Source organism: Saccharopolyspora sp. NPDC050642 (assembly GCF_040654735.1).
GTDB classification, from domain to species: Bacteria; Actinomycetota; Actinomycetes; order Mycobacteriales; family Pseudonocardiaceae; genus Saccharopolyspora; species Saccharopolyspora elongata.
The window spans coordinates 57672-113742 of sequence record NZ_JBFAIN010000025.1; the positions used below are offsets into that span (position 1 = coordinate 57672).

General features: G+C 71.1%; 51 protein-coding genes (2 of these 51 only partly in view). 25 read left to right on the forward strand and 26 right to left on the reverse strand.

The genetic code is table 11. From position 1 onward, the window contains the following. Both AB0H93_RS30050 and AB0H93_RS30055 read left to right on the forward strand, forming a co-directional pair. On the forward strand, positions 1–3630 hold the end of the coding sequence (locus tag AB0H93_RS30050) for an amino acid adenylation domain-containing protein (RefSeq protein ID WP_358576936.1). Its footprint begins 6759 nt before the window's first position; only the last 3630 of its 10389 coding nucleotides appear in the window; its start codon lies beyond the left edge, outside the window; the stop codon is at positions 3628–3630. After that, a complete protein-coding gene (locus AB0H93_RS30055; RefSeq protein WP_358576819.1) occupies positions 3623–5068 on the forward strand; it encodes a DHA2 family efflux MFS transporter permease subunit in 1446 nt (481 codons plus the stop codon). Before AB0H93_RS30050 ends, AB0H93_RS30055 begins: the two co-directional genes overlap by 8 nt. Here AB0H93_RS30055 and AB0H93_RS30060 read toward each other — a convergent pair. Next, positions 5065–5940 (reverse strand): alpha/beta hydrolase, encoded by an 876-nt coding sequence (locus tag AB0H93_RS30060; protein WP_358576821.1) that lies wholly within the window; start codon positions 5938–5940, stop codon positions 5065–5067. The two genes, AB0H93_RS30055 and AB0H93_RS30060, sit on opposite strands and share 4 nt — an antisense overlap. A 333-nt stretch (positions 5941–6273) precedes the next feature. Between AB0H93_RS30060 and AB0H93_RS30065 the strand changes: the two genes are divergently transcribed. Then, on the forward strand, positions 6274–7896 hold the full coding sequence (locus AB0H93_RS30065; protein ID WP_358576938.1) for a thiamine pyrophosphate-binding protein: 1623 nt from the start codon (positions 6274–6276) through the stop codon (positions 7894–7896). Between the two features lie 126 nt (positions 7897–8022). Here the strand turns inward: AB0H93_RS30065 and AB0H93_RS30070 are convergent, their stop codons facing one another. From AB0H93_RS30070 to argH, 7 genes are all read right to left on the reverse strand, one after another. Then, on the reverse strand, positions 8023–9363 hold the full coding sequence (locus tag AB0H93_RS30070; RefSeq protein ID WP_358576824.1) for an MmgE/PrpD family protein: 1341 nt from the start codon (positions 9361–9363) through the stop codon (positions 8023–8025). Continuing rightward, positions 9356–10237 (reverse strand): polysaccharide deacetylase, encoded by an 882-nt coding sequence (locus tag AB0H93_RS30075; RefSeq protein WP_358576826.1) that lies wholly within the window; start codon positions 10235–10237, stop codon positions 9356–9358. The genes AB0H93_RS30070 and AB0H93_RS30075 overlap by 8 nt, the downstream gene beginning before the upstream one ends. A 1-nt stretch (position 10238) precedes the next feature. After that, positions 10239–11093 carry a polysaccharide deacetylase gene (locus AB0H93_RS30080; RefSeq protein ID WP_358576828.1) on the reverse strand — a complete coding sequence of 285 codons (855 nt, stop codon included), beginning with the start codon at positions 11091–11093 and terminating at the stop codon, positions 10239–10241. Further along, the gene (locus tag AB0H93_RS30085; RefSeq protein WP_358576830.1) at positions 11090–11959 is read right to left on the reverse strand and encodes an ABC transporter substrate-binding protein; all 870 of its coding nucleotides are present in this window, start codon (positions 11957–11959) and stop codon (positions 11090–11092) included. Before AB0H93_RS30085 ends, AB0H93_RS30080 begins: the two co-directional genes overlap by 4 nt. A gap of 26 nt (positions 11960–11985) precedes the next feature. After that, complete coding sequence (locus AB0H93_RS30090; protein ID WP_358576832.1) at positions 11986–12747, reverse strand: amino acid ABC transporter ATP-binding protein; 762 nt, start codon at positions 12745–12747, stop codon at positions 11986–11988. After that, complete coding sequence (locus tag AB0H93_RS30095; protein WP_358576834.1) at positions 12747–13661, reverse strand: amino acid ABC transporter permease; 915 nt, start codon at positions 13659–13661, stop codon at positions 12747–12749. Before AB0H93_RS30095 ends, AB0H93_RS30090 begins: the two co-directional genes overlap by 1 nt. A gap of 136 nt (positions 13662–13797) precedes the next feature. Continuing rightward, positions 13798–15222: an argininosuccinate lyase gene (gene argH, locus AB0H93_RS30100; protein ID WP_358576837.1), complete on the reverse strand. Its 1425-nt coding sequence runs from the start codon at positions 15220–15222 to the stop codon at positions 13798–13800. Between the two features lie 153 nt (positions 15223–15375). Between argH and AB0H93_RS30105 the strand changes: the two genes are divergently transcribed. Beyond that, complete coding sequence (locus AB0H93_RS30105) at positions 15376–15975, forward strand: helix-turn-helix domain-containing protein (protein ID WP_358576839.1); 600 nt, start codon at positions 15376–15378, stop codon at positions 15973–15975. 45 nt (positions 15976–16020) lie between these two features. Here the strand turns inward: AB0H93_RS30105 and AB0H93_RS30110 are convergent, their stop codons facing one another. After that, positions 16021–16587 (reverse strand): cytochrome P450, encoded by a 567-nt coding sequence (locus AB0H93_RS30110; protein ID WP_358576841.1) that lies wholly within the window; start codon positions 16585–16587, stop codon positions 16021–16023. A 205-nt stretch (positions 16588–16792) separates the two neighbouring features. On the opposite strand from AB0H93_RS30110, the gene AB0H93_RS30115 reads away from it, so the two are divergent. Both AB0H93_RS30115 and AB0H93_RS30120 read left to right on the forward strand, forming a co-directional pair. Beyond that, positions 16793–17035: a hypothetical protein gene (locus AB0H93_RS30115; protein ID WP_358576843.1), complete on the forward strand. Its 243-nt coding sequence runs from the start codon at positions 16793–16795 to the stop codon at positions 17033–17035. A gap of 261 nt (positions 17036–17296) precedes the next feature. Continuing rightward, positions 17297–17773, forward strand: coding sequence for a nitroreductase family deazaflavin-dependent oxidoreductase (locus tag AB0H93_RS30120; RefSeq protein ID WP_358576846.1), 477 nt, complete (start codon positions 17297–17299; stop codon positions 17771–17773). Between the two features lie 133 nt (positions 17774–17906). Here the strand turns inward: AB0H93_RS30120 and AB0H93_RS30125 are convergent, their stop codons facing one another. Beyond that, positions 17907–18329: a hypothetical protein gene (locus AB0H93_RS30125; protein WP_358576848.1), complete on the reverse strand. Its 423-nt coding sequence runs from the start codon at positions 18327–18329 to the stop codon at positions 17907–17909. A 117-nt stretch (positions 18330–18446) separates the two neighbouring features. After that, positions 18447–19070, reverse strand: a complete 624-nt coding sequence (locus AB0H93_RS30130; protein WP_358576851.1) for an SRPBCC family protein — start codon at positions 19068–19070, stop codon at positions 18447–18449. Between the two features lie 209 nt (positions 19071–19279). Here AB0H93_RS30130 and AB0H93_RS30135 point away from each other — a divergent pair, with 209 nt between their 5' ends. Then, on the forward strand, positions 19280–19924 hold the full coding sequence (locus AB0H93_RS30135; protein WP_358576854.1) for a TetR/AcrR family transcriptional regulator: 645 nt from the start codon (positions 19280–19282) through the stop codon (positions 19922–19924). Between the two features lie 224 nt (positions 19925–20148). Here the strand turns inward: AB0H93_RS30135 and AB0H93_RS30140 are convergent, their stop codons facing one another. From AB0H93_RS30140 to AB0H93_RS30165, 6 genes are all read right to left on the reverse strand, one after another. Beyond that, entirely contained in the window at positions 20149–20301 is a 153-nt protein-coding gene (locus AB0H93_RS30140; protein WP_358576856.1) for a hypothetical protein, read from the reverse strand. A 20-nt stretch (positions 20302–20321) separates the two neighbouring features. Continuing rightward, complete coding sequence (locus AB0H93_RS30145) at positions 20322–21704, reverse strand: NAD-binding protein (protein ID WP_358576858.1); 1383 nt, start codon at positions 21702–21704, stop codon at positions 20322–20324. Positions 21705–21854: 150 nt separating this feature from the next. Then, on the reverse strand, positions 21855–23039 hold the full coding sequence (locus tag AB0H93_RS30150; protein ID WP_358576860.1) for a serine hydrolase: 1185 nt from the start codon (positions 23037–23039) through the stop codon (positions 21855–21857). Positions 23040–23065: 26 nt separating this feature from the next. Continuing rightward, positions 23066–24646, reverse strand: a complete 1581-nt coding sequence (locus tag AB0H93_RS30155; protein WP_358576862.1) for an amidohydrolase — start codon at positions 24644–24646, stop codon at positions 23066–23068. Next, positions 24633–25676 (reverse strand): APC family permease, encoded by a 1044-nt coding sequence (locus AB0H93_RS30160; RefSeq protein WP_358576941.1) that lies wholly within the window; start codon positions 25674–25676, stop codon positions 24633–24635. Before AB0H93_RS30160 ends, AB0H93_RS30155 begins: the two co-directional genes overlap by 14 nt. 9 nt (positions 25677–25685) lie before the next feature. Continuing rightward, a complete protein-coding gene (locus AB0H93_RS30165) occupies positions 25686–26111 on the reverse strand; it encodes a hypothetical protein (protein WP_358576865.1) in 426 nt (141 codons plus the stop codon). Between the two features lie 81 nt (positions 26112–26192). Between AB0H93_RS30165 and AB0H93_RS30170 the strand changes: the two genes are divergently transcribed. The 8 genes from AB0H93_RS30170 (at position 26193) to AB0H93_RS30205 (ending at position 33928) form a co-directional block, all read left to right on the forward strand. Continuing rightward, positions 26193–26840 (forward strand): TetR/AcrR family transcriptional regulator C-terminal domain-containing protein, encoded by a 648-nt coding sequence (locus AB0H93_RS30170; protein WP_358576868.1) that lies wholly within the window; start codon positions 26193–26195, stop codon positions 26838–26840. Positions 26841–27514: 674 nt separating this feature from the next. Further along, positions 27515–28861: a DUF1932 domain-containing protein gene (locus tag AB0H93_RS30175; RefSeq protein ID WP_358576870.1), complete on the forward strand. Its 1347-nt coding sequence runs from the start codon at positions 27515–27517 to the stop codon at positions 28859–28861. Then, positions 28861–30282 (forward strand): TRAP transporter large permease subunit, encoded by a 1422-nt coding sequence (locus AB0H93_RS30180; RefSeq protein ID WP_358576872.1) that lies wholly within the window; start codon positions 28861–28863, stop codon positions 30280–30282. The genes AB0H93_RS30175 and AB0H93_RS30180 overlap by 1 nt, the downstream gene beginning before the upstream one ends. A 22-nt stretch (positions 30283–30304) precedes the next feature. Next, a complete protein-coding gene (locus AB0H93_RS30185; RefSeq protein WP_358576874.1) occupies positions 30305–30604 on the forward strand; it encodes a hypothetical protein in 300 nt (99 codons plus the stop codon). Further along, the gene (locus AB0H93_RS30190; RefSeq protein ID WP_358576876.1) at positions 30597–31583 is read left to right on the forward strand and encodes a cyclase family protein; all 987 of its coding nucleotides are present in this window, start codon (positions 30597–30599) and stop codon (positions 31581–31583) included. The genes AB0H93_RS30185 and AB0H93_RS30190 overlap by 8 nt, the downstream gene beginning before the upstream one ends. Before the next feature lie 132 nt (positions 31584–31715). Then, complete coding sequence (locus AB0H93_RS30195; protein WP_358576878.1) at positions 31716–32447, forward strand: IclR family transcriptional regulator; 732 nt, start codon at positions 31716–31718, stop codon at positions 32445–32447. Between the two features lie 287 nt (positions 32448–32734). After that, entirely contained in the window at positions 32735–33298 is a 564-nt protein-coding gene (locus AB0H93_RS30200; protein ID WP_358576880.1) for a dihydrofolate reductase family protein, read from the forward strand. Positions 33299–33355: 57 nt separating this feature from the next. Beyond that, on the forward strand, positions 33356–33928 hold the full coding sequence (locus AB0H93_RS30205; RefSeq protein WP_358576882.1) for an IS5 family transposase: 573 nt from the start codon (positions 33356–33358) through the stop codon (positions 33926–33928). A gap of 127 nt (positions 33929–34055) precedes the next feature. On the opposite strand, the gene AB0H93_RS30210 is transcribed toward AB0H93_RS30205, so the two are convergent. Further along, entirely contained in the window at positions 34056–34694 is a 639-nt protein-coding gene (locus AB0H93_RS30210) for a TetR/AcrR family transcriptional regulator (protein ID WP_358576885.1), read from the reverse strand. Between the two features lie 110 nt (positions 34695–34804). On the opposite strand from AB0H93_RS30210, the gene AB0H93_RS30215 reads away from it, so the two are divergent. From AB0H93_RS30215 to AB0H93_RS30225, 3 genes are all read left to right on the forward strand, one after another. Beyond that, complete coding sequence (locus AB0H93_RS30215) at positions 34805–36013, forward strand: CoA transferase (protein ID WP_358576888.1); 1209 nt, start codon at positions 34805–34807, stop codon at positions 36011–36013. 45 nt (positions 36014–36058) lie between these two features. Then, on the forward strand, positions 36059–37387 hold the full coding sequence (locus AB0H93_RS30220) for an SLC13 family permease (protein ID WP_358576890.1): 1329 nt from the start codon (positions 36059–36061) through the stop codon (positions 37385–37387). Between the two features lie 145 nt (positions 37388–37532). Next, entirely contained in the window at positions 37533–38357 is an 825-nt protein-coding gene (locus AB0H93_RS30225) for an amidase family protein (RefSeq protein ID WP_358576944.1), read from the forward strand. Positions 38358–38411: 54 nt separating this feature from the next. Here the strand turns inward: AB0H93_RS30225 and AB0H93_RS30230 are convergent, their stop codons facing one another. Next, a complete protein-coding gene (locus tag AB0H93_RS30230; protein ID WP_358576893.1) occupies positions 38412–39035 on the reverse strand; it encodes a maleylpyruvate isomerase family mycothiol-dependent enzyme in 624 nt (207 codons plus the stop codon). A 179-nt stretch (positions 39036–39214) separates the two neighbouring features. Here AB0H93_RS30230 and uvrA point away from each other — a divergent pair, with 179 nt between their 5' ends. Next, positions 39215–41653: an excinuclease ABC subunit UvrA gene (uvrA, locus tag AB0H93_RS30235; RefSeq protein ID WP_358576896.1), complete on the forward strand. Its 2439-nt coding sequence runs from the start codon at positions 39215–39217 to the stop codon at positions 41651–41653. Between the two features lie 13 nt (positions 41654–41666). On the opposite strand, the gene AB0H93_RS30240 is transcribed toward uvrA, so the two are convergent. Continuing rightward, positions 41667–43238: an MFS transporter gene (locus AB0H93_RS30240; protein WP_358576899.1), complete on the reverse strand. Its 1572-nt coding sequence runs from the start codon at positions 43236–43238 to the stop codon at positions 41667–41669. Between the two features lie 152 nt (positions 43239–43390). Beyond that, the gene (locus tag AB0H93_RS30245) at positions 43391–44290 is read right to left on the reverse strand and encodes an alpha/beta hydrolase fold domain-containing protein (protein WP_358576901.1); all 900 of its coding nucleotides are present in this window, start codon (positions 44288–44290) and stop codon (positions 43391–43393) included. 221 nt (positions 44291–44511) lie between these two features. On the opposite strand from AB0H93_RS30245, the gene AB0H93_RS30250 reads away from it, so the two are divergent. Beyond that, the gene (locus AB0H93_RS30250) at positions 44512–45699 is read left to right on the forward strand and encodes a lactonase family protein (RefSeq protein ID WP_358576903.1); all 1188 of its coding nucleotides are present in this window, start codon (positions 44512–44514) and stop codon (positions 45697–45699) included. 272 nt (positions 45700–45971) lie between these two features. Here AB0H93_RS30250 and AB0H93_RS30255 read toward each other — a convergent pair whose 3' ends face one another. After that, positions 45972–46865: an NADP-dependent oxidoreductase gene (locus AB0H93_RS30255; protein WP_358576905.1), complete on the reverse strand. Its 894-nt coding sequence runs from the start codon at positions 46863–46865 to the stop codon at positions 45972–45974. 70 nt (positions 46866–46935) lie between these two features. Here AB0H93_RS30255 and AB0H93_RS30260 point away from each other — a divergent pair, with 70 nt between their 5' ends. From AB0H93_RS30260 to AB0H93_RS30270, 3 genes are all read left to right on the forward strand, one after another. Continuing rightward, positions 46936–47553, forward strand: coding sequence for a helix-turn-helix domain-containing protein (locus tag AB0H93_RS30260; RefSeq protein ID WP_358576907.1), 618 nt, complete (start codon positions 46936–46938; stop codon positions 47551–47553). Between the two features lie 90 nt (positions 47554–47643). After that, positions 47644–48576, forward strand: coding sequence for an STAS domain-containing protein (locus tag AB0H93_RS30265; protein ID WP_358576909.1), 933 nt, complete (start codon positions 47644–47646; stop codon positions 48574–48576). 331 nt (positions 48577–48907) lie between these two features. Continuing rightward, positions 48908–49999, forward strand: a complete 1092-nt coding sequence (locus AB0H93_RS30270) for a hypothetical protein (protein ID WP_358576911.1) — start codon at positions 48908–48910, stop codon at positions 49997–49999. Positions 50000–50200: 201 nt separating this feature from the next. Here AB0H93_RS30270 and AB0H93_RS30275 read toward each other — a convergent pair whose 3' ends face one another. Both AB0H93_RS30275 and AB0H93_RS30280 read right to left on the reverse strand, forming a co-directional pair. Then, on the reverse strand, positions 50201–51082 hold the full coding sequence (locus AB0H93_RS30275) for an alpha/beta hydrolase (protein WP_358576913.1): 882 nt from the start codon (positions 51080–51082) through the stop codon (positions 50201–50203). A 49-nt stretch (positions 51083–51131) separates the two neighbouring features. Further along, positions 51132–52073: a LysR family transcriptional regulator gene (locus tag AB0H93_RS30280; protein WP_358576915.1), complete on the reverse strand. Its 942-nt coding sequence runs from the start codon at positions 52071–52073 to the stop codon at positions 51132–51134. A gap of 120 nt (positions 52074–52193) precedes the next feature. Here AB0H93_RS30280 and AB0H93_RS30285 point away from each other — a divergent pair, with 120 nt between their 5' ends. Together AB0H93_RS30285 and AB0H93_RS30290 are read left to right on the forward strand one after the other, a co-directional pair. Further along, on the forward strand, positions 52194–53063 hold the full coding sequence (locus tag AB0H93_RS30285; protein ID WP_358576917.1) for an alpha/beta fold hydrolase: 870 nt from the start codon (positions 52194–52196) through the stop codon (positions 53061–53063). Next, positions 53060–54466: an MFS transporter gene (locus AB0H93_RS30290; RefSeq protein WP_358576919.1), complete on the forward strand. Its 1407-nt coding sequence runs from the start codon at positions 53060–53062 to the stop codon at positions 54464–54466. The genes AB0H93_RS30285 and AB0H93_RS30290 overlap by 4 nt, the downstream gene beginning before the upstream one ends. Positions 54467–54530: 64 nt before the next feature. Here the strand turns inward: AB0H93_RS30290 and AB0H93_RS30295 are convergent, their stop codons facing one another. Further along, positions 54531–55562, reverse strand: a complete 1032-nt coding sequence (locus AB0H93_RS30295) for a glycosyltransferase (RefSeq protein ID WP_358576921.1) — start codon at positions 55560–55562, stop codon at positions 54531–54533. 230 nt (positions 55563–55792) lie between these two features. Beyond that, on the reverse strand, positions 55793–56071 hold the 3' end of the coding sequence (locus AB0H93_RS30300) for an IclR family transcriptional regulator (protein ID WP_358576924.1). The gene runs 498 nt beyond the window's last position; 279 of the gene's 777 nt are visible here — the last part of the coding sequence; its start codon lies off the right edge, out of view — the gene reads right to left on this strand; it ends in the stop codon at positions 55793–55795.

Here is a 56071-nt window from a genome sequence, read left to right on the forward strand (position 1 = left end):
GCGCGGCGCTGGGGAAACCGGCGCGCGCTGTTCAACTGCTACGGACCCACCGAGGTCACGATCAACGCGGTGACCTGGAGGTACGACCCCGACGACGCGGGACCGCTGCCGATCGGCCGCCCCGATCCCAACGTGCGCGCGTACGTGCTGGACGAGGGCCTGCAGCCGGTCGGGACCGGCGTCACCGGCGAGCTGTACCTCGGCGGCCCGGGCGTGGCCCGCGGCTACGTCGGCAGGCCGGACCTCACGGCGGCGGCGTTCGTCGCCGACCCGTTCGGCCCGCCGGGCTCGCGGGCCTACCGCACCGGCGACCTGGTGCGGTGGCGGCCGGACGGGCAGCTGGTGTTCATCGGCCGCGTCGACCACCAGGTCAAGATCCGCGGGTTCCGGATCGAGCTCGGGGAGATCGAGAGCACCCTCACCCGGCACCCGGACGTGCGCGCGTGCGTGGTGATCGTCCGCGAGGACGAGCCGGGGCAGCGGCGGCTGGTCGGCTACGTGATCCCCACCGACGGCGCCGATTTCGACGCCGCGCTGCTCCGCGAGCACCTCGCCGCCCAGTTGCCCGACTACATGGTGCCGACCGCGCTGCTCCCGCTGACCGCGCTGCCGCTGAACACCAGTGGCAAGCTCGACCGTGCGGCGCTGCCCGCGCCCGGCCCGGCGGCGGCCTCGCGGGAGCCCGCAACACCCGCCGAGGCGTTGCTGCTGGACATCTTCCGCGAGGTGCTCGGCACCGACGCGATCAACCTCGACGACGGGTTCTTCGAAGTCGGCGGCGACAGCATCGTGGCGCTGCAGGTGGTCTCCCGTGCCCGGCGCCGCGGTCTGGGGGTGAGCCCGCGCGACGTGTTCGAGGGCGGCACCGTGGCGGGCATCGCGGTCCTCGCCGAAGACGACAGCGAGGCCCGCACGGCGGCTCCGGCCTCCGGGGACGTCCCGCTGACGCCGGTCATGCGCGACCTGCTGCGCCACGGCTCGGCCGCATCCGGGTTCTGCCAGTGGATGGAGGTGTGCGTTCCCGCCGGTGGCGACGAGGCGACCTGGCAGGCGGTGCTGGACGCCGTGCTCGCCCGGCACGACGCGCTGCGCGGCTACCTCGTCGACCCGGTCGACGGGGAGCCGGTGCTGCGCATCCCCGAGCCCGGCGCGGTCACCGGCGCCGACGTGCTCACCCGCATCGCCGCGTCGGTCGACGACGACCCGCGCCCGTTGCTCGACGCGCACATCCTCGAGGCGCAGGCCCGGATGGACCCGTGGACCGGGCCGCTGGTGCGCGCGTTCTGGCTGGACCGGGGGCCCGGCGAGCTGGGCAGGCTGGTGCTGCTCGCGCACCACCTCGTCGTCGACGGGGTGTCCTGGCGGATCCTGCTCGACGACCTCGCCCAGGCGCACGAGGCGGCCGCCGCGGGCACGGCGCCGGAGCTGCCCCGGTACGGGGAGTCGTTCCTGGGCTGGGCGCGGTCGCTGCGCGCGGCGGTCGAGGCGCGGCGGCCGGAGCTGCCGCATTGGCGCGATATCGCCGATGCAGCGGCGGCGCCGCTCGGCGCGAAGTCGCTGGACCCGGCGCGGGACACCGCCGCGACCCTGGTGCACCACGAGATCCGGCTCGACCCGGAATCCACCCGCGCCCTGCTCACCACGCTGCCCGTCGCGTACCGGTGCACGCCGGACCCGGTGCTGCTCGCCGCGCTGGCCCGAGCCGTGCGGGCCTGGCGCGGGGAAGCGGCGGACCTGGTGGTCTCGCTGGAGAGCCACGGCAGGCCGCCGCACACCCCGGACCGGTCCGGCCAGGTGGACCTGTCGCAGACGGTCGGCTGGTTCACCGCGATCCACCCCGCACGCGTGGCGCTGCCCGCCGGCGGCACGGCGGCGGAGCTGAAGTCGGTCAAGGAACAGCTGCACGCGAGCGGCGACGGCCTCGGGTACGGCATCCTCGCCGGCGCGGCCCCGGCGATCCGGCCGCAGGTCAGCTGGAACTACCTCGGCACCTACCCGACCGGCGGCGGCGAGGACGCGGCTTGGCGGCGCCCGGCCGACGCGGACCCGTTCGGCTCCGGCGGTGGGGAAGAACTGCCGCTGGACCACCAGCTCATGATCAACGCGCTGGCGCGCGACGACGGCGACGGCGTCGCGCTCGGCGTCCGGCTCAGCTGGCCCCGCGAGGTGTTCGCGGACGGGGAGATCGCCGGGCTCGCCGAGCACCTGCGCGCGGAACTGCTGTCCGTCGCCGCCGATCCCGGCGCGGCCGCGGGAGCCGGGCTCACGCCGTCCGACCTCCCGCTGGTCGACCTCGACCAGGCCGCGATCGAGCGGTTGGAGTCCGAGCGCCGCGTGGCGGACGTGCTCCCGCTCGGGCCGCTGCAGGAGTTGATGCTGCGGCACTCGCGGGACCGGGCCGACGGCGCCGCCGACCCCTACACGGTGCAATCGACGTTCTCCATCACGGGTGCGCTGGACGTCGACGCGCTGCACGCCGCATGCGGCGACCTGGTGCGCAGGCACCCGAACCTGGCCGCGGTGTTCCCGCCCGACCGGGCGGTGCAGGTGCTCCCCGCCGACCCGCGCCCGGACTGCAGGCTGGTCGAAGTGGATCCCGGGGCGGTGGAACGAGCGTTGGCCGCGGACCTCGCGGAACCGTTCGACCTCGCGGCCGGGCCGCCCCTGCGGCTCACCGTGCTCCGGACTTCGCCCGAGCAGGCCGAGGTGGTGCTGACCAGCCACCACGTGCTCTCCGACGGCTGGTCCGCGCCGCGCATGCTCGCGGAGCTGTTCACCCACTACGCGTCGCGGGTGCGGGGGAGCGCGCCGAGCGCTCTGGCCGCGCCGATGCCGTTCGCCTCGTACCTGAGGTGGCGTTCAGAGCGGGATCACGACGCCGACGCCCGCGCGTGGGCCGCCGAGCTCGACGGGCTGCCCGAGGGCGACCACCTGGCGGCCGCCGGCGGAGCGCTCACGGCCCGGGAGTTCCCGCAGCCGGTGCTGTTCGAGGTGCCAGCGGAACTGGTCGGGGCGTTGACCTCGGCCGGGTCGGTGCGCGGGCTCACCGCCAACACCCTGCTGCAGGGCGCTTGGGCCGCGGTGCTGGCGGCGCGTTCCGGGCGCGCGGACGTCTGCTTCGGCGCGATGGTCTCCGGCCGCTCGGCCGGGGTCGACGGCGTCGAGGAGATCGTGGGACTGCTGGCCAACGCGGTGCCGGTGCGCGCGCGCTTCGCGGGCACGCTGGGCCAGGCGTTGGCCGATCTGCAGGCGCGACAGCAGGGCATGGCCGACCATCAGCACGTCGCGCTGCCCGATCTGGAGCGGCTGCTCGGCCGTCGCAGGCTGTTCGACAGCCTCGTGGTGTTCGAGAACTACCCGGCCGACGCCGAACGCCTGCGCCACCCCGCGCCGGGGCTCACGGTCACCGGCACCCGGTTCCGCGAGGCGACGCACCACCCGGTGACGCTGACCGTCGTGCCGGACGGCGACGGCTGGGCCGGCGTCCTCGGCTACCGGCCCGAAGCCATCACCGCGGCGGACGCCTGGGCGCTGAGCCGGGAACTGCTGGGCGCGCTGGCCGGGCTCGCGGGCGGGCTGGACTCCGATGCGGCCGGGTTCGTCGGGCAGCTGCGGAGCACCGATGGCTGAGGCGGCCACTCGCGAGCGCATCGACCCGGCCCTGTGGCGCACCGCGTTCGTGCTGGTGCTCGGCACGTTCATGGCGACGCTCGACGCGACGATCGTCAGCGTCGGCATCCGGGAGCTGATCGCCGACTTCGACGCCTCGGTCACCGAGATCCAATGGGTGACCACGGCGTACCTGCTGGCGGTGGTCACGGCCGTCCCGGCGTCGGGCTGGCTGGCGGGCCGGTTCGGCGGCAGGCGCACCTGGCTCGCCGCGGTGGCGCTGTTCCTGCTGGGCTCGGCGCTGTGCGCGCTGGCCTGGTCGGCGACGAGCCTGATCGTGTTCCGGGTGTTGCAGGGCCTCGGCGGCGGGCTGCTCCCGCCGACCGGTCAGGCGCTGCTGGCCCGCGCCGCCGGTCCCGGCCGGATCGGGCGGGTGATCAGCGTGGTCGGGGTGGTGCCGCTGCTGTCCCCGGTGCTGGGGCCGCTGATCGGCGGCTCGATCCTCGGCGTCGCGGACTGGCCGTGGCTGTTCCACGTCAACCTGCCGATCGGGATCGTCGCGCTCGCGCTGGTGCCGCGCTGCGTTCCCGCGGATCCGCCGGCCACCCGGCGGGAGCCGTTCGACTTCGTCGGCGCGGCGCTGCTCTCGCCGGGAATCGCGATGCTGGTGTTCGGCCTCGGCGAGGTCGGCGCGCGCACCATGCCGATCGGGGTGGCGCTGTGCGCGGCGGTGCTGGGCGTGGGCATGCTCGCCGGATTCGTGTGGCACGGGCTGCGGACCGACCGGACTCCGCTGCTGGATCCCCGGCTGTTCGCCCGGCCGCCGCTGGGCGCGGCCGCGCTCGCGCTGGTGGTGCTCGGCGCCTCGGTCTTCGGCACGATGTTCCTCCTGCCGCTGTACCTGCAGGAAGGGCGCGGTCTGTCGGCGTGGGAGGCGGGCCTGCTGCTCGCGCCGCAGGGCGTCGGCGCCGCCGCGGGATCGCTGGTGGTCAACCGCCTCATCGACCGGCTGGCGACGCGGACGCTCGTGCTGACGGGAATCGCGCTCATCACGATCGGCACGGCCCCGCTCACCAACCTCGCGGTGCTCGGAGCGGACGCGCTGCTCGGCTCGGCGCTGCTGGTGCGCGGCGTCGGCATCGCGATGATCAGCGCCCCGGTGATGAGCGCCGTCTACCGGCGGATGCTCCCGCCGGAGCTGCCCGGCGCGTCGTGCGCGCTGAACATGCTCAACACCGTCGGCGGCTCCGTGGGCACCGCTCTGCTCGCCGTGGTGCTCCAATCCAGGCTGGCCGAGCGGGAAGCCCTCGGCGTGGCGGTGGCGTTCGCGGACACCTTCTGGTGGGTCCTCGGCTGCTGCCTCGTCGCGGTGCTCGGCGCCGCCCTGCTTCCGGGGGCCGCCAAGTCCGATCCGGCCGCGACGCCCGAGCCGGACGCCGCGGCCCCGCGCGCCCGCTAGCCGGCCTGCAGGAGCTTGGCGATCTCGGCGACGATCACGTCCGGTTCGGTGAACGGGACGTAGTGGTTGGAGCGTGCCGCGATGACGTGGCGGCCTTGCGGGGACTGCGCGGCGCGGTGGGCGTGCGAGGCGTTGGCCTCGGCGCGGATCGCGAGGCCCATGCCGTTTCCGGTGCGCCCGCCGGAGATGACGGTGACCGGGATGGATCCGAGGTCGGGTGCGGCGCCGCGCCAGGCGGCGAGTTCGTCCAGGAACGTCCGGGCCTGCAGCCGCTGGGTGCGCAGGACTTCCGCGGTGAACCCCTCGCGTTCGAAGTCGCGGCGCACGTCGTCGGGCAGTTCGGCGAGCATCCGGCGGAAGGGCAGGCCGAGCAGGCCCAGCCGGGCGAGGACCGAGCCCGCCGCCAGCGCGTAGCGCTCGCCGCGGCGGAACCTGTTGCCGAACAGCACTTCCGCGGCCTCGTCGGTGGGGTCGACGAGCACCAGCCCGGCGATCCGGTCGGGCCGGCCGGCGGCGGCGAGGCGGACGATCGGGCCGCCGGCGCTGTGCCCGACCAGGACGAACGGGCCGGGTTCGAAGTGGTCGAGCACCTCGTTGAGGTCGTCGGCCATGCGCCGGAGAGTCCGGTCGGAGCGGTCGGGCGCGCTGCGGCCCAGGCCGGAGCGGTCGTAGACGATCGCGCGGGCGTGGCGGGCGACCTCCGGCTGGACGGCGGCCCAGGAGGACCGGCTGGCGCCGGAGCCGGCCTCGAAGACGACGGTGGGCGTGGCGGCGTCGGGCGGGCCGGGTAGGACCATCGCGTGCAGCCGTCGCCCGTCCTGGGTGGGGACCCAGTCCGATTCGCCTTGGGTGTGCAAAGCGGTGTCGACCATGGTGGATTCCCCTCAGATCGCTGGTCTTCCAGGCGTTCGGCGGGCCCGCGCCGAACGCGGTTCGCAGGGGAGCGGGGCAGTCCTAACAGGACGTCGCTCACCCGGGCCCGGGAGTCCGCTGCGATTCCGCGCCGGGCCTTGCGCTTTCGCCGTCCACCCGACCCCCATCGTAATTAAGGGTAGTCTAACTTGATCTGGTGCGCGGTCGATTCGCTCGGGTTTCCGCGCGGCGGCGCGGGAAACCCTTGTTTCCCGTAGAACTCGTGATGTTTCATGGTGGGTGTCTTCGCGGTTCGGCAGGGCCGCAGCGGTGGAGGGAGAACTCGTCGCGTGATGCGCACCGGAGGATCGCTCGTCGTCGAGTCGCTGGCGGCGTTGGGCGCGGACACCGCGTTCGGCGAGCCCGGCCAGCACGCGCTCGGGATCTTCCAAGCCCTGGCCGGGTCCGGGCTGCGGTACGCGGGTTTCCGGACCGAGCTCAACGCCGGGTTCGCGGCGGCGGGTTTCGCCTGCGCCACCGGTCGTCCGGCGCCGCTGCTGGTGTCGACCGGCCCGGGCGCGCTGATCAGCCTCGCCGCGCTGCAGGAGGCGGCATCCGCCTCGATCCCGGTGGTCGTCATCGGCAGCCAGGTCCCGTCGGCCGGTTTGGGCGGCCCGCGCCGGGGTTTCCTGCACGAACTGCCCGACCAGCGCGGGTGCGTGGCGCAGGTGGTGAAATCCGCCGGAACCGCCCGGCATCCGTCGCAGATCCCGAGCGCGATCGCCCGCGCCTGGGAGGTCGCGCTCACCCCGCCGCACGGCCCGGTCTACGTCGAGATCCCCCAGGACGTCCTGCTGGCCGAGGTCGATGTCCCGCCCGTGACCGGGCTGACCGCGACGCCGCAACTACCGGCGCCCCGGCCGGAGCTGATCAGTGCCGCGGCGGCCGATCTGGATCGTGCGCAGCGCCCGGTGATCCTGGCAGGCGGCGGAGTGGTGCGCGCCGGGGCCGAGGACGCCCTGCTGGAACTCGCCGAGAAGCTGCGCGCCCCGGTCGCGACGACCTTCGGCGCCAAAGGCGCGTTCCCCTGGCTGCATCCGCTGTCGGCGCAGTCCTGGCTGGAGGATCAGCACACCACGGACTTCCTGGCCGACGCGGATGTTCTGCTCGTGGTCGGCAGCGGGCTCGGGGAATTGTCCAGCAACTACCACACATTCCGGCCGCGCGGGCGCGTCATCCAGGTCGAAGCGGACCCGGGCAAGCTGGAGGCGAACGTGCCGGCGCTGGGCGTTCACGCCGATGCGCGGCTCGCCCTGGAGGAGTTGGCTTCGGCGGTCTCCGCCCGCGAACCCGACGGCGCGGCGGAAGCGCGTGCCGGCGAGCTGCTGACGAAGATCCGGCGCCGGCTCGACGGCCAGGACCTGGGCACCGAACGCGCGCTCGTCGAGGCGATTCGCGCCGCGCTGCCCGACGACGCGCCGAGCTTCTGGGACATGACGATCCTCGCTTACTGGGCCTGGTCGGCTTTCGATGCGCGCGTCCCGGGCGCGATGCAGTCGGCGCAGGGCGCCGGCGGGCTCGGCTACGGGTTCCCCGCCGCGTTGGGCGCCGCCGTCGCGCTGGGCGATCAGCGTCCGGTGCTGGCGGTTTCCGGTGATGGCGGCGCGATGTACGGCATCAGCGAGCTGGCCACGGCGCGGCAGCTGGGGTCGAACGCGACCTGGTTGATCGTGGACGACGGCGGCTACGGAATCCTGCGCGAGTACATGACCGACGCCTTCGGGGCCACCTTCGGGACGGAGCTCGCCCGGCCCGATTTCGTCGCGCTCGCGGAGTCCTTCGGAGTCCCGGCGCGCAGGTCGACGCCGGAAGACCTGGAGCGGGACCTCGCGGCCGCGCTGGCGGAGCCGGGCCCGAACGTCGTGGTGCTGCAAGCGAATCCGCGCATGTTCGCGCCGACGCACCTGCCCGGCTGAGTCGACGGCTCGGCGGTCGTTTCAGGGTGGCTCCGCCCGGATGATCTTGAAGACACCCGGTGTCGGTTTCGCGCGAAACCGCCGTCCTGCGTCCCATGCGTCCCGCATACCGTTCTGAAACGCCTCTTAGACAAGGTGGTCCAGCAGCAGCCGGGCGTCCGGCAGCTCGTCGAGGCGCAGCACGGTGTCGACCAGGCGCTCCGCGGCCGGTTCCGGGACGAGCCGGCGGAACTTGGCGATCAGGGCGTCGTCGCCGATCGGGTTGGTGGGCGAGCCCAGCGGATCGGTGACGCGGTACTGGTAGCCGGCGCCTTCGGTGACCAGGCCGATGACCGGTTCTTCGGATGCTGGCATCGACGAATCCACCTCCAGCACGACGGAATCCATGATCGCGCGCACCCGCTCGTCGCGACGTTGCTCCGGGCCGTACGCCGCGAGGTCCGCCACGCCGAACGCGATCTGAGCGGCGACTGCGTACGGCAGGCTGAGCTGCGCCGTGCCGAGGGTTCGCGTGTCGCGGCCACCGCACATGTCGGCCAGGAACGGGCTGAGCCTGACGCGCACCTGGCGGATCTCGTCGGCGCGCAGGCTGTGGTCGCGCATGAGTTGCGCGACGGCATCGACGGCCGAGTGCGTGCCGCGGCACGACGCGTGGGGTTTGATGGCGCACCGCTGGATCCGCCACTGCACGCCGAGCCCGTCGGTGAGCGCGGCGTGCTCGGCGGTGGCCGGCGCGAAGGTGCTGAGGAATCCGCCCCAGACGTCGTCGAGGGCGTGGACCGGGCCAGGGATTCCGCTTCCGGCGAGCGCAGCAGCGGTGACACCGGCTTCCGCGGCCCGGCCCGCGTGCAGGCGCTTGCTCAAGGCGCCATTGTGGACGAACGCCCAGAGGCCACCGCTCATCGAGGCGGCGAAACCCACGGCCGCGGAGCATTCTTCCGGGGCAAGCGCAAGGATGCGGGCTGCTGCGGCGGCCGAACCGAAGGGCCCACAGGTGCCGGTGGAGTGCCAGCCCGCTTGGTTGTGCTCCTGGTAACCGCCGCAGCCCTCCAGCGCGCGTCGGGCGAGGTCGTAGCCGAGGACGATGGCGACCAGCAGCTCCGCACCGGAAACAGCTCGGTCCGTCAGCGCAAGGGAGGCCAGGGCGGCGGGCACGACGACCGCTCCGGAGTGGTCGCAGCCGCCGGTGTCGTCGAGCTCCAGCGCGTGCGCAGCCACGCCGTTGGCCAGCGCGGCGTCGCGAGCCGTCGTGAGCAGGCCGGTTCCCCAGATCGCGGCTCCTGCGGCGGTCGGAGTGGTGAGGGTTGCGGTGATCCCGGCCGTTTCCGGTGTCCTGGCACCGGCCAGGGCCGCGCCGAGGGTGTCGAGGAGGTGCCGCTTGGCCTTCTCCGCGACGCTGCCGGGGAGGTCTGCGAAGGCGGTTCCGGCGATGAACCCGCCGAGGCGGGTTGCCGTGGGCTCAGGCATCGGAACCACCTCCGGTCAGCCGGGCGAAGACGTCGGCCGGGTGCCCGGGCTCGTTGACGGGGTGGTTCTCGCGCCACCAGCCCGCGATCTCGCTGCCGGTCGCGAACCACGCCCCGCCGGTGGCGCGGATGCGCCGGAGGAGCTCGCGGACGAGCCCGATGCGCCCGGGGGTTCCGGACACCTCCGGGTGCAGGCGGAGGACGTAGCAGAGCCCGAACCGGTGGTACGCCTGGAATTCCCGCCACCAGTTGTCCAGCACGTCGGCGTAGCCGGCGATCCGGCACTGGCCGGCGGGCATCGGCGGGTCGAGGTTGAACACGAAGTACGGGGCGTCTTCGAGCTCGTGGTGCAGCGGGATCTCCACCGGCCCGGCGGGGTGGACGTACGGCAGGTCGTCGCCGCGCCACGACGAGGACCAATCGATTCCCGCCGCCGCCAGCGCCTCGGGGAGCCCGCGGGCGAAATCGCCCTGCGGCACGCGGAATCCCCGGGGCCGCGCACCGGTGATCCCGGCGAGCGCCTCCTGACCGGCTTCGATCGCGGAAAGCTGGCCGGCGAGGTCGAGCCGGTCGAAGTCCTCGTGCGCGAAGCCGTGATTGCCGATCTCGTGACCGGCGGCGTGGATCCGCTCCACCAGCTCCCGATGCTCGTGGGCGTTCGCGCCCGGGACGAACCAGGTCGCCGGCACGTCGAGATCGGCGAACATCGCGAGCAGCCGGTCGACGCCGCGCGTCGCGCCGTAGCGGAACTGCGACAGCGTCTTCTCCCGCGATTCCAGCGAGGGATCCGCGGAAAGCAGGGCGAGGTCGCCGTCGAAATCCACCGTGACCGCCACGGCGCACTGCTGCCCGCGAGGCCAGGTCCGCGTCGCCATGTCACCCCTCCTCCGGAACGTCCTGCACCTCGCGGTGCCATTCGGCGATGTCGCGGCAGGTGGCGAACCACACGTCGCCCGGGCCGCGCATGTGGGTCAGGAGCCGCTCCAGCAGCTGCAGCCGCCCGGGCTTGCCGACCACCTTGGGGTGGAACAGGGTCGTCATGCACAGCCCTTCGGCCCGGTGCCCGTCGAACTCGCGTCGCCAGTTGTCCAGGGTGGTCGCATAGCCGGCGATGCGGTCCTGCCCGGCGGGGAAGTCCGGCCTGCGGTGGTACGCGAGATACGCGTAGTCGTCGAGCTCCCAGCGCGCCGGAATCTCCACCAGCGGCGACAGCCGCCCGTCGATGCGGTGCCGGTAGGGCCGGTCGTCGCCGCGCATCGAACTGGAGTAGCGGAATCCGTGCTCGACCAGCAGCCGCGGGGTGTCGACGGCCCAGTCCCCGGACGGCGTGCGATAGCCGACCGCGGGCGCGCCCAGCACGTCCGCGAAGATCTCCTGGCTGCGCCGGAGCACCCGCCGCTGCTGGTCGGTGTCGAGATCGCGGAACGACTCGTGCCGGTAGCCGTGGTGGGCGACCTCGTGGCCGCGCGCCACGACGTCCTGGCAGCGCTCCGGCCACGTCTCCACGACCCAAGCCGGGATGAAGAACGTGGCCGGGATCCCGGCGGCGTCGAGGAGGTCGAGGACCCGCGGCAGCGCCCGCCACGGGCCGTACGAGCCGAGCGTGAAGTACTCCGGTTTCCGCCAGATGCTGCCGTCGAGCATGGCTGTCCCGGTCGGCCCGTCGAGGTCGAAGGCGAGGGCGACGGCCACCCGGGCGCCGCCCCGCCAGACCAGCCGGCCACCGCTCACGGCTTGACGCCGTTGACCACCGGCCGGGTGGCCCCGTAGCCGAGGCCCCACTTGTCCAGGATCGACTGGTAGGAGCCGTTGTCGACGACGGCGGTCAGGGCCTTCTGCACCGCGGTGGCCATCTGCTGGTCGCCCTTCTTGACCACCACGCCGAAGGGCTTGCCGGGCAGCGGTTCCAGGACGGTTTCGAACTTCGCCGGGTCCTTCTTCTCGAAGAACGCCAGGTTCTCGCCGCTCTGCACCGCGACGTCCGCGCGGCGCTGCTCCAGCTGCAGGCGGGCAGCCGATCCCGAGTCGGTCGGCAGCAGCTCGATCGGCGGGAGTCCCTTGCCGCCGCACGTTTCTGCGTCGTACTTCTGCACCATCAGGTAGTAGTCGGTCTTCTTGCTCACCGCGAGCTTCTTGCCGCACAACGATTCCGGCGAGGTGAACTCCGCGGCGCGCTCCTGCAGCGAGTAGAACTGGGCGCGGGAGAGGAAGTAGTCGACGAAGTCGACCGTCTTCTGCCGCTCGGTGGTGTCCGAGAGCCCGGACATGACGATGTCGACGCGGCCGGTGGCCACCGAGTTGAGCAGCTGGTCGAAGGGCTGCTCGACGAACTCGGCCTTGACGCCGAGCTGCTGCGCCATGGCGTTGGCGATCTCGACGTCGACGCCGACCACCTGGCCGGTCGCCTCGTCGCGGAACTCCATCGGCGGCAGGTCCGGGGACATCCCGATCCGGATCGTCCCGGACTGCGCCACGACATCGGGCAACCCGCTGCCGTTCGATGCGCCGGTGTTGGTGCTGCCGCCCGCGCAGCCTGCCGTGCCGAGCAGACCGGCGAGCAGCGCGGCAGTGAGTACCTTGGGACCTTTTCGAAGCATGACTACCTCGCTCGAAGAATCGGGGGTCAGAGAACCCGCTGCAGGAATGCTTGGGTGCGGGGGTGTTCGGGGTGGTCGAGCACGGCCCCGGGCGCGCCGATCTCGACGATCGCGCCGGCGTCCATGAACGCGACCCGGTCGGCGACCTCGCGGGCGAAGCCGATCTCGTGGGTCACCACGATCATCGTCAGGCCCGACTTCGCCAGGTCCTTCATCACTTCGAGGACCTCGCCGACCAGCTCGGGGTCCAGCGCCGAAGTGGGTTCGTCGAACAGCAGCAGCGACGGCTCCATCGCCAGCGCCCGCGCGATCGCCACCCGCTGCTGCTGGCCGCCCGAGAGCTGCCGCGGATACGCGTCGCGCTTGTCGGCCAGCCCGACCCGGGCCAGGAGTCCCTCGGCCCGGGCGACGGCCGTGGCCTTCGTTTCCCGCTTGACCTGGACCGGGCCCTCGATCACGTTCTCCAGCGCGGTCAGGTGCGGGAAGAGGTTGAAGCGCTGGAAGACCATGCCGACGGACTGCCGTTGCCGGGCGACGGACCGCTCGCCCAGCTCGTGGAGCTTCCCGCCGCGCGGCTCGTAGCCGATGACCTGGTCGCCGACCCAGATCCGGCCGCGGCTGATCTGCTCCAGGTGGTTGATGCAGCGCAGGAAGGTGCTCTTGCCCGACCCGGAGGGCCCGAGCAGGCACAGCACCTCGCCGTCGGCGACCTCCAGGTCGATGCCCTTGAGGACCTGCAGGTCGCCGAAGCTCTTGTGCACGCCCTCGGCCCGCACCAATGCGGTCATCACGCACCTGCTTTCTGCCGCAGCACGGCTGCCCGCAACCGCTGCAGCGGGGTGGGCGGCAGCGCACGGCTCGTGGCACCGCGCGCGTAGTGCCGTTCGAGGTAGAACTGCAGCGCGGACAGCACCGACACGGCGGCCAGGTACCAGATGGCGCAGACGATCAGCAGCTCCATGATCCGGTTGTTGACGAAGTAGATGTGCTGCGCCTCCAGCACGATCTCGGTGACGCCCACGGCCGACGCGAGCGACGTCGTCTTCAGCATGCTGATCGTCTCGTTGCCCACCGGCGGGATGATCACGCGCATCGCCTGCGGCAGCACGATCCGCCGCAACGCCTTCAGCCGCGTCATCCCGATCGCCCGCGCCGCCTCCAGCTGCCCCTCGTCGACGGACAGGATCCCGGCGCGCACCACTTCGCTGGTGTAGGCGCCCTGGTTGATGCCCAGGCCGAGCGCGGCGGCGACGAACGGCGTCACCAGCTCGACCGTGCGGCCGGTGTAGATGCCCGGGATCGAGACCACCGGGAAGATCAACGCCAGGTTGAACCACATCAGCAGCTGCAGGTACACCGGCGTCCCGCGGAAGATCCACACGTAGACCCAGGCGACGCCGCTGGTGATCGGGTTCTTCGACAGCCGCATCACCGCGACGACGACGCCGAGGACGATCCCCAGCACCATCGCCACGATCGTCAGGACGATCGTGAGCACCAAGCCCTTGAGCAGCACGGGTGCGGCGAGGTACTCGCGGACCACCGACCACTCGATCTGCGCGTTGGCGAAGGAATGCGCGAACCAGGCGACGCCCGACAGCACGACGACCGCGGCGACCCAGCGGCCGAAGTGCTTGCGCGGCACCGTTTCCCAGTCCGCGCCCGCCGTCGTCGCGGACTCGACCTGGTGCAGCGGGCTCATGACTGGTCCGCCTCTCCGCGATTCACAGTGGCGGTTGCGTTCAGCCCAATCTCCCGTTGCGTGGTTTCTCGTGGCTGGTTTGCGTCACGGTCCCCTGGGGTGCGGTTGAGGAGGGCTGAGGTTGACACAGGGCTACTCATGACCTCGGCCCCTCGTACGCGGCGGACCACCCGCGCTGCGCGGCCGTGACGGCCGCCAGCCGGTCGATCTGCTCGACGACCCGGTCCGGAGCGGTCCCGCCGTAGCCGGTGCGGGCCGCCACGGCCGCCTCCGGTGTCAGCCGATCCCGCACCGCCGGCGTCAGCCGCTCGTCCACGGACCGCAGGTCGGCGTCCGTCACCTCCTCCAGCTCGATGCCCCTGTCCTCGCACAGCTGCACCAGGGCGCCGGTCACTTCGTGCGCTTCGCTGAACGGAACTCCTTGCTCCGCAAGCCAATCCGCCACCTCGGTCGCGAGGGTGAACCCGTCGGTGGCCTGCTCGCGCAGCACGTCCACGTCGACCCGCATCGTTCGCACCATGCCCGCCATCGCGGGCAGCACCAGCGCCAACGTGTCGACGCTGTCGAGCGCGGACCGCTTGTCCTCGGCGAGGTCGCGGTTGTAGGCCAGCGGCAGGGACTTCAGCACCGCCATCAACCCGGCCAGGTCGCCGAGCAGGCGCCCCGCCTTGCCGCGGGCGAGCTCGGCGATGTCGGGGTTCTTCTTCTGCGGCATGATCGAACTGCCGGTGGAGAACCCGTCGTCGAGCACGACCCAGCCGAACTGCCGCGAGGTCCACAGGCAGACCTCCTCGCCCAACCGCGACACGTTGACCGCGAGCATCGAGGTGGCGAACAGGAACTCGGCGACGTGGTCGCGGCTGGCGACGGCGTCGATGGAGTTCTCGCACGGCGCCGCGTATCCGAGTTCGGCCGCCGAGAGTTCCGGTCGCACCGCGACGGAGGAACCTGCCAACGCCGCCGCCCCCAGCGGCGAGCGGGCGCTGCGCCGGTCCCAGTCCTGCAGGCGCTCGACGTCCCGGGAGAAGGACTGCGCGTGGGCGAGGAGCTGGTGGGCGAACACCACCGGCTGCGCCGGCTGCAGGTGCGTGAACCCCGGAGCGATCGACCGGACGTGCTGCCGCGCCTGCGCGATCAGGGCGTCCTGCAGGTCGGCCACCTCGGCGACGATCGTGCGCACCCGGTCCCGGAGGAACAGGCGCAGGTCGTTGGCGGCCTGGTCGTTGCGCGACCGGCCGGACCTGACCTTGCCGCCGAGCGGGCCGAGCCGCTGGAGCAGGACCCGCTCGATGAAGGTGTGCACGTCCTCGTCGTCCGGCGTCGGCGCGACCCGGCCGGCGCGGACGTCCGCGTCCAGCTCGTCGATCGCGGCCAGCACGGCGGTGCACTCGGACTCGTCGAGGATGCCCCCTCGTTGCAGCTCGCGGACGTGGGCCCGGGAGCCGGCGAGGTCGTAGGGGGCCATCCGGTAGTACGACGGGTCGGATCGGGAGAGATCGGTCAGCGCGGGGTCCGACGGCGTGCGAAACCGCCCGCCCCACAAGCGAATCGTGTCAGCCAATGTCCCATCGCCCTTCCCCTGTGCGCCAAGTAACGGGGAGCGTGGCTCCGCGAACACCCGAAGTCAACACTTGTTTTTCATAGGAAACACAGGTTTCATAGGTGCGCGGATGGCAACCTGGAACTCCAGCCCGAGAGCAAGGAGTCCCGACCCGTGGCAGGTACCCACAAGGCACCCACCGGCGAACAGCGCGGCGAAGGCATCGGCGCCCAGCTGAAGGCCATCCGGCTGTCCAGGCGCAAGACGCTCGCCGAACTGGCGGAGCGCAGCGGCCTGACCAAGGGCTATCTATCCAAAGTGGAGCGCGATCAGGTCAACCCGTCGGTGGCGTCGCTGATGCGGCTCTGCGAGGCGCTGGAGGTCTCCGTGTCGACCTTCTTCGCCGCCGCCGCGGGCGAAGTGGTCCGGCACGACGCCTACCCGTCCATCCGCTTCGGCGGCGAAGGCATGCGCGAGTTCCTCCTGACGCCCGAAGGCGAGCGCCGCGTGCAGGCGATCCTGAGCGTGATCGGCCCCGGCGGCGGCAGCGGCGACGAACCGTACGTCCTGCCCACCGGCGTCGAGTTCGTCTTCGTGCTCGAAGGCCGCCTCCGCGTCGTCCTCGCCGGGGAGGAGCTCACCCTGGAAACCGGCGACGCGCTCACCTTCGCCGGGGACACCGCGCACACGTTCACCAGCGTCACCGACGACGGCAGTCCGACCAGGGTCCTCTGGGTCCTCGCCCCGGCGCTCACGACGCCGAAGACCGGCTGAGCGACGGCCGGGTGCGCCGCTGGACCGGACGTGCCGGCCTGGTGCTCACCAGGTCACCGGGAGTGCGATCAGTCCGCCGGTGAGCACGTCCCGGCGCAGTGTCAGCTCCTCGGTGGGAACGGCCAGCCGCATCGTCGGGAACCGGGGAACCAGCTGGCCGAACACCGCCTGGAGTTCGATGCGGGCCAGCGGGGCGCCGATGCAGTACCGCGGGCCGTGGCCGAATGCCAGGTGGTAGGTGGCCCCGCGGGTGATGTCGAAGCGATCGGGATCGGAGAAGGCGGTCCCGTCGCGGTTGGCCACCCCGGAGTGCAGCAGAACCAGGTCTCCTTTGTGGACGGTCACGCCTTCGATGTCGAAGTCGGTCCGGGCGTAGCGGGGAATCCCGTCGCCGCCTCGGCCAGGGGCGCGCAGGATTTCCTCCACGGCGTTCGGCGCCAGGCCGGGTTGTTCCAGCAGCGTCCGCCACTGCGCCGGGTCGGCCAGCAGCAGCAGGGCGCCCATGCCGATCTGCACGACCGTGGTCTCGTGTCCGGCGAACAGCAGGGCCATGGAAAGCATGGCGATCTCGTCATCGCCCACCGAGTCGATGGCGCACAGCCGGGAGATCATGTCGTCGCCGGGATCCCGGCGCTTGCGGGCGACGAGCTGCCGGCCGTAGGCGAACAGGTCGGCGAGCCCCTGTTCGGAGCGCGTCCGGTCGGTGATATCGGCCGCCGCCTGCGTCCACGCGCGGAACTGGTCGCGGTCGTCGTAGGGCAGGCACGCCGATCAGTTCGCAGATCACCAGGATCGGAAGCGGGAGCGCGAGCGCGGCGTGCAAGTCCGCCGGTGGGCCTTGTTCGGCCAAGTCGTCGAGCAGCTGGGCGGTCAGCGCCTCGACGCGGGCCCGCAGCCGGCGCATCTGCCTGGGCGAGAAGTGCGGCTGCAGCAGTGCGCGCATCCTGGCGTGGTCGGCCTGCTCGGTGTCGAAGTCGCCCTGCGGGCCCCCGAACAGCGCGGACTCCCCGGTGCGGGATGCGTGTTCCGGTGGCTGCCGAAGCCGAGGTCAGCCGCATGATCCTCTACCAGCACTTCGACTCGAAGGCCGACCTCTACCGGGCCGTGCTCGACCGCGCCTGCGTCCGGCTCACCGAGGCCGTCGGCGACGATGATTTCGACGACACCAGCATCCCCGCGCTGCTGCGGGCCGCGGGTGGCAGCGACGAAACGCGCGTACCAGTGACCGGGGGTGCGCCTATCATCTGCCAGACAGGGCCCCAGCCCCGAAACCGGCGAAGGCACTGGCGAATCAACCGGCCGAGAGCCGACGGGAGTGAACATGGCCGTGACCGACCGGAAACCGCGTGGCGCGCTGCGCATCCTGCTGCGCGCGCCGATCTGGCTCTACCGGGCGAGACTCGGGTGGCTGGCCGGGCACCGGTTGCTCTACCTGGCCCACCGGGGCCGGCGAACCGGCGCCCGGCGGGAAGTGGTCGTGGAGGTCGTGGGCTACGACCCGGAGGTCCCGGAGGTCGTGGTGGTGGCGGCGTGGGGCAAGAACCCCGACTGGTACCGGAACATCCAAGCGGCGCCGGCCATCGAGGTGCGCCTCGGCGCACGCCGATGGCCGGAGCCCGACCACCGCTTCCTCGAAGGCCGGGAGGTCCAGAAGGTCCTGCTGGCCTACCAGAAGGCCCACCCGAAGGCATGGAAGCGCCTAGCGCCACTCCTCGGCTTCCCGGCAACCCCGGCAGACCCCCGCTGGCCAGAGGTAGCCGAAACCACCCGCGCACTAGCGTTCAAACCATCCCGCTGAACACAGCGGGGATTTCCGTTGGAGCCGAGAGGAATCCGGGTTGCTGCAACCCGTCGCTCGGCTCCTCTCACCAGTCATTCATGAGCCGACTTGGCCGATCGCGGGAGGCATCGGTCGGCTCGACACGATTTCCTCAGGCTGCGTCGTGCCTGCGGGAATCGTCTCCCCCCGCAGGTTCCGTTCGGGGCCGCTCAGCGGCTGGGCGAAGCGGCGGGGGATTCCTGCGCTGGCGGTGGTTGGCTATCGCGACGGCGATGGCCGTGGCGACGATGAGGGTCGCGAAGGCCGGGTTCATGTCCTTGGACAGGCTTGGTGCTCGATCCGGTCCGATCGCCCAGAGGGCCAAGGGTATGGCGTAGACCGCCGCGAGCGCCGCAGCCCACCACCGGAGTGCTCGGAGGCGCGCATCGCTCAGGGTGCCGATCAGCGCGAGCGCGACGGGGACCACCGCCACCATGGCGAACTGGCCGATGATCAGGACCGGCGTGGCCCACGCCGAGATGGTGACGAGCCTTGCGGCGCGGAAGCGGTTGCGGTGCGGTGTTGCGGTGACCATTCGTCTCCTCCTGGGGTCGAGGCGCAATGTGTGGAATCCCTTGCTGCACAACGAAGTTCGCGTTGAGGACGGTCATGAGTCCGGCGCGGGTTCCTCGGCGTGGTCACCGGGGTCGCGTCAGGCGTTGTTCGTCGGGTTGGAGTGGCGGGACTCGGCGGTGGCCTTGAGGGCTACCAGCCATGCCTCCAGGCCCTTTCCGAGGTGATCGGTCGCCAAGGGCACGTCGGCGTCGACCTGCGGGCCGGTGTGGGTTTCCTCGGTGCGCACCAGGACGCCGCCGTTGACCTCGGTGAAGTTCCAGACGTGGACGCCGTCGATGCGCAGTCCGTCGCCGATCGCGGGCCCGGTCCAGCGGATGCACTTGTTGTGCTGCAGCTGCTGGACGGTGGAGGTGATGACCAGCGTCGTGGCGGGGCTGACCGGGGTGGGCGGGACCGGCGTGGTCCACCGGAACTGCGAGTTCTCCCGGAACCGGCCCGGGTCCAGGCGCTCGGCTGTGGCGACGGGCTCCTGCCAGGACGGCCAGCTCGTCACGTCGGTCTGCAGCTCCCAGATCGTTTTCAGCGGTGCCTTGATGAAGGTCTCGGTCCGGTACCGGACCTCGGCGGTGGGATCGACACCTTCGCCCTGGCAGGTCAGCGAAGCCGGGTCGGCTGCGTGACCGCCCGTGGGCCGCCAGGGTGGGGATGACGATGGCGCCGAGGATGCCGGCGGCCAGCGGGATCGCGGCCAGTGCGGCACGTGCACCACCTCGGCGGCGGGGCCGGGCCTGCGGGTTCGGCGAGGTGCTCGGGTGGATGCCGGACATGGTTCTCCTTCTCGTTGGACGCGAGATAGTTAGTGGCATTCGCTTGAGTTAGAAGCTATAACTACGCAGTGTGAGTGTCAATAGAGAAAGTGATAACCTCTAACCAGAGTTGATGGAGCTGTGGCCGGGGAGGGTGACTGCGATGGGTACGGGCGGTACGAGCCCGCGGGAGCGCTACCGGGCCCAGGTGCACGCGGAGATCAAGCAGCACGCGTGGGAGCAGGTGGCCACGACCGGCGTCTCGGCGTTGTCGCTCAACGCGATCGCCAAGCGCATGGGGATGAGCGGCCCCGCGCTGTACCGGTACTTCGCCAGTCGCGACGAGCTGCTCACCGAACTCATCCGCGACGCCTACCGAAGCCTCGCCGATGCCGTCCTGGCGGCCGCCGACTCCGGCGCCGACGTGGCCGGGCTGGCCCACGTCGTGCGGGACTGGGCCCTCGCGGACCCGCAGCGGTACTTCCTCCTCTACGGCACGCCCGTTCCCTGCTACCACGCGCCGCAGGACACCGCGAAGATCACGTCCGAGATGATGGCCGTGCTGATCGACGCCCACACGGCGGCGCTCTCCGCGGAAGCGCCGGCGACACCGTTCGACGCCCATCTCGAAGAACACCGCCATTGGGCCGACGGCTCGGCGCCGACCGCGGCCCTCCGCAAGTCCCTGGCCTTCTGGACCCGCGTGCACGGCGTCGTCTCGCTCGAACTCGCCGGGCACTTCAACGGAATGGGATTCGACCCGGCCCTGCTCTTCCAGCAAGAACTGGACGAACTGCTGGCGCACTGACCACGGCCGCGCCGCTGTTCGTCTCCTGTGGACTGCGCGAACTCGTCATGCTGTCCGCCTCCTAGGTCTCTGTCCGGCATGCCCATGCGGAAGTACGGGTAGCCGCGCGGCCGCGATGGCGGGCGCTGCCCGCGATCTTCACGCCGGCCCTTCGCGGCTAGCGCGTCGGCCTTCGCCGCTCGATCGTCCCTTGTGGATATTCGATTGCTCTCGGCGGGCGGACGTCAGTTGTAGCCCAGGATCAGGTGGCTCTCTTCGTGGTCGTAGAACGTCGCTTCGGGGTTCTCCTGGCGCGGCGTCGACCCCGGCTTGGTGTCGGTCGTGCCGCCCGCCGAGGCGGGGCTCGTCGCGGTGTCTACATGGGACTGCTGGGGCATCGTGTTGACCTTCCTCGACTTCAGTTCGCGGACATGGTGACGTTCTCGATGGGGCGGGACGCCCATTGCGCGAGGTCGACCACGAGGTCGTCGTCGAACAACGCGCAGGTGCGGTCGAGCAGGGTGAAGACGCTCAGCGGTTTCAGGCCGAGCAGCCTTGCTGCGACGAACGGGCCTGCGATGCGGGTGACGTCGCAGACCGCGCCGATGCGGAACAGCGATTTGGATTCGGCCGTGACGTCGTCTCCTCCGGCGCGCAGCACGATTCGCAGCTGAGGCGCGACGGCTCGGGCCGTGACCGCGACGGCGATGTTCTCCAGGCCGTCGGACGAAACCGCCGCCAGTGCCCTGGCTTTCGGCAAGGCGAGGCGTTGCAGCAAGAATCGGTCGCCGCCCCGGCCTAGGACCACGGGGATGCCGAGCTCGCGGGCCAGCGGCAGGCACGGTGCGTGGCGGTCTCGTTCGACGGCCACGACGGGGATTCCCATCGCCTGCAGTTCGCAGCACAGCCGAAGTGCGACCTGCCCGAGGCCGACGACCACGACGTGGTTGCGGCGTGGCACCGCGCGGGAACCGACGATGCCGGTGAGCCGTCGCGACATGAGCCGGTCCACGAAGCCCGCGGTGAACATCGCGGCGAATGCGAGCACGGCGAGCATGGATGCCGCGGAGAGCAGCTTGTACCAGTCGGGGGCGTGTTCGACGGCGGGGGAGGAGCCGACGGTGGTCAGGGTGCGGGTGGCGTGCCAGATCGCGTCGGCCCAGTGCTCGTGCAGGACGGTCCAGGCGAGGGTGCTGTCGAGGGCGAGCACGAGGAGCAGGCCGGCGAATCCGGTGAGCATCGCTCGTGATGAGGTCTCCACCGGCCGGAATTGGCTGCGGAGCAGGTGGAATCGGCTTCGCCACGGCGCGGGCCGGTGCGGCGTCCGGCTGACCCGGGTCCCGTCGGGGGTGTGTTCGACGGCCAGGAGCTGGTCGCCCGAGCGTTGGAGGCTGGCGAGGTTCGGTGTGACGCAGGTGCCCAGCAGCGCTGGCACGATCGCGTCCGTCATTCCGAGCACGGTGCAGTTCGGGACGGTGCGGGTGAGTTCGTCCGCGACCGTGCGGTCGAAGATCGTGACGACCAGCCGTACGCCGGGTGCGAGATGTTCTACGAGCAGGGCGTAGCGCAACGCCACGATGTCGTTGCGGGACACCACAGCCACGCCGTCGACGGAGTCCGGTAGTCGGTGTCGCAGCTCGTCGTCGTCCGGCCGGTGCAGGCGGTCGACGTGGTTTCCCCAGCGCTGGGCGTGATCGGCCACCGATCGGCCCAGGTCCTCGTCGTCGCCGATGACGAGGAGGGTGCGGCCTGTCGGCGGCGTTACCTCGTGCTCGGGCGGCGGGCCTGCGTGGTTGACCATCGATCCGTTCACCGTTCCGTCGGCGCGAGCTTGGGAAGATGTTCCGGAAGATTAGAGTTTCGACGGTCACGAGAAGCTTGTTCGATCGGCTACTGTTGCCCGCACCCGGCTGTCCGGTCGAACAAGCCCCCGCGGCGCGACGACCCGCCGTCAGGTCCCGTCGGCCAGGTGGGCGCTGATCGCCTCGAACATCCGCAGCGACGCGAGGTGCTTCCAGCGTTCCAGCGGGGCCGGCCAGCTGGAGAGCTTCACGCCCACCACGTCGTTCGCGCGGTCGAGGTAGACGAGTTGGCCGTGGATGCCCAGGCACAACGCCACATCGCCGCCCGCTCTGGGGAACCAGAACTTGCTGCGGTAAGCCCCGCCCGGCAGTCCGTGCGCGTCGGCGGCCGCAGCGAAGGCCTCCGCCGCGTCCGGTGCGCCGGTGAAGATGTCCGCCACCCACTGCGCGGGCACCACCTGCTCGCCGGTGAGCGAGGTGCCGTCCGCCAGGATCATCGCGCCGAAGCGGGCGAGGTCGCCGAGAGTGGCGCAGATTCCGCCGTCGAACAGCCCGGTGCCCTCGGAGTCCACGGCGATGAAGGCGTCGTGCTCCGCGCCCAGGCGTGACCAGAGCAGATCCGATGCCAGCCGGTGGAAGCGCTCGCCGGCCGCAGCCTCGCAGACCCAGCCGAGCACGTCGGTTTCCGCGCTGCGGTACTCGAACCGGCCACCGTGCGGGCGATCCTGGCGCAGGGTGGGGAGGAACGCCTTGAGCGACGCGGGGGAGTCGGCGCTGCGTCTCGGCACCCACCCGACCGCTTCGTCGAGGTGCCGCACATCCGAGTCCGGGTCGAGGTAGTCCTCGCAGAACGCGACGCCGCTGCGCATGTCCAGCAGGTGCCGCACGGTGGCATCGGCGTACCCGCTGTCTGCGAGCTCGGGGACGTAGGCGGCCACCGGGGCTTCGGGGTCGACGAGCCCGCGGCCGACCAGCGCCCCGGTCACCGCGGACACCAGCGATTTGCTCACCGACATCAGGAGGTGGCGCGTCGCCGGGGTCATCCCGCCGGCGTACTCCTCGGCGACCACCCGGTTGCGGTGCAGCACCATCCAGCCGTCGGTGTCGCTGGAGCCCACGATGTCGGCCACGGTGCGGGTCGATCCGTCGTCGAGGGCCACGTCCAGCCCGGTGAGGTCGAGCGGGCTGCGCTCCAGCTCGACTGCCGGGCCGCCTCGGGAGATGTCAGCGGTGGGGCCGACTTCGTCCATGTGTTGGAACGACCAGCGGATGAGCTCCGGTTCCTGCCAGTTCCCGAAGGTCACGGGGACGGGCGGGCGGTCCGCTGCGTGCATGTCGAATCCTTTCCGTCGCTGGCCGGTCAGCCGGCCCGGTGGGTGATCAGGCCGGCCGACACGGTGAGCCGGATCGGGGCGTCGGCGAGTTCGTCGGCCGGTGCGTCGACCGGATCGACCGCGAACGCGGTCAGGTCGGCCCGGCATCCCACCGCGATCCGGCCGGCGTGCGACGCGGTGCCGTCCGCGATCGCGGCCTGCGTGGTCATCCCCTCCAGCGCCATCAGGCCGGTCAGCGCCTGCTCGGGGGTCACGGGCGCGATGTCGGTGCCGGGCCGGCGGCGCAGCCGGGCGAAGCCGAGCACCTCGCGGGCGTCGTACCCCGCGATCGGCCAATCCGAGCCCAGCACGAGGATTCCGCCGGATTCGCGCACGTCGCGGCAGCGCCAGGCCCGGTTGGCCCGCTCGGTGCCGAGCCGGGTCGACCACGCGTCGCTGTGGTCGGCCTTGGTGTACGCCGTGTGCGACGGCTGCATGGAAGCCACCAGGCCCGTGGCCACCAGCCGGCGGACCTGGCCGATCGGCAGCGTCTCGAGGTGCTCGATCCGGTGCCGGACACCGTGGGTCTCCACGCCCTGGAAGCCGTCGACGACGTGGCGCACGCCGGCGTCCCCGATGGCGTGGGTCGCGGTCTGCACCTTCGCGGCCGCGAAACGGCGGACCGCCTCGGTGTACTCCTCGGTGTCCAGCCACAACGCGTCGGTGTTCTGGCCGAGGCAGTCGGCGTGCTCCAGCCAGGCGGTGCCGCCCTCCACGGTGCCGTCGATGAAGAACTTCACCGCGGCGACCTCCCACCGCCTGCCGCGCCGGCCCTGGAGCGCGATGCGCTCGTCGATGTCGTCGCCGGGCATGCACCACGGTGCCAGCCGCAGCCGCACCGGCAGGTCGGTCTCGTCCTCGACCTGCGCCAGCAGGTTCAGGGTGCTTTCCGCGCCGTCCATGACGTTGCCGCCGGTGAGCCCGGACGCCGCCATCCCGCCGAGCAGTTCGACGAGCCTGCGCCGCAGTTCGGCGGCGGGCGTCGGCGGGATCACCGCGCGCACCGGCTCCATCGCCGCGTGTTCCAGCAGGTGCCCGGTGGGCCGGCCGAACTCGTCGCAGACGACCTCCGAGCGCTGCCCGAACGTGCGGGGCCCGGTGACCCCGGCGCGCGCCAAGGCGGTTGCGCTCGCCAGCGCCGAGTGGCCGTCGTAGAGGTTGATGAAGACCGGGGCGTTCGGCAGCACCTCGTCGAGGATCCGGTTGGTCACGGGCGTGCCGTCGAAGGCGTTGTGGTCCAACCCGAATCCCGTCACCCAGCCCTCGGGACCGCGCTCCGCGCCGGCCAGCGCCGCGCGCACGTCGTCGAGGTCGCGGCACCAGGACAGGTCGAGGCCGTCGAACGAGGAGATCCCCATGACGGGGTGCATGTGCCCGTCGACCAGGCCCGGCGTCGTGGTCGCCCCGCCGAGGTCGACGACCTCGGTGCCCGGCCCGCGCAGGGCGAGCGCGTCGTCGTCGAGGGCGACGATGCGGTCCCCGCGCACCGCGATCGCGGACGCGGTGGGGCGGGCCGGGTCGAGCGTGCGGACCGTGGTCCCGGTGACGAGGACGTCAGCGGCGCTCATCGGAGAACTCCTCCTCGCAGTTGGTGGCGATGCGGGCGTGGACTTCGGGTCGGTTGCGGCGCAGCCAGGCGCCCCAGCACAGGCCGATGACGGCGACGACCGGGACCGTGGCCAGCAGGACGAAGCTGACGGCGGGCGAGGAGGCCGTCATCAGGTCCATGTGCCAGGCCGCCAGGACGAGCACGCCGATCATGGCCAGCGCGGAGAGGACCGGCGCGACGACGGTCCGCCAGCGGCCCTCGGTGTTGGGGGTGCGGCGGAAGAACGCGACGACGGAGACGGCGGCGGCCACCTGCAGCAGCAGGATGCCGAAGACGCCGGGCGTGTTCACCCAGATCAGCAGGTGCTTGTAGGGGTCGGCGCCGGCGATGGCGAAACCGACGACGATCACCAGGGCCAGCAAGGTCTGCGCGAAACCGGCGACGTACGGCGACCGGGTGCGCGGGTGGACCGCCGCCAGGCGGGCGGGCAGCAGGCCTTCCCGGGTGATGGCCAGCGTGTAGCGGGTCACCGCGTTGTGGAAGGCGACCAGGCCGGCGACGACGCTGGTGATGATCAGCAGGTGCATCACCTTGGTGAACCAGGCGCCCAGGTAGGTGTCGGAGGCGTTGAAGAAGAGGCCGACCGGGTCTGCGGCCGCCGCGGCGACGATGCCCTGCGCGCCGTAGGCCTGGACGATGCTCCACACGATGAAGGCGTACGTCACGGCGAGGACCGCTACCGCGATGTAGATCGCCCGCGGGATCGTGCGGCGCGGCTCGCGGGTCTCGGAGCCGTAGATGACGGTCGCCTCGAAACCCATGAACGCGGCGAACGCCGTTGGCAGGATGCTGGCCATGCCGGGCTCCAAGAGGTGCGACGGCGCGAAGGACTCGAACCCGATGCCCTCGGAGCTGCCGCCCTGCACCAGGATCGCGACGGCGAGCACGAACAGCACGCCGGTCTCGGCCACTAGCATGGCCGCGAGGAGTTTCGCGCCGAAGTCGACGCTGCGGAAGCCGACGTACCAAACCAGTGCGACACCCGCGATCGCGTAGGATCACCAGGGCAGATCGGTGCCGAAGACGTCCAGGAACGTGCTCCGGGTGACGTCGCCGAGCAGGCCGTAAACGCCGATCTGCAGGACGTTGTAGGAGAGCAGCGCTACCAAAGCCGCTGCCACGCCGGCGGTTCTGCCGAGGCCGAGCGCGATGTAGGAGTAGAAGGCGCCGGCATTGCCGACATGGCGCGAGAACGTCGTGAATCCGACGGCGAAGACGGCGAGCACGATACCGGCGAAGAGGTACGCCGCCGGGGCTCCCAGACCGCCGACCAGCACCGCCAGCGGCGCGACGCCGATCATGACCATCAGCGGGGCGGCCGCGGAGACGACGATGAAGACCAGATCGCTCGTCCCGAGCGCGTTGCGCTTCAGGCCTTCGGTGGTGTTTCGAGATGCCCCTTCGCGGGACGTGGGTGTGGACATCGTCCGACTCCCTCGGTTAATCGAAACCGATTAGATTTAGGTTGGCGGTAGCGTACGGGTGGCGACGCCGGATGGGAAGGGGTGAACGTGGTGGGAGCCGCGCAACGACGGGCGGGACGTCCCCGTACGGCGGTGCTGGACCGCCGGCGGATCGGCGAGATGGCGCTGGAGCTGGTCGACGAGGCCGGGGACTTCACGCTCCCCGAGCTGGCCCGGCGGCTCGGGGTCCAGACCGGCTCGCTCTACCACCACGTCGACGGCCGGGCCGGCGTGATCGAACTGCTCCGCGAGCAGATCAGCGACCGGATGGATCCGGTGCCGCTCGAGACGCACCCCTGGGACGTCGCGATGGAGGCCTTCTTCCGTTCCTACCGCGCGGTTTTCGCCGCGCACCCGCGCGTGGTGCCGCTGCTGACCACCGCCACGATCCGCTCGCCCGAGGTCATCGCGGCGTACGACAAGATCGCGGCCAAGCTGGCCGGCAGCGGCATTCCGGCCGGCCGGACGATGGAGATCCTCACCGCGATGGAGAACTTCGTCATCGGTTCGGCGCTGGACCTCGCGGCGCCGGAGGTGATGTGGGAGATCCCGGAAGGGGTCGAAGCGCCGAACCTCGCGGCCGCCCTCGCCGCGCAGGAGACCTCCACCGACCGAGCCGAGCGGGCGTTCGAGGTCGGCATGGCGACCCTGCTCGACGCGGCGCGCGCCGAAGCGGCCGCCTCGCGCTGACGCGCTCGGCACGCGATAGCCGCGGCTATCTGCGCGGAAGTCCGCATGTCGCGGTCGTCCGATCATCCAGTGTGGACCGTTGAGGTGGATGGCCGGCGCCCGGATGAAACGGCGTCGACCGAACGATCTCGCCTTGCGATGTGATCGAGTCGGCTGCCGAAACGTTGCGCTGGCCGAGTCGCATGCGAAGGTAGCTGCCCGAATGGGGGTTCGGCGCGGAAAACCCCGTTGGGTGCAGGATCTAGCTGCTGTCGGTGAAGCTCCGGCGCATCTGTCCTCGTTTTGTCCATTATGGACTTCAATAGCGCTGCGTTGGTGAATCTCCCTGCGCTACGAGGTAATTGCGGCGCGGCGGTGGTTGATCGGTTCAAATATGCCCTCATCGGGCCTGATCGATGGCGAATCGCTGGCGGGCGCCGTGATCGGGGTCGCCGCAGTCGCCTCGCAGTGTCGCCCTTCCTGTCGATGTCGGGGCTGATCGACAACTGCGTTCGCGTGCTGCCAGGTGTGGCGTCGGGGCTGCTGTCGCGCCGGGATCGGCTCGGGCTTGCGTGCCGGCGAGTTCGGGTGCCGAACGGCCCTTCGCTCGAAACCCCCTGTTGACCGGCCTCTCATCTTGTGGCAATACTACCCATACATCGATAAGACTTATCACTGTGTGGAAACGAGGCGTCATGCGAGCTTCGGTGTTGGGACTGGGCGAAGCCGGGAGCCTGTACACTTCCGGCCTGGTCAGGCGGGGGTGGACGGTCTCGACCTACGATCCGGCCGACCACGCGACCCCGGCCGGGGTCGTCAGGGCGGGCACTCCGGAAGAGGCCGTTGACGGCGCTCAGGTGGTCCTGAGCTTGGTGGGTGGTTCAGCAGCGCTGTCCGCGGCGAAGTCCGTTGCGGCGTTCCTCCGGCCCGACGCGGTCTACGCGGACATGAATGCCGGCGATCCCGCGGTGAAGAGGCAGATCGCAGTGGAGGTCGGCGAAGATCGGTTCGCGGATGTCTCGGTGATCGGTTCGGTGCCGGCCCATGGCGCGGCTACGGCCGTGGTCATCAGCGGTGCGGGCGCGCCCGCGGCCGCGCGCGTGTTCGCCGATCTCGGCGCCGAGGTCGACGACATCGGCGGCGACCCGGGAGACGCGGCGGCACGCAAACTCCTGCGCAGCACGTTCATGAAGGGTCTTGGCGCATTGATCGTGGAATCCGTAGCGGCCGGGCGCGCGGCAGGCGCCGAGGAGTGGGTCCGGAAGCAGATCTCCGGCGAGCTCAGCGGCGGCGCAGGTGCGCTCGATCGACTGCACGACGGCACTTTCAAGCACGCCGACCGGCGCTCCGTCGAGACCGAAGCCGCTGCGGAACTGCTCGACTCGCTCGGTCAACGACCCGTGCTGACGCGCGCGGCCACCGAGCTCCACCGCGGCCTGGCCGACGCTGCGCTCGCCCCGATCGAGGACCTCCAGGCCGAGTACGCCGGGCTCGCCGTTGCCAACATCGGCGACGCCCGCGATCGCATGGGCATGCTCGACGGCGGCATCCACGCGCTGTGGAAGGGTGCGAAGCTGGTCGGCAGGGCTCGCACGGTTTGGGTGCGCAGCGGGGACAACTTGGCCGTGCATCGTGCCGTCGCGGCGTCCCGGCCCGGCGAGGTTCTGGTCATCAACGGACAAGGTGACACGAGCCGCGCGCTGATCGGCGAACTGATCGCCGAGCGCGCCAAGGCTCGCGGCGTGGTGGGCATGGTCATCGACGGCGCCGCGCGGGATGTCGTCGAACTGGAGCGCATCGGCTTCGGCGTGTGGGCTCGCGGGCTTTCCCCCGCCGGTCCGTACAAGCACGGTCCTGGGCAGATCAACGTGCCGGTCGCCGTCGGGGGAGTGGTGGTCCACCCGGGCGACGTGGTCGTCGCCGACGACGACGGTGTCGTCGTCGTTCCGGCGGCGGAGGCCGTCGCGAGCCTGCTCGGCGGCCGTGCCGTGGAAGCCGACGAGGCGCAGCGCCGCGCCGCGATCCTCGCCGGGACCGCGTGATGACCGGGGTGTGGGCGCTGGTCGCGTTCGTCGGCGTCATCATCCTCTGGAACGCGGTGTTCAAGCGCAACATCGGGGAAGCCATGATCCTCGGCTTCCTCGCCGTCTGCTCCTTCGCCTTCATCGGCGGGATCGAGGGCGGCGGTTCGCCGCTGTCCGCCATCGGTGCCGCGGTGCTCGACGCCATGCAGGAGGAGGTCACCTTCGCAGGGCTGGCGTTCGTGCTCATGAGCTACCTGCTCACCAAGACCCCGGTCCTGGACAAGCTGATCGACCTGCTGAACTCGGTGTTGGGCCGACTGCGCGGCGGACCGGTCTACACCGCCACCGTGGCGGGCGGCATCTTCGGCGCGATCGCCCACGTCGGCGCCGCGGTGACCGCCGCTGTCGGGTCGGTGACCGTGCCGTGGATGAAGCGCTCCGGGGTCAAACCGGAGCTCGCGGCGACCGTCGTCGCCGGCGGTGCCGGGATGGGGGTGACCTTCCCCTTCTCCTCGACGATGTTCATCCTCGTCGGCGGTCTGGCGGCCCAAGGCATCATGCAGCCCGACGAGATCGTCAAGCCGCTGGCACTGGCCGGGCTGTGGTGCTTGGGCTACCGCCTGGTGCTGGTGTTCTTCCTCGTCCGCCGCAACGGGATCGAGCCGATCTCGGTCGAGGACCGGATGCCGTTCGGGCGGAGCCTGCGCAGCGGGTGGACCTCGGTGCTGCTGTTCGTGCCGATCCTCGTCCCGCTGCTGCTGACCCGCGGCCCGGTCGCCGAGATGCTCGGGACCTACTCCGGCGTGGCCGAGGCGCTGAAGAAGCCGGTCCAGCTCGCCGACGGCACCGCCCTGCCCGCGCAGCCGTACGCGATGCCCGACGTGATCAGCCTGATCACCTGGATTCCGGTCCTGATGATCGCCCTGGTGCTGGTTCTCGGCCGCAAGCACCTGCCTCGCAGCGCAGCCGGCTGGTGGTCCACGCTGGGCAAGGCCGCGCCGTCGTTCGGGGTCATCGGCATCACGATCGTGGCGGCGTTCTCGGCCTCGAACCTGCTCGCCGATCTCGGTCTGGCCGATCAGCTCAAGGCCGTGCTGTCCGGTCTGCAGGCGCCTGCCTGGATCATGGCCATCGCGATCGGCGTGATCATCGTGGCGATCGCCATCCCCCTCACCGCGAGCGCGACCATGGCAGCGGTGGGGCCGGTCGCCGTCGCCGCGCTGGTCGGGGCCGGGATTCCCGCACCGATCGCCGCGGCCGCAGTACTGATCTTCGCCTCGACCGAGGGCGCCTCACCGCCGTCCGGGGCGCCGATCTACGTCGCCTCCGGCATCGCCCGGGTCGACCCGGTCAAGACGTTCATGCCGCTGCTCGGCTACTACTGCCTGCCGATCCTCGGCATGGGTGTCCTGATCGCCACCGGCGCACTACCCGTCTGACCTCGGATCTGAGGGAGCACTGATGAGTTCGACGATGAATCCGCAAGCGCCGACGTCGTCGGCGTCCGGCCCCACCCGCGTCGCGACCGCCATGTTCGTCGTGGCCGTGGTGTTCTTCCTGATCGCCGGCTCGGCCATCGTGATCGGGCAGGCCGTCGCCCTCGCGGCGGGCGACGCCACCGGCGCCCGCCACTGGGCTTCCGCGCTCGCTCCGTACGCGTTCGGTGGCGCCTCCGTGGCAGGCTTGCTGTCGTTCGCCTTGTCCTACCGCGCCGCGGATCGGACCGAGCCCGAAGACGATCGCGAGTCCGAAGATGGCTGAAGCCGGCCCGAAGGCAGACGTGCCCGCATACGCGCAGCTGCGCGGGCACGTTCCGCCGGGATCCAGCTGGGAAGTGTTCGCCGAGGACCCCGAACGCGGGATGGCGAATTTCGCCGGGCCGCAACAGGTCCTCAACGCGCTCGCCACGGTGGACCGGGGCGAGGTCTTCTCCCTCGACCACGCCCTCGACGCGTTCGACCCCCCGATGGCCCGGGCCCGCAAAGCCCCGCACCACGAACTGCTCTCCAGCCACCCGGAAGCCCGCGACGACGTCCTCCGGGAGTTCTACCTGCAGGCCACCTCGCAAGTCGACGGCCTCCGCCACCGACGCGCCTCCGGCCACGGCTTCTACAACGGCGTCGCCGACGACGACATCCGCCCCGGTACCGAGGCGCTGGGAGTGCAGCGCTGGGCCGAGAAACCGATCGTCGGCCGCGGCGTCGTCATCGACATCGAAGGCCTGCTCGCCGACGACGGTCGCCCCCTGGACCACCGGGTCGGACCGGCGCTGGACGTCGACGTGCTGGATCGGGCCCTGCGACGCCAAGGCGAGCAGGTGCACCCCGGGGACGTGGTTCTCGTGCACACCGGTTGGGCGCGCTGGTACCTCGACGCTGACCTCGATGTGCGTGGCGAAGTCCGCGCTGCCCGGCGGGCAACGGGATTCCGGCAGAGCCTGGACCTGCCCGCCTGGCTGTGGGACCACCAGGTCGCCCTGTTCGCCACCGACACCTTCGCGGTGGAGGTCCTTCCCGTCGTTCCCGACAGCCCCTATCTCGACACCGCTCCCGAGGACGCGGGGATGATGCACCAGGAACTCATCGCCAAGCTCGGTGCGCCGCTCGGCGAGCTCTGGAACCTCACCGACCTGGTCGCCGACAGCCGCCGGACCGGGCGGTGGGACGCCCTCGTCGTGGTCAAACCGCTCCACCTCGTCGGCGGGGTCGGGTCGCCGCCCAACGCCACCGCCGTGCGGTGACCGGTCGCACGATCGACCACGGGCCGATTTCGCGGGCATGTTCACCACTGTGTGGAAATATGGGAGGGGAGGTCCTGACCCGGAGGGAGCGCCCACCCACCCATGGAAACGGCAAAGTCGCCCGCGACCAGCATGCGATCGCTCGAGCGCGCCATCGACGTCCTCGAAGTGCTCGACGCGAGCCGGCATGCGTTGCGGCTGAGCGACATCGCCCGCCGCGCCGAACTGCCCGTCGCGACCACGCAGCGCATCCTCAACGTGCTCGAAGCCCGTGGGCGCGTTGAGCGCGACGCCACCGGCTACCGCCCCGGAGTGGGCCTGATCTTCGGGGCGCACGCCTACCTCACCAGCAGCCCGCTGCTCGCCGCGGCCCGGCCGGTGCTGCAGGACCTCGCCGCGGAAACAGGGCTGACCGCGTCGCTGTTCAAACGCATCGGCTGGTCGCGCGTCGTCCTCGCCCGCGTCGACGGAGCACGCCCCCTGCGCTACGAACTCCCCATCGGGGAGCGCCTGCCGCTGCACCTCGGCGCGGGCAAGGCACTCGTCGCCAACATGGGCCCGGAGGAACTCCAGCAGTTCCTCGCGCAGCTCAGCGACCTCACCCGCGCCGATGGAACGACGATCGACCACGACGAGTTCCTCAGCGACCTCAAGCAGATCCGCGACCTCGGCTACTCGCAAGCTCGCAACGAACGCGAGCCGGGCATGGCCTCTGTCGCGGCCCCCGTCGCCGAATCCGACGGCACCACCACATCGGCCGTCCAGGTCTCCGGGCCCCAGGACGACATCCCGCCGGATCGAGTCCCCAACCTGGGCGTCGAAGTCCAGCGCGCCGCCTACGCCATCGCCCGACGCGCCTTCTGACCCAGCACTCGAACTTCGCCGCCGGGCGACCCGTGTTTGATACCCAGGAAGTTCTGGCCCCAGCAAGATCATCGGAGGATTACGCGTGTGCTGTGGTAGTTGAAGGGAGGAGCTTGCGCCGTAGCTAAGGTGGAGCTGTTCGTCGTGATCCGTGGGGATTCGAGTGCGTACGCCACGCTGCGTCCGGAACATGAGGACTACCTGTGCGAGCCGAGAGCTCACACCGATGAGTTCCCTGCGTCGCGCCTGTCTATACGCCTCAGACCGACTGACGGAAGGATGGCGCCATGCGGAAACTGATCTACGGTATGAACCTGAGCCTGGACGGCTACATCGCCGCGCCCGGCGGCGACCTTGGCTGGAGCGAGCCGAGTGACGAGCTGTTCCAGTGGTGGCTCGAGCAGGAGCAGGCGATCGACCTGTTCCTGTACGGGCGCAGGCTGTGGGAGACGATGAGTTCCTACTGGCCGACCGGTGACCAGCAGCCGGGCGCCACTCCGGCGGAGATCGAGTTCGCGCGGAACTGGCGGGACACACCGAAGGTGCTGTTCTCCTCCACGACGATCGACAAGGTCGACTGGAACACCCGCATAGTGACTGGCGACGCCATCGCCGAGATCACCCGGCTCAAGGCCGAGGACGGCGGGCCGATGAGGGTCGGTGGTGCAACGCTGGCCGGGGCGGCCATGCGGGCTGGGCTGGTCGATGAGTACGAGATCGTCACCCATCCGGTCCTGGTGGGCGGCGGCACGCCGTTCTTCACCATGCTGGACAGCTGGGTGAACCTGAACCTGGTGGAGACGCGGGCGTTTCCCGGTGGGACGGTCCTGACCAGGTACGAGAGAATTTGAGCGCGATTCCGCTGCGCGGGTCAGAACTCATCCGCGAAATCACGGCATGATGCGCGGGTGAGTTCGTCGCGGTTTCAGTCGTTGTCTGATGAGCAGTGGGAGCGGATCGAGCCACGGCTCGGCGGCGAGCGTGAACCCGCGGGTCACGGAATCGGCAAGTCGCGTGGCGGGCTGACGAGCAAGATCCACCACGCCGTCGATGGCCACGGGCGTCCGCTGGCCGCGGTCGTCACCGGCGGTCAGCGCAACGACGGCGCCATGCTCGCCGAGGTGCTGGCAGACATCCGTGTCCCCCGCCTCGGGCTGGGCCGACCGCGCACGACACCCGACGCCGTCATCGCCGACCGTGCCTACACATCAGGGGTGAACCGCACGATGCTCGCCCGGCGCGGGATCAAGACCGTGATCCCGCAGAAGAAGGACGAAATCGCCGCCCGCAAACGTAAGGGCTCAGCCGGCGGGCGGCCACCAGCACTGGACGCCGCGACCTACAAGCGCCGCAACGTCGTCGAACGTTCCTTCTCCCTGACCAAACAATGGCGCGGACTCGCGACCCGCTATGACAAACTCGCCATCACCTACCGAGCCGCCGTCGTCCTGTCAGCGTGTATCACCTGGACACGCATTTAGGAGACACGCCTTAGTTGTCCAGTGTGGACTTCTTGGCTAATGAACCGCGTCGAGCTTGCCGACCGCCGGCAGTGGTCGATCCGCGGGCGAAGGCGGCCGTCCCGCGCGATTTCGCCCGCGCACCGGTTCAGGACGTGTGGTCCGGGTCCGCTCCGGGCAGGTCATCGGCCGCGAGTCCGGCGACGAGTCGCTCGTACACGGCGCCGGCTCGCTCGTCGAGCTCGTCGAGCGCGACGCCGAGTTCGCGGGCGATCGTCTCGCGGAAGATGCAGTAGCCCAGGTAGGTGGCCGCGGTCATCGCGTGCAGGACGTCGGCGTCGGCATCCGGCGGGAGCGCGCCGGTCGCGCGGTCGCGGTCGAGCGCCTGCCGAGTCCGTTCCAGCGCGGGGAAGAGCACGAGCTGGTCGTCGCCCTCCAGGGCGAGGAGGGCCTCCAGCTTGGGCAGGTCCGGCTGCTGCAGCGCCGAATGCCACATCGCCGTGCGCCGCTGCGCGAACGGCTGCTCCCAATGCGTGTCGCGGTCGAGCGTCGACTGCTGGAGGAGGCGGGTGATCGCCGCCCGCAGCAGTGCGTGGCGGGAACCGAAGTACTGGTAGATCTGCCCGTGGTTCACCCCCGCTTCCGTGGCGACGTCCCGCAGCGCGACCCCTTCGAGGAGTCCGTCGCGCCGCATGATCCGCAGTGCGGCGTCGAGCAGGTCGGACTCGGTCTCCTCGCGCGAGCGACGCCGTCGGCGGGGCTTCGCCGCGGTGGCCTCGTCGGACATCCGCGCCTCCCGGTCTCTTGACTGCCTTGCCGGACACATCCTACTGTTCCGTTAATAACGAAGCGTTAATAACTAATAGTTAATAACGAGATGCTCGCAGGAGGTGGATGGTGTCGGAGGATCGCCTGCCGCTCGAAGGCATCCGCGTGCTGGACCTGGCAACCGTGCTCGCCGCGCCGGTCACGGCGACGATGCTGGGGGACTTCGGGGCCGAGGTCGTCAAGGTCGAGGAACCCGGTCGCGGCGACTTCACCCGGGAGGGGCCGGGCTCGTCGGCCACCGGGCGCCGCTCGCTGCAGTGGATCCAGGAGGGACGCAACAAGAAGTCCGTGACGATCGACCTGCGGACCGCGCGCGGTCAGGAGCTGGTGCGCGACCTGGTGCCGCACTTCGACGTGGTCGTCATGAACTTCCGCCCGCCCACCACGGAGAAGTGGGGGCTGACCCCGGAGCGCCTCCAGGAGATCAATCCGCGGGCGGTGCTGGTCCTGGTCACCGGTTACGGGATGTCGGGGCCGTTCCGCGACCGGGGCGCCTTCGACCGCATCGCCAGCGCGTACTCCGGGCTCACCTACGTCAGCGGCGAACCCGACGGGGACCCGACCCGCACCGGGTACGCCGTGATCGACTACATGGCCGCCTACCTCGCGGCGTTCGCGACCGTCACGGCGCTGTACGAGCGGGACCGCAACGGCGGCACGGGGCAGATCGTGGATCTGGGCCTGTACGAAGCGGGATTCCGCGCCTCCGAGAATTCGCTGCCGACCTACGCCGCGCTCGGGAAGGTCCGGGAGCGGCAGGGAAACCGGAACCTCCAGGTCGTCCCGGCCAGCGACTTCGACACCGCCGACGGGCGGCGGATCTCGGTGCACGCCGGCACCGACGCGTTGTTCCGCAAGCTGGTGACCGTCCTGGAAATGCCGGAGCTCGCGGCGGATCCGAGGTACGCGACCCGCGACGCCCGCGTCGATCACCAAGATGAGCTGTACGCCGCGATCGCGGCGTGGGCGGGCAGGTTCCCCGCCGATGACGCCGTCCGGATCCTCAACGACGCCGGGGTGCCGGCCTCGCCGATCATGAGCGTCGCCGACATCGCCGCCGACCCGCACTACCGGGAGCGCGGGACGATCACCACCGTCGTGGACGACGACTGGGGCGAGCTGCCGATGGTCGCCCCGCTGCCGCGGCTCAGCAGGACCCCCGGGCGGATCAGGTCTCTGGGGCCGCGCCTGGGGGAGCACACCGACTCGGTGCTGGCAGAACTGCTCGATCTCGACCAGCACGCCGTGGCCGCCCTGCGCGCCGACGGCGTCATCTGACCCGCTCCGCTCCCTCCGCAACGACGCAGAAGGACTTGGCACCGAATGACCCCATCGCTGCTCTCGATCGTGGTGCTCGCCCTGCTGTTCCTCGGCGCCTTCGTGCCGCGCTTCAGCCTGGCCCTCGCGGCCCTCCCCGCCGCCTTCCTGGTCGCGGCCATCGCCGATGTGGACATCGACGAGCTGTTCGGCTTCTTCCCGGTCGACTTCGTCGTCCTGATCGTCGGGATCACCGCGCTGTTCGCCGTCGCCCAGTCCACCGGCACCACCGACTGGCTGCTCGACAACGCAGTGCGGCGCATCGGCGATCGGGTCGCCCTGCTTCCCTTGCTGCTGTTCGGGATCGGCACGCTGATCACCGCGCTGGGCACGCTGCCCGCCGCCGCGATCGCGATCATGGCCCCGATCACCATGGGCCTGGCCGCGCGCCGCGGACTGCCGCCACTGCTCATGTGCCTCGTGATGCTCCACGGCATCATGTGCGGCCTTTTCTCCCCGATCGCGGTGTTCGGGGCAACTGCTCCCCGCCTGCTGGACAAGGCGGACATCCCCGTACCCGCCCACACCTCGCCGGCTTTGCTGCTGGCCTCGGTGGGCACCGGGTTGCTCGCGTGCCTAGCCGCGATGGCCGTAGCGCGGCGGTCTCTCGCGCGGGCCGCGGCCCCGCTCGCCAACGCGACGGACCCGGATCCGGCCGATGCAGCGCCGGCCGGCGCACCCTCCTCGAGCGGCACGGCAACCGCCATCGCGCCCGCGGCCGTCAGAACCGAGGCCCGGGCGGCTGCACCCGAGTGGCTTTCCCGCGCTGCCACGATCACCGCACTGGTCCTGCTCGTCGTCGGCGGGGTCGCATTCAAGCTGAACCTCGGCCTGCTCGGGCTGAGCCTCGCGTTCGTGCTCCAGCTCGTGCTCCGCGTGAAGCCGGCCGACGTGATCGACCGCATCCCATGGGGAATCATCCTGCTGATCGCCGGGGTGCTCACCTACATCGGGCTGATGGAGCACCTCGGCGCATTCGAGCGGGTGTCGGCGGCACTGCAGTTCACCGGCAGCCCCATGCTGTCGCTGCTCGCCGTCTGCGCCGTCACGGGCGTCACGTCGTTCTTCGCCTCCTCGATCGCCGTCATCGCCACCGCGGTTCCGCTCATGGCCCCGCTGGTCGACGCAGGCGTCTCGCCCGTCGGCGCGATCATCGCCATCGCGCTGTCGGCGGTGATCGTCGACGTCAACCCGCTCAGCGGGACCGGCGCCATCATCCTCAGCTCCACCGCGCCCGAGCAGCGGGAAAAGCTCTTTCGCCAGTTGATGGTCTACGGACTCTGCTCGGTCGTCGTCGGCCCACCGCTCGTCTGGGCCGTCTTCGGATGGCTCTAGGAGGAACGCGCGATCAACGAGCCGGGTCTGTCGTCGCCAGAGGATCCGCGAGGCGGTCGATGAACCTCCAGGCCTTCGTCGCCGTGCTCGTCCGGCCGTCACCATCCATCAGCCCGGGATCCGCGTCGCCGCCGATCTAGCAGCGATCAGCACCAGCCCCAAGCCCGCTCGCCGACACCAACACCACCCAGGAGTGCACGCGCGAACCGTCCACGACACCGCCCTGCACCTGGACATCACGGCCGGATTCCACCCCGCCGCCCCGTTCTCGCTCCCTCGCCGGAACCGCCCCTACCTCGAGGCAGTGGACCGACCACCACGCCGCCTCCGGATCGGTGTCAACCGCACCCTCGGCATCGCCGACCCCGAACCATCCATTGTGGACGCCCTCGACACGGCCGTTGACACGCTGCGCCACCTCGGCCACCACATCATCGACGACCACACCCCGCACCCTGGCGCAGAAACCTTCCCCGAAGTCATCGCGCTACGCCAGCAGGTCCTCGCCCACAACCGGTTCATGAACGTCACCGAGGAACTCACCACGCACCGCGATCACCTCGAACCGTGGTTCGCCGCCCTCCTCGACCGCGGACGCTCGGTCACCACGACCGACCTCGCGCGCTACTGGAGATATCGCGGGCAACTCGACCACTGGGCCGCGGAGCTCTTCGAACGCTACGACCTGCTCCTCACGCCCACTACACCGACCACCGCCTGGCCGGCGGACGGCCCCGACATCCGTGCAGCCGCGCAGCGGCGAACCATCCCGATCGCCTATACCGCAGCGTTCAACGACATCGGCAACCCAGCCATCAGCATCCCCATCGAAATCAGTCCCGAAGGCTTGCCCTGCGCAATCCAACTCGTCGCACCGCATCACCACGACGACCGCCTCCTCGCAACCGCCGCCACCATCGAACGCGCCATCGGGCACCTGCAGCCAGACCTGGCCGCGGGGACCGACTGACCCAGCGAGGAACTGCCGTCCGGCATCAGGTGTAGCCGATCAGCGGGACGCGCCTCAGGCGGCCGTCAGCTCCGCAACCCCCGGTCCGTCGAGGTCTTCCAGCGCCGCTCGGCGACGGGAGATCGCCAGGAGCAGGGAAAGCGCGGTTCCGGTCGCTTCCGGGCCGTTTCCGATCGACACGTCGGCGTCCGTCGCCGTCAGGCGGATGCGGGACATCAGCTCCTTGGCCCCGCCGAAGGATGCCGGGGTGCGGGCCTGCAGGCGGAGCGACCGGACCACGGCCTCCGGCCGGTAGTGGCGGGTGAGCCCCAAGGGGCGGCGGATGTCCTCGCCGTGGACGACCTCCTCCACGAGCCGGCTGTCGAGCGGCGCCGGCGGGGTCGACGTCCGCGACGCCACCTGGCGAAGTCGCTCCAGCGTCTCCTGCGGCGTGGCGCCGCGCTCGCGCTCCACGCCGCGTGCGTTCTGGCGGTCGAAGTCGAACCGCGCCCGGACGAGGCCGGCCACGAACCCGAGGCGCGTCGTCCGCGCGGAGTCGACCAGGTGGGCGACCACGTCGTGCACCGTCCACCCCTCGCAGAGCGACGGCTCCGACCACTGCCGTTCATCGAGGTGCGCGAGGTCACCGATCAGCGCGGCACGCTCCGCGTGCACCATCGCCCAGATGTCGTCCTGCACGGCTTCTCCTTCGTTCGAGCGCGTTGTCCGCCAGGTGTGACTCCCGGCACGGCGCGGAATCGTCGCTCGGTGAGCGTGGTCACCGCGATATCTCAGGCCCTGGAGGGTGCGGCGCGCCTCCGGTTCCTGCTCGGTAGCGTGTGGTGGCCCGCGATTCATCTACCTGTGAGGACGCAGCAGTGCCAGACCACGACAGCTCGATGGTGCGCCTGCGCGGGGTGCGGGTGCACAACCTGCGCGGGGTCGACGTCGACTTCCCGCGCGACGCGCTGGTCGCCGTCACCGGCGTCTCGGGGTCGGGCAAGTCGTCGCTGGCGTTCGGCACCGTCTACGCCGAGGCGCAGGCGCGGTACCTGGAGTCGGTCGCACCGTACGCGCGGCGGCTCATCGACCAGGCCGGCACGCCCGATGCCCGCGAGATCACGGGCTTGCCGCCGGCCGTCGCGTTCCAGCAGGCCCGCGGCGTGGCCCAGGCCCGTTCCACGGTGGGCACCGTGACCGTGCTGTCGAACTCCCTGCGGTTGCTGTTCTCCCGCGCAGGCACCTATCCCGCCGGCGCCGGGCGGCTGGACTCGGACGCCTTCTCGCCGAACACGCCGGCCGGTGCGTGCCCGCGTTGCCACGGCCTCGGCCGGATCCACGAGGTCAGCGAGGACTCGCTGGTGCCGGATCCGGGGCTGTCCATCCGGGAGAAGGCGATCGCCGCGTGGCCGGGTGCCTGGCAGGGCAAGAACTACCGCGACATCCTGGCCGTGCTCGGCTACGACGTCGACCGGCCGTGGCGCGAGCTGCCCCAGGCCGACCGCGAGTGGATCCTGTTCACCGACGAGCAGCCCGTCGTCACGGTGCACCCCGAGCGCACGGCGGACCGCATCCAGCGCCCCTACCAGGGCACTTACCAGAGCGCCCGCCGATACGTCCTGCACACGCTGGCGACCACCCAGAGCACGACGCTGCGCAACCGGGCCCTGCAGTACGTGGAGGTGCTGCCGTGCCCGGGCTGCGACGGCTCGGGATTGCGGCCCGAAGCGCTGGCGGTGACGTTCGCCGGCGCCAACATCGCCGACCTCGCCGCGCTCCCGCTGACCGTGCTCGCGGAGAAGCTTCGCGCCGAGCAGGACGACAGCGTCGCGCGGGTCGTGGTCGAGGATCTGCTGGCCCGCATCGAGGCGCTGGTCGAACTCGGCCTGGGCTACCTCGCCATGGACCGCGCCACCCCGACGCTCTCGGCCGGTGAGCTGCAGCGGCTGCGGCTGGCCGCGACGCTGCGCTCGACGCTCTTCGGCGTCGTCTACGTGCTCGACGAGCCGTCGGCCGGATTGCACCCCGACGACACCCAGGCGCTGCTCCGCGTGCTCGACCGGATCCGGGCGGCAGGCAATTCGCTGCTCGTCGTCGAGCACGAACCGGAGATCATCCGCCACTCCGACTGGCTCGTCGACGTCGGTCCCGGGGCCGGCGAGCACGGCGGGCGCGTTCTCTACAGCGGCCCGCTGGACGGGCTGCGGACGTCCGCGGACTCGGTGACGCGCGCCCACCTCTTCGATCCGCCGGCTCCGGTCGGCAAGCGCCGCACCCCGGCCGGGAAGATCGAGCTGCGCGGGGTGAGCAGGCACAACCTGGTCGAGACCGACGTCGACTTCCCGCTCGGCGTCTTCACCGCCGTCACCGGCGTGTCCGGGTCGGGCAAGACGACGCTGGTCACCGGCATCCTGGCGGCCGCCGTCCGGGACCACCTCGGCGCGTCCCGCAGCCACGCGGGCGACGACGAGGAGCCGGCGGCCGACACGTCCCGGCACGTTCGCAGCATCACCGGCCTGGACGCGATCAACAGGCTGGTCGAGGTCGACCAGCGCCCGATCGGACGCACGCCGCGGTCGAACCTCGCGACCTACACCGGACTGTTCGACGGGGTGCGGAAGCTGTTCGCCGCCACCGACGAAGCCCGCCGGCGGAAGTACTCGGCGGGCCGGTTCTCGTTCAACGTGGACGGTGGGCGCTGCGAAACCTGCCAGGGCGAAGGGGCGGTGGCCGTCGAGCTGCTGTTCCTGCCCAGCAGCTACTCGCCGTGCCCCGCCTGCCACGGCGCCCGCTACAACCCGGAGACCCTCGAGATCCGCTACCGGGACAAGTCGATCGCCGACGTGCTCGCCCTGACCGTCGACGACGCCCGCGACTTCTTCGCCGACGTGCCGGCGGTCGCGCGCAGCCTGGAGACCCTCCACGACGTCGGGCTGTCGTACCTGACCCTCGGCCAGCCCGCCACCGAGCTCTCCGGTGGCGAGGCGCAGCGGATCAAGCTGGCGACCGAGCTGCAGCGAACGCGTCGCGGCCACACCCTGTTCGTCCTCGACGAGCCCACCACGGGCCTGCACCCGGCCGACGTCGAGGTGCTGATGCGCCTGTTGCACGCACTGGTCGACGCGGGTAACACGGTCGTGGTGATCGAGCACGACATGACCGTCGCGGCGGGCGCGGACCACGTGATCGACCTCGGTCCCGGTGGCGGCGACGAAGGCGGTTCGGTGGTGGCCGTCGGCGCTCCGGCGGAAGTGGCCCGCGCCTGCGCCGGCCGCACCGCGCCGTACCTGCGGGAGGTGCTCGAAACCGCGGGCTGAATCCGTTGCTGCGTCAGCCTTCCTGGGCCTTCGCTTCCGCTTCCTGTTGCGGCTTCGGCAGATTCCGCTTGCTGATCAGCACGAGCGCGACGCACATGGTGATGACGGCGAGGGCCGCCGAAGCGAACAGCACGGCCGATGCGCTGGCGGCGAAGGCTTCCTCGAAGACCCGCTGAAGGCCTTCGCGGGCTTCCGGCGGTGCGAGTTCCAGCGCGCGCTGCGCGTCGCCTTCGGCCGCTGCCGCCGAGATGGCGTCGTGCTGGCCTGCGGGCAGGTCCGCGGTCGCGACGACACCGGCGAGCTCGGCCTTGTAGAGCACGCCGAGGCCGGCGGTGCCGATCCCGGCGCCGATCGAAGCCAGGCTGGTCATCGTGCCCGCGACCATCCCGGTCCGCTGCTCGTCGCTCACGTTCATCGCGACGGCGAAGATCGGGGCGCCCGCGATGCCGCCGCCGGTTCCCCACAGCAGCAGCGGGAACACCAGCGACCAGGCCTGCGTGGTGGGGCCGAAGGTCAGCGCCATCCAGGCGGCGCCGACGGCCTTGCAGGCGTAGCCGATGGCGATCACGTGGCCGGACGGCAGCCAGGCCTGCATCTTGCCGCCGAGCATGCCGGCCGCCATCTGCGCGATGAACACCGGCGCGAGCAGGACGCCGCTGGCGGTGGGGGACAGGTGCAGCGAGTTCTGGAAGTACTGCACGAAGTACACCGTGCCGCCGATGGTCAGCACTCGGGACATGAAGATGGTGAAGGCCGCGCCGGTGAACGCGGGCTTGGTGAACAGCTGCAGGTCCAGCGTCGGGTTGCGGACCCTGCGCTGCACGACCACGAACGCCGCGAGCAGCACCACGGCCACGGCGAGCTGGATCAGCGTCGACGATGCGGTCCAGCCCTGCTGTTCGCCGCGCAGCAGCGCGAAGTTGAGCACCGCCAGCCCGGCGATCAGCAGCGCGGTGCCGCCCCAGTCCAGCGAGCCGATCTTGCCGCCGCCACCGGCGTCGCGGGGCAGGGTGCGCAGCCCGATGGCGAAGGCGGCGATCCCGAACGGCAGGTTGATCAGGAAGATCGCGCGCCAGTCCAGGACGTCGATGAGGGTGCCGCCCAGCAGCGGCGCGATCAGGCCGGCCGCGGTGGACATCGTGGTCCAGGTCGCGATGGCCATGTTGCGCCGCTGGCCGTCGTAGGCGTGCGAGAGCAGCGGGAGGGCGTTGGACATCAGGATCGCGCCGCCGATGCCCTGCACCGCCCGGGCGAAGTCGAGCACCAGCGCGTTCGGCGCCGATCCGCAGGCCAGCGAGGCGAGGGTGAACAGCGCGATGCCGGTGAGGTAGACGCCGCAGCGGCCAAGCCGGTCCGACAGCGTCCCGGTCACCTGGGTGACCGCGCCCATCGTGATCATGTAGGCCACGACGACCCACTGGATGTCGGCCAGGGTGCCGCCGAGATCGGCCTGGATGTCGGCCAGCCCGATGGTCACGATGGTCATGTCGATGACCACCAGGGCCGTGGCGATCACGACCAGTGCGAGCAAGGCGCGTGACCGGGCGGCCGACGGCCCGGCATCGGTCTCCGTCGTCGGAGCCACGATTCCCTCCAGCGGTAAGACGATCGCGGACGGTGTCGATCTTGCGTGGCTGAGGTTAGCCTCACTTCACTGATTCATGCAAATATGCGCGTAAACGCATCAGTTGGGCCTGGTGCCGGTGGGCTGCGTGCTCGTCGATGCGACCGCGCGGGTCAGCCGGTGGCGCGGAGCACGTGGCCGGCGATGAGGCCGTACATGCGCTCGGTGAGCGCGCGCGTGCCGAAGCTCATGATGTTGTAGCCGTGGTCCGTGCCGGCGACGTCGTGGTGCTCCACCAGCGCGCCCACGGCGTCGAGCGCCTCGGCGTACCTGATCCCCTCGTCGCGGAGCCGGTCGTACTCGCAGGTGATGACCACGGCGGGGGCGATCCCGGCGATGCCCGCCGCGTTGGTGCCCCAGGCGGGCGAGATGAGGCGGTCGCGCCGGACCTCGGGGTCGGGCGCGTACGCCGGGTCGAACACGTCCGACATCCAGGGGCGGATCACCGCCTTGCCCGTGGGGCTCCGCTTGTGCGCGGCGTGGGTGACCAGGTCCAGCGGCGCGTAGTGCAGCACCTGGAGCGCGATCGCGGGCCCGCCGCCTTCGAGGGCGAGGCGGGCCGCGGCCGCGGCGAGGGAGCCGCCCGCGCTCTGGCCGCCGACGGACAGCCGCCGCCCGTCCCAGTCGCGGTCCTGCCGCGACGCCCAAGTGACGACGTCGAAGACCTGCTCCACGGGAATGGGGAAGGGGTGCCGGGGCGCGACGGAGTAGTCCACGTTGAGCACGACGACGCCGGCCTCGGCAGCCAGGTAGCGGCACCACGGGTCGTCCTGCTCGGGGTGCGCGATGACGAACCCGCCGCCGTGGACGTTGACGTGGACCGCCGGTTTCCCGGCCCCGATTGGGAAGTACGCGGTGCACGGGACGTTTCCGTGGCGCGTCGGCACTTCGATGGTGCGCTTGAGCGCCGGAATCTCGTCGAAGCGCAGTTCCGGCTTCAGCCGCGGTGTCATGAGCCGGTTGAGCACCCGGGTTGCGATGTCGACGACGAATGGCTTCGACAGCAGGGACATTCCGGCTCCAGACCTCCGAGAGCGGTGGGGTTTCCGGACCTTATCCAACCGCTCGCAACGCCGGTGCTGCCGCGGTGCGGAGAAAGGCACAGCCGATTCGCGCGGTGGGGTGAACGGTGCGCCGAACCGCCGCACTTGTTCGGGCCAAGCGTCGTCTTGCCCGGCCTCGCGCAGGCGGTGATCGTGGTTGCAGCCGGGGCGGAACGGAGACAGTGAGCGCGATGGAGAACAGCCAGCAGATCGGCCGAGCCGCGTTTCTTCGCCTGGCCGGGCTCGGAATCGTCGCGGCGGGTGCGAGTTCCCCGCTGCCGGCGCGAGAAGTCCTGGCGGACACCACGGCCGCGCGCACGCTCGCGGCCTACAGCGGCAACTTCAGCACCGCCATCGAGCTGGCCGGCCTGAACCTCGACGACGGGCGGTTGACGGGCGCGGGCGCGGTTCCCGGCGTGGACAGCCCGGCCTTCCTGATCTTCAACGCGGACGGCACCAGGGTGTACGCGGTCAACGACACCAACGACGGCCGGGTGACCGCGCTGTCCGTCGAGTCCGGCGGCGGCCTCACCGTGCTGGGCAGCCAGCCGGCCGGCGCCTCGATGCCCACCCACCTCGCGGTGCATCCCGGCGGGCAGCACCTGATCGTCGCCAACTACGGCAGCGGGAGCACCGCGGTGTTCCCGATCCTGGCCGACGGCGCGCTCGGCCCGCGGACCGATCTCGTGCAGTACGAGGGAAGTGGACCGGTGCCCGGCCGTCAGGAAGGCCCGCACGCGCACATGGTGGCCATCACCCCCGAAGGGCGCTACGTGCTGGTGCCCGACCTCGGCGCGGACCGGATCCACGTGCACGCCCTCGACGCGACGACCGGAAAGCTCGATACCCTCGGCGAGGCGCAGTTGCGCCCCGGTGCGGGGCCCAGGCACCTGGTCTTCCACCCCACGGCGCCGTTCCTCTACGTCGCCGACGAACTCGACTCCACCGTGACCGTCTGCGCCTACGACGCCGACCGGGCGGCGGTGACTCCGGGTCAGGTGGTGTCCACGGTTCCCGACGGCGTCCGGGAGAACTTCCCGGCCGAGATCCTGATCTCGGCCGACGGCCGGTTCGTCTACGTCTCCAACCGCGGGCACGACAGCATCGCGCGGTTCGCCGTCGAGGCGGATGGCGAGCGACTTCGCCTCGTGGACACCGTTTCCTGCGGCGGCCGGTGGCCCCGGCACATCGCCGTCACGCCGGACGGCCGGTGGATGTACGCGAGCAACCAGAACTCGAACTCGGTGACGGCGTTCCGGGTGGATCCGGCCAGCGGAGAGATTTCCCCGGCGGGAGAACCGTTTTCCACGCCGAGCCCGGTCTGCCTGCTCATCGGCGGCGCCATCGGCCGAACGCCGCGCCGAGGCGTTCATCGGTAGATTTCCGCGATATCCGCCCGCCGGGTTCCCGCAGGCCGCGGGCCTTGCCGGGCTGCGTGGGCGCCCGGTTCGCAAGGGTCGAACCGAGCGCCCGCTCCGGAGACGATGGTCGCCCGGCCACTGGCGAAACCCTTGATCAGCCGGGCGACCCGACCAAGTCGGTCATTGCGCGAACCGCATGCTGCGAGCACCGGCTCGAAGGCCTGCCCGGCGGACTCGGCGACGGGAAGCACGTCCGCCGAGGAAATCGGTTTGCCGGTCCGTACAACGGCTCAGACGACCACGACCCGGCGCCCGCGCGTGTGACCGGCATGGCTGTCGATGTGCGCCTCCGCGGCCTCGGCGAGCGTGTACGACTTCTCGACCGGGATGTGGAGCTTTCCCCGCGAGATGAGGCTGGCGGCCTCGGCTAGCGCTTCCGGCACGCTCCCGGCCACGCCGGAGAATCGGACACCGAGCTGCGGCGCACCGAGATCGGCGATGGAGATCACCTTCTGCGGATCCCCGGTCAGCTCGACGAGCTCGCGGATCACGCCCGAGCCGGCCAGATCGAGAGCCGCGTCGACTGGGCCGAGCCGCCGCACCCGCTCGACCCAGCCCTCGCCGTACGTCGTGGCGACGGCACCCAGGCTGCGCAGGTAGTCCTGGTTGGCGGCCCCAACCGTGCCGATCACCTTGATGCCGCGGTCGCGGGCGATCTGCAGCACCGCCGATCCGACCCCGCCGGAGGCGCCGCTGACCAGCAGCGTCTGCCCGGGCCGCACACCGACCTCGCGGATGATGCGCAGCGCGGTCTCCACCACGGACGGGTACCCGGCCGCCTCTTCGAACGTCAGGCCCTCGGGCATGCGGGCCCAGGCCGACAGCACGGCGAACTCGGCATAGGTGCTCGAACCTTCGCCGAACACGTGGTCGCCGACCTCGACCCCTTCGACGCCCTCGCCGACCTCGTCCACCACCCCGGAGGCGTCGAGCCCGACCCCGGCGGGCAACTCGATCGGATGGGACTCCAGGAACTGGCCTTCACGGATCCGCCAGTCGACGGGGTTCACGCCCGCCGCCCGCACGGCGATGCGTACCTGACCGGGGCCCGCGTGGGGCTCCTCGGCGTCTACGAGTTGCAGGACGTCCGGACCGCCGAACTCGGCGAAGCTCACTCTCTTCATGCGGTCGACCGTAGCACTAACGGTTAGCTTTTAAAAACGGTTACGCCTTTGTTCCTGATAGTGTCAGCGCATGGCCGTGCCGACCGGACGTCGTGAGCGCAAGAAGGCCGCGACCCGCCAGAAGATCGCTGACACCGCCCTGCGGCTCTTCCTGGAACGCGGGTACGACGCGGTGGGCATCCGTGACGTGGCCGCTGAGGCAGACGTGGCCGTCACCACGCTCTTCTCCCACTTCGCCTCGAAAGAGGCCCTGGTGTTCGAGCAGGACGAAGACTTCGAGCAACGCCTCGCGCAAGCGGTCACCGGCCGGGCGCCGCACGAGCCGCTCATCCCTGCGCTGCGCCGCGAGATCCAGGCCCTGGTGTGGCATTGCACGGCGGACAGCGCCGCCCCGATCTGGCGCATGGTCGACGAATCACCCGCCCTGCGGGAGTACGAGGAGTCGATGCGGCTGCGCCATGCGGAGTCGCTGGCAACGGCCATCGCCGCCGATCCCGATCTGTCGCTGACCACAACGGCCTGCCGGACGATCGCGAGGTTCGTGATCGACGCCTATTCCCTGGCCCGCGAGGCGGCCGATCCGGAGGCCGCGGTGGACGAGATCTTCCGGATGATCGAGGCGGCCTGGGAGGTCGCCTGCCCGTCTCGAACTGTTCCTCCAGGTAGGACGGAGGCCGGTCAGGGCTGAGGGATCGGCGCGGGCCGACGGTGTTCGTCGCGAACGCACCGTCGGCCCGCTCGCGTTGGCATACTCGGGGCAGTCGCTCAGGAGGTGCCGATGGAGCTGGGACTGACCAACACCACGCTGCCCGGTGGAATCACCTTGATCGAGGTGACCGGTGAGCTCGACGTCTACACCGCGCCAATCCTGCGGAACCGGCTGGCCGATGCTGTCAACGACGGCGAGTACCGGCTGATCGTGGATCTGACCGGGGTGGAGTTCCTGGACAGCACGGGGCTCGGCGTGCTGGTCGGCGGCCTGAAGCGGGTGCGAGCCCACGACGGCGCCCTGGTCCTGGTGTGCAGCGCCGAGCGGATCCTCAAGATCTTCCGGGTGACGGGCTTGACCAGGGTCTTCCGGATCGAACCGGACGTGGTCTCGGCCCGGGCCCGGTGCGCCGACCGCACGGCTTCTCTCGCCCGGCCGGAACCCGACGTCGAATCCGTTGGCTGGCACTGGGTTCCCGGCCGGATCTATCTGAGCGAAGAGCAAGGCCACCGGGACGTGCAGGCCGCGGTGGAACGGGTGCTCGAAGCCTTCGGTCTGGAATTCGGCCACGCTTTCCCGCCCGAGTTCGGGTCGTGGTTCGGCGAGTTCCTGATCCGGTTGAAGAACTCGGGCACGCTGCCGACCAAGGAGGAGCAGTTCCTCAAGCTCAGCAGGGCGTTGGAACTGCGCGTGCTGGACCGGCAGCAGGCCGAGGTCGACGCCGCCCAGGGAGCGGCCGTAGCGGGCCTGATCCAGTCGCTGAAAGACACCCCGCGAGCTGTCGTGCAGATCGGCTCGGTGCTGCTGGTCAAGGTGGACGAGGTGATCGTGGTGCGCAACCTGACCCAGGTCGAACTGGCGCACTGGGAACGCAACCCCGCCCTGTTCCGCGATCCCGCCGCCGCCCTGCTGGAACTCCAGCAGGCGACGTCCGATGACGCCGCGGCCCCACATCCGAGCAACAGCCACGAACGAACGGCATCTCCCCACCGCACCGCATGACGCCGCTTCCGCCGTCGGTTTGCGGGTGGTGGCGTGCTTGCGGTCGGTGAGCATGATCGCTCGTCCGGCCTGTCCCACGGCGGTGATTCAAGGTAGTCAATATTTTCAGTGTTGATCAAATTTTATCGCTGTCGTGGCGCTGGGCTGATTGGGCGAGTGGGTGGGGTTCGCTGATGAGGGCGGCGAGTGCAGTGGCGATTTCTTGGGTGCTGGCGCGGATCTGCTGCCGTATTGGCCCGCGGCACGTCCGTGCGGATCAGTGCTCAGAGGCAACCCGAGGTATCCGCCGCGCGTCTCCTGGGCGTAGGAGATCACCGGCTGAGAGGCAGCGATGTCGAGGAGAACCGGAACGACCGTGGCCACGGCGCTGATCGTGGTCGTGGGCACGGCGGGCACGGCGTTGGCGCAGGGAACCTGGACGCGCGAGGAGTTCCCGGCCAGGCCCGAGAGGGCATCCTACGTGAGCACCGTGTCCAGCGGTGGCGGCGCGACCTGGGCGTTCGGCAGCTACAGCCCGCCCGGCTCGCCGACGTCCATCACCGCGCAGGCGTTCCGCCGCGAGGAGACCGGTCGCTGGGTGGAGGTCCCGGTGCCGAACGTCGGCCAGATCGTGGGCTCCGCGGTCACCGGCCCGGACAACGCCTGGGCGGTCAGCCAGTTCACCAAGGTCAGCCGGGGCGCGACGTTGCACTGGGACGGGCAGGCGTGGACCGAGGTGCCGCTGGAAGTGCCGGACGCTCCCCGGATCTCGCCCCACGACGTCACGGCCGTCGGCCCCGATGTCTGGGCCGTGGGCAACGCCTATCGCGACGGCGAATCCCCGCTCTCGCGGAGCTTCGCGATGCGCTGGGCCGACGGCGGCTGGCAGGGGTCTCCGCTGCCGCCCGCCACCGACGAGCAGAACTTCTCCAGCGTCGGCGGCGCAGCGCCGGACGACCTCTGGATGGCCGGCACGACCGTTGCGCGGCCGCAGCAGATCGTTGCGATGCACTGGGACGGCGCGCAGTGGAGCCACGTGCAGGTGCCACCGCTTGAGACCACGGACTCGGACTTCCTCACCGTGCACGACGTCGCCGCCTTCGCACCGGATGACGTCTGGATCTCTGCGACCCAGAAGCCCTACGACACCCCCGGGCACGGCCAGCCGATCCTGATGCACTGGGACGGCGACCAGTGGATCCGCGAGCAGGCCTCCGTACCGCCCGGCGGCACCGGGAAGCTCGTGCACGCCGACGGTGCACTGTGGAGCCTCGGGGCCGGTGCGCTGCTGCGCTACGACGGCACCTCGTGGCAACAGGTCGACGGGCCGCAGGAAGGTTCCCTCGGCAACGGTGCCGAACTCCCGGACGGCCGCCTGGTCGGCACCGGAAGCGCCGGCGATCCGATGACCCCGCAGCCGTTCGCGACCGTCCAGAACCGCTGACCCACCCGATTTCCCCGCGGCTTCCCGGTTCTCCCCACTGATAGTCCTCTTAGGACATGGAGATCGGGGAGCCGCAGGTTCGGATCCCGGGTGTTTCCCGTTCCGGGTCAAGTGTTCTCAGCGGCGGCGTGCTCCGCGTAGCACCAGTTCGGTTGCCGTCGCGATGGCGTCCGACGGGACGGCATCGGGGGCGATGGCCTTCTATCGACGCGCTCCACGCGAGTGGCTGAGGAACGCTTCGACGGCGTCCACGAGCTCGCCGGGCGCTTCTTCCGGGACGTAGTGGCCGCCGGGAACGGAATGTCCGCTCACGGCGGTCGGATCGGCGTGGTGCTCCTGCCAGACGCGCACGACGTCGCGGCGGGCGAGGCCGCCTTCGGCTCCCCACAGGACGAGCAGCGGCGCTTGCAACCGCAGCCCGTGGTCGTGATCCGCCTCGTCGAGTTCGAGGTCCGTCGTGAAGCCCGTCCGGTAGTCCTCGAAGGACGCCCGCAGGTGCCCCGGGTCGCTGAACGCGGCGACGTAGTGCTCGAACGTTTCCCAGTCGACGGCACCGGAATCGAGGACGCGGGCGAAGAAGTGGCCGAGGTACGCCTCGACGTTCCCCGTGATCAGCTTCTCCGCCAGCTCGGGCTGCCGGTGGAAGAACCAGTGCCACATCGCGCTCGCCGAGTCGATGTCCAACGAGCGCATGACGACCCTGGTCGGCAGGATGTCCAGCAGCACCAGCGCAGCCACCTCCGCGGGCCGGTCGAGCGCCCACCGGTGTGCGACGCGGGCGCCGCGGTCGTGGCCGATCACCACCGCCGATTCGTGCCCGAGGTGGCGGATCAGGCCGCTCAGGTCGGCCGCGGTGGAACGCTTGTCGTAGCCCGAACCGGCCAGCCCCGAAGCGCCGTAACCGCGCAGGTCCGGCGCGACGACGGTGCGGCCGTGGCTGAGCGGGTCCACGACGTGGCGCCAGCAGGCACCGGTCTGCGGCCATCCGTGGAGCAGCACGACGAGCTCCGGCCCGTCACCGACGACCCGGTAGGCCAGCTCCACGTCGTCCAGGCGCACCGACTCGACGTTGTCCCGAAGCATTCTTCTCCTTTGTTGCACCAGCGTTTTGCGGACGGTCCGGCAGCGGACATCAACCCTCGGCCGCGACGGCCGACGGGTGCCGGGCGAGCAGGTCGTCGAGGCGCGAACCGACGTCCGCGCAGTTCCGGCGCACGACCGACAGGAACGACGCGAGCACCGGCGACCGGTCGGTCACCCGGAAGGACATCTGCAGGTCCGGCAGCCGGAATCGCGGCGTGACATCGCAGAACCAGATGTCGTTGCGGGCGATCAGCCGCATGCGGTCGGGGCCGAGCCCGACCCCGGCGCAGCAGGCGGCCAGGCCGGCGATCGTGTGGACGTCCCGCGCCATCGTGGCGCCGTCGAGGGCGGCCGGGTCCGGCCCGAACGCCGGCCGCAGGTACGAGCTCACCGCGTCCGGGCTGGCGATGAGGTGCTCCTGGGCCAGTTGCTCCAGGTCGATGGACGGCAGCCCGGCGTACGGATGCGCCACGGACACGACGGCCACCAGGTGATCGGCCCCGATCGGCACGGTGACCAGGTCCTCCGCCCCAGCGCCGCGCGGGCTGCCCCGGCCCACCGCGACGTCCAGCTCGCCGGCGAGGAGCGCCGCCGCCGCGGTCGGGCTGTCCAGCTCCTGGAGCGCCAGCCGGACGGCCGGGTGGGTGCGGCGGAACCTGCCGAGCACCCCCGGCAGGGGGTCGAGCAGCGCGGATCCGGTGAACCCGATCCGCAGCCGCCCGGTCTCGCCGCGCGCCGCGCGGCCTGCGTCGATGCCGGCGAGCCTCATCTCGGCGAGCGCGGTGCGCGCCCGGGCGAGGAACGCTTCTCCGGCCGCGGTCGGGAGGACGCCACGGGAGGTGCGGTCGAACAGCCGCTCGCCGACTTCCCGTTCCAGGGCGGCGATCTGGGTCGACAGGGGAGGCTGGGCGATCCCCAACGACGCCGCCGCGCGACCGAAGTGCTGGTGCTCGGCGAGCGCGAGCGCGTAGCGGAGGTGGCGGGCTTCCATGCGCCCCACGATACTTCCCGAGTATCGCGGAGGCCCTTGTGAGATATCGCGGTGGATGAGACCGGCAGGTGTGGGGTGACCTGGACGGGTCGATGATCACCGCTCCAGAAGGGCCTCACCATGACCCGCCCGTCCTCTTCCGAGACCGTCGTCGTCCTCGTGCACGGCGCCTGGCACGCCGCGCTCCACTGGGCCGCGACGCAGCGCGCCCTCGCGCGCCACGGTCTCGCCAGCGTCGCAGTCGACCTCCCCGGCAGCGGGCTCGACGCGCCCGTCCCGACCGGATTCCTCGCGCCCGGTCAGCCCGGGCTCACCAGCGAGAAGTCGGCCCTGAGCGACGTCACGATGCAGGACAGCACCGATGTCGTGCTCGACGCCCTCGTCGACGTCCGCACGCGGTACCGCAACGTCGTCCTGGTCGCCCACAGCGCAGGCGGCGGCCCCGCCTCGGCGGCCGCGGAGCAGGTTCCCGAACTCGTCGACCACGTCGTGTACCTGTCGTCGTTCGTCCCCGCCGGTCGCCCCCGGGTCGCCGACTACATCGACGCCGCGGAGAACGCGACCGCCGTCCAGCTCCCGCCGGTCGGCGATCCGGTGGAGTTGGGCGCCTTCCGGATCAATCCGCTCTCCGCCGATCCGGACGACGTCGCCGTCATCCGCCGGGCCTTCCTGAACGATCTGCCCGCAACGGCGCCGGATTCCTGGCGGCAGTTCCTGCACCCGGACCTGCCGCTGACCACCTTCACCACGCCGGTACCGGTCTCGCCCGAGCGCTGGGGGCGCATCCCGCGCACCTTCATCCGGCTGACCGACGACCTCGCGCTGCCGCCGGCCACCCAGGACCTGATGATCGCGGAAGCCGACCAGGTGGTGCCGGACCGGCCGATGGCGGTGCGCTCGCTGCCGGGCGGGCACTCGCCGTTCGTGACGCGGCCCGGAGAGCTGGCGACGCTGCTCGCCACCGTCGCCTTGCAGCCGACCACCCGATGACGGACCGGCGTTCCCCGGCAGGACGATTCGTCCTGCCGGTCGTCCTGTCCGGGGTCTTCGTCCAGCTCGTCAGCGTGACCGTCATGCAGGTGGCCGTGCTCGACGTGCAGCGGGATCTCGGTGCCGGCCCGGGCGAGGGGCAGCTCGTCCTGGCCGGCTACACCCTCACCTACGCCTGCTCGCTGATCCTCTCGGCACGGCTGGGCGACCGGTACGGGTACCGGCGGATGTTCGTCACCGGGATGGCGGTGTTCACCGGTGCGGCGATCGGGTCGGCCGCAGCGCCCGAAGCCTGGCTGCTGGTCGCGGGCCGCCTGGTGCAGGGCGTCGGCAGCGGGATCATGGCCCCGCAGATCCTTTCGATCATCCAGTCGGCACTGCCCGCGAGCCGCCGGCCCGCCGCGCTGAGCGCCTACGGCGCGACCATGGCGGCGGCGTCGCTGGCGGGTCCGTTGCTGGGCGGCGTCCTGATCCAGCTCGATCCGCTGGGACTGGGCTGGCGGGCCGCGATGCTCCTGACCGTTCCGGTCGGGTTCGTCGCCCTCCTGCTCTCGCCCTCGCTGCCGTCCGTCCGAACAGGACGGACCGGCGGGCGCGTCGACTCGGTCGGAGCGGGCCTGAGCCTGGTGGGAACGGCACTGCTGGTGCTGCCCCTGACGGTGGGGCGAGACGCGGGCTGGCCGATGTGGACGTGGGCGAGCCTGGTCTCGGCGGCGGCGGTGCTGGCCGGATTCGCGGTTTCCCAGCGAAGAGCGGCGGATCCGCTCGTCCACCCCGCCGCACTGGCCGACCCGTCGACGAGGTGGGGACTGGGAGTCGTGCTCGTCTTCAACGCCGGAGTGCCCTCCTTCACCCTGCTGCTGTCGATGCACCTGCAGGGCGCGCAGGGCTGGAGCCCGATGCAGACGGCGCTGACCATCACCCCGTACGCCGTCGGGGCGCTCGGCGGCAGCGGTGTCGCGAACGTCCTCGGGAAGCGCTTCGGGGCCTGGACCCTGGCCGCTTCGGCCGTCGCGATGGGGATCGTGTCCATCGCCGTCGCTGCGACCATTGACGACCCGGCCACCAGGTGGGTGCTGTGGCTCGTCCTCGGCCTGGGCGGAGTCGCCTTCGGGATGTTCACCGCCTCGGCGTTCACCCAGATCATCGCCAGGGTCCGAGCGGAAGCCGCCGTCTCGGTCTCGGGCCTACTACCGACGGCGCAGCAGCTCGGCGGCACGTTGGGTGTCGCGCTCGCGGGAGTGGCCTACTCGGCGCCCGCCACGAGCAGCGGCGATGCGATGTGGCACGCGATGACCTACGAGGCCGCGGTGTTCGTCCTGGCCGCGGCCTTCGCGGTCCGCCTGGTCGGCCGCCGCCACGAGACCGTTCACCACGGGCAACCCACCGCCAACGCGGCATAGGTCGCAGATCAACAGAAATCTCGCCGCGCGGTTCAACGCCGGAACCCCGTTCACGCGATAGCCCTCACGACCCCCGGACCAGGTCCATCAGGTGTCGTGCGGCGGTGCGCGTGCCGTCGCTGCGGATCGAGGTGGCGAGGGAGCGGGCACGGTCGGCGAAGTCGGGTTCCAGGGCGCGGCTGAGCGCGGCGGTCAGCGAGTCGGTGGTGAGCATCCGCTGCGGGTGCGCGATCCCGATGCCGAGCTGGTCGACGCGCCCGGCCCAGTAATGCTGGTCGTACTGCTGGGGGAGCAGGACCTGGGGGACTCCGGCTCTCGCGACCGCCGTGGAGGTGCCCGCGCCGCCGTGGTGCACGACGGCGGCGACCCGGCCGAACAGGGCGTGGTGGTTGGTATCTCCGACCAAGATGCAGTCGGTCCCGTCGTCCGGCGGTGTCAGGTCGGCCCACCCGCTGGAGATGATCGCGCGGCGACCAAGCGCGCGGGCCGCCGCCACCATTACCTGGCCGACGGTTTCTCCGGTCGGGCTCATGCGGTCCGAGCCGGAGTAACTGCCCAGGCCGAAGTAGACGGGTGGCTCGCCGGCGTCGAGGAAGGATTCCAGTTCGGCCGGGAGCGGGCGCTCATCCGGCAGGATCCACGCGCCCGTCTGGATCACCTCCGGATCGTCGGGTTGTGGCCAGGGCGCCAGCGCGGGGTCCGCGGCCAGCCAGGCGCGGTCGGTGAGGACGTGGCTTCGCACGTCCTCGACCGGGGCCAGGCCGGCAGCGGCGCGGTGGGCGTTGAGCGCGGCGCCCCACGCGTCGTTCCAGCGCTGCGCGTCGACCATCCACAACTCGCGATTGCCGCCCGTCTCGTCCTGCGGCCATCCCGGCCATGGGGCCGGCTCGTGGTGTGGGGACGGCAGGGCGGCCGGGCAGAACTCGGCGTGGACGTAGCCGATCTCCAGCAGTTCGGCCACCGAGCGCACGGCGACCTGCACGGCCCCGCACCCCACCACGACGTCGCACCCTCGGGCGGCGTCCGGGAGTGTGGCGAACTGTGCGCCCCCGACTTCACCGACGAGGAGCTCGCCGTCGTGCTGCGCTTCATCCACCGGGTCAGCGACAACACCGCGGACGAACTTGCCAGGCTCCGGGCCGCCGCATCTGACCCCCGTGGGTGACGAAGCCATCCGATGGCACTTTGTCGCGTGTGCGGACGATGTCCGGTGCGGTTGGCTCCCGCGCGGCCGGATTGTCCTGCGGCTCCCGGGTTTTCGTCGCTGGTGGTCTCATGTGGACGCTGGGGGCGGATTCGGGCGAACGGCTTGCGCGTGGGCGGAAGTCAGAGGCCCGCGGTGGTGTCCAGCGTGCGGGTGAGGGCGTGGGCTTCGTGGAGGAGGAGGGCACCGAGTTCGGGTTGCCGCTCCGGGCGGAAGCGGGTCTCGATGCCGGTCAGCGTCAGGGCCCACGCCGGTTGCCCGGCGCGGTCGAACACGGCCGCCGCCATGCCCCAGCTCCCCTCGACCACCAGGCCGGGGTTGACGGCGTAGCCGTCGCGGCGGGTGCGGGCGATGCGGGTGCGCACCGCCTCGGGGGAGTGCTTCTCGCCCCACCGGCCCGT

What these genes read in the sequence shown, in the direction of transcription:
- AB0H93_RS30210 (WP_358576885.1), bottom strand. Translation starts at nt 34,694, where the DNA reads ATGTCCGACGAGGCCACCGCGGCGAAGCCCCGCCGACGGCGTCGCTCG.
- AB0H93_RS30255 (WP_358576905.1), bottom strand. Translation starts at nt 46,865, where the DNA reads ATGAAGAGAGTGAGCTTCGCCGAGTTCGGCGGTCCGGACGTCCTGCAA.
- AB0H93_RS30280 (WP_358576915.1), bottom strand. Translation starts at nt 52,073, where the DNA reads ATGGAAGCCCGCCACCTCCGCTACGCGCTCGCGCTCGCCGAGCACCAG.
- AB0H93_RS30150 (WP_358576860.1), bottom strand. Translation starts at nt 23,039, where the DNA reads ATGCACGCAGCGGACCGCCCGCCCGTCCCCGTGACCTTCGGGAACTGG.
- AB0H93_RS30055 (WP_358576819.1), top strand. Translation starts at nt 3,623, where the DNA reads ATGGCTGAGGCGGCCACTCGCGAGCGCATCGACCCGGCCCTGTGGCGC.
- AB0H93_RS30265 (WP_358576909.1), top strand. Translation starts at nt 47,644, where the DNA reads ATGGAGCTGGGACTGACCAACACCACGCTGCCCGGTGGAATCACCTTG.
- AB0H93_RS30185 (WP_358576874.1), top strand. Translation starts at nt 30,305, where the DNA reads ATGAGTTCGACGATGAATCCGCAAGCGCCGACGTCGTCGGCGTCCGGC.
- AB0H93_RS30075 (WP_358576826.1), bottom strand. Translation starts at nt 10,237, where the DNA reads ATGGCGACGCGGACCTGGCCTCGCGGGCAGCAGTGCGCCGTGGCGGTC.
- AB0H93_RS30135 (WP_358576854.1), top strand. Translation starts at nt 19,280, where the DNA reads ATGGGTACGGGCGGTACGAGCCCGCGGGAGCGCTACCGGGCCCAGGTG.
- AB0H93_RS30250 (WP_358576903.1), top strand. Translation starts at nt 44,512, where the DNA reads ATGGAGAACAGCCAGCAGATCGGCCGAGCCGCGTTTCTTCGCCTGGCC.
- AB0H93_RS30090 (WP_358576832.1), bottom strand. Translation starts at nt 12,747, where the DNA reads ATGACCGCATTGGTGCGGGCCGAGGGCGTGCACAAGAGCTTCGGCGAC.
- AB0H93_RS30290 (WP_358576919.1), top strand. Translation starts at nt 53,060, where the DNA reads ATGACGGACCGGCGTTCCCCGGCAGGACGATTCGTCCTGCCGGTCGTC.
- AB0H93_RS30260 (WP_358576907.1), top strand. Translation starts at nt 46,936, where the DNA reads ATGGCCGTGCCGACCGGACGTCGTGAGCGCAAGAAGGCCGCGACCCGC.
- AB0H93_RS30275 (WP_358576913.1), bottom strand. Translation starts at nt 51,082, where the DNA reads ATGCTTCGGGACAACGTCGAGTCGGTGCGCCTGGACGACGTGGAGCTG.
- AB0H93_RS30155 (WP_358576862.1), bottom strand. Translation starts at nt 24,646, where the DNA reads ATGAGCGCCGCTGACGTCCTCGTCACCGGGACCACGGTCCGCACGCTC.
- AB0H93_RS30285 (WP_358576917.1), top strand. Translation starts at nt 52,194, where the DNA reads ATGACCCGCCCGTCCTCTTCCGAGACCGTCGTCGTCCTCGTGCACGGC.
- AB0H93_RS30070 (WP_358576824.1), bottom strand. Translation starts at nt 9,363, where the DNA reads ATGCCTGAGCCCACGGCAACCCGCCTCGGCGGGTTCATCGCCGGAACC.
- AB0H93_RS30065 (WP_358576938.1), top strand. Translation starts at nt 6,274, where the DNA reads ATGCGCACCGGAGGATCGCTCGTCGTCGAGTCGCTGGCGGCGTTGGGC.
- AB0H93_RS30165 (WP_358576865.1), bottom strand. Translation starts at nt 26,111, where the DNA reads ATGTCCACACCCACGTCCCGCGAAGGGGCATCTCGAAACACCACCGAA.
- AB0H93_RS30175 (WP_358576870.1), top strand. Translation starts at nt 27,515, where the DNA reads ATGCGAGCTTCGGTGTTGGGACTGGGCGAAGCCGGGAGCCTGTACACT.
- AB0H93_RS30220 (WP_358576890.1), top strand. Translation starts at nt 36,059, where the DNA reads ATGACCCCATCGCTGCTCTCGATCGTGGTGCTCGCCCTGCTGTTCCTC.
- AB0H93_RS30140 (WP_358576856.1), bottom strand. Translation starts at nt 20,301, where the DNA reads ATGCCCCAGCAGTCCCATGTAGACACCGCGACGAGCCCCGCCTCGGCG.
- AB0H93_RS30245 (WP_358576901.1), bottom strand. Translation starts at nt 44,290, where the DNA reads ATGTCCCTGCTGTCGAAGCCATTCGTCGTCGACATCGCAACCCGGGTG.
- AB0H93_RS30270 (WP_358576911.1), top strand. Translation starts at nt 48,908, where the DNA reads ATGTCGAGGAGAACCGGAACGACCGTGGCCACGGCGCTGATCGTGGTC.
- AB0H93_RS30095 (WP_358576834.1), bottom strand. Translation starts at nt 13,661, where the DNA reads ATGAGCCCGCTGCACCAGGTCGAGTCCGCGACGACGGCGGGCGCGGAC.
- AB0H93_RS30110 (WP_358576841.1), bottom strand. Translation starts at nt 16,587, where the DNA reads ATGATCTCCCGGCTGTGCGCCATCGACTCGGTGGGCGATGACGAGATC.
- AB0H93_RS30195 (WP_358576878.1), top strand. Translation starts at nt 31,716, where the DNA reads ATGCGATCGCTCGAGCGCGCCATCGACGTCCTCGAAGTGCTCGACGCG.
- AB0H93_RS30120 (WP_358576846.1), top strand. Translation starts at nt 17,297, where the DNA reads ATGGCCGTGACCGACCGGAAACCGCGTGGCGCGCTGCGCATCCTGCTG.
- AB0H93_RS30125 (WP_358576848.1), bottom strand. Translation starts at nt 18,329, where the DNA reads ATGGTCACCGCAACACCGCACCGCAACCGCTTCCGCGCCGCAAGGCTC.
- AB0H93_RS30060 (WP_358576821.1), bottom strand. Translation starts at nt 5,940, where the DNA reads ATGGTCGACACCGCTTTGCACACCCAAGGCGAATCGGACTGGGTCCCC.
- AB0H93_RS30190 (WP_358576876.1), top strand. Translation starts at nt 30,597, where the DNA reads ATGGCTGAAGCCGGCCCGAAGGCAGACGTGCCCGCATACGCGCAGCTG.
- AB0H93_RS30180 (WP_358576872.1), top strand. Translation starts at nt 28,861, where the DNA reads ATGACCGGGGTGTGGGCGCTGGTCGCGTTCGTCGGCGTCATCATCCTC.
- AB0H93_RS30200 (WP_358576880.1), top strand. Translation starts at nt 32,735, where the DNA reads ATGCGGAAACTGATCTACGGTATGAACCTGAGCCTGGACGGCTACATC.
- AB0H93_RS30145 (WP_358576858.1), bottom strand. Translation starts at nt 21,704, where the DNA reads ATGGTCAACCACGCAGGCCCGCCGCCCGAGCACGAGGTAACGCCGCCG.
- AB0H93_RS30085 (WP_358576830.1), bottom strand. Translation starts at nt 11,959, where the DNA reads ATGCTTCGAAAAGGTCCCAAGGTACTCACTGCCGCGCTGCTCGCCGGT.